The organism is Clostridium sp. UBA7791 (assembly GCF_002480755.1).
GTDB lineage: Bacteria > Bacillota > Clostridia > Clostridiales > Clostridiaceae > Clostridium_J > Clostridium_J sulfidigenes.
Genome location: NZ_DLCT01000013.1, coordinates 472,231 through 529,901 on the forward strand (window position 1 = coordinate 472,231; position 57,671 = coordinate 529,901).

Consider the following 57,671-nt stretch of genomic DNA (forward strand, 5'->3'; position numbering starts at 1 on the left):
AGGTTTGTGTAATAGGCTTTCTCTATATTATCTGTATATAATTTAGTACTTTTATTTATTTCTGCATCTGCTGCTAATTTAGTATTAATATAAATACTCTCTTTTAATGCTTCTAATCTTGTTATTCTAGCTTTATAAGCATTTGCATTTAATTGGGCCATCATATACCTTTTCAATTCTTTATCTTGTATTCCGTGTATTCTCGCCCTAATGCTCTCTAACTCTTTATTAGGTATTTTACTATTAAGTAATCCCTTTGTTTCTCCTATGCTTAATCCACTATCGCTCTGAAACTTAAAAAATATCTTATTAATGTCTTTATTAATATCCTCGAGAGCCTTATCATAAGCATTATTTATTTTATGAATAGTTTCATCACTAGACTTATGATAGCTTTCCATTCTTAAGTTAGATCTTTTTTTCCAATAAGCATTACTTCTCTTCTTCATCTACCTCACCATCTTCTGGATTAGTATTTTTAAAGTCATAACTACCAAAGGCCTCTTGTTGCTGCTCTACTTTCTTTTTATTTTCTTCATCAAGACGCTTTCTTTCCTCTTCGATATCTATTTCACCATCAAATCTTTTTACTCTAGTTTCCCAACTAATAAAGCCTTCTGTTTCTTGTGCTATATTAGCCATAAGTTCATCATCTACCGGAAGACTTCTCTTCATAGAAATATCTATATTGCTAGAATCAATATTCTTAGCTCGTATATTCTCTATATTAGACATAAGCTTTAATCTTTGCCTTAGGCCTTGTTTAAAGTATCTTTCTTTTGTTTTTCCTAATTGTTCAAAGCCTAGTAGCTTGTACTTCATAGCTATACCTGAAGCATTACCTACAAAGTTTTCATCAGTAAGACATGGAACTTTTGAAAACTCATGTATATCATCTTTAAGTGATTTCTTAAGTACTTCTATTTCAGTTTCATTAAGATTTTTAACTAACCACTTGGCATCTCCACCTTCATCAAGCTCTATAATCTTTAGTTCTTTAAGTAATCTTCCCGTCTTAACCTTTTCCTCTTCATCATCACCTAATGAAGCACCTATAACTGCAAGTAATGCATCAACAACCTGTTCCTTATCATTTATCCTATCAGATTGTAAAAGGTTATAGGCATCTATTAGAGTAATAACTCCTTCAAAGTCACCTCTGAGCTTTTTATTATTTCTATACTCTATAAGAGGTATTTCATTAAAATAATGTTCTTCTTCATCCTTTAATTCAAATACCTTACTCTTTATATCTTGTGTAAAATAATGATATATCTTATCTTCAGTATAAATATTGATATCATAACCTTTTAACTGATCATCAATATCTCTCTTTTCAAAGTAAGTTACCGCAAACATAGGCTTTTGTTTTACTGTTGTATCACACACTAAGAAACTATTTAAAGGGCTGCATACTGCTAATTCTGGATAAGGTACTTCATCATCATTCATAAATAACAATTCATATCCTATACCCATAATACTCATATCTTGTGCTAATTCATTATTATGACTATCTTCATCTATCTCAGTGAAGATATCATTTAGTTCATCAGCACCATCACCACTATAAGTTATTGGTGTACCAAATACATATCCAGTAGCCATATCAGTAATATATTCAGCGTGATTTGCTACTATTTTGTTATTAGGCAATAAGTCACTTGATAATGATCTTTCCAGTATCTTGTGTTCTCCATCATAATATTTATTCAATAGACTATATCTGTCCAGCATTGCCCTATGGTTAGATATACACTTTACTAGCAAATCATCTGGAATACTTCCATCTTCATTTAATAAATCTCTGTCTTTTAAAATTGCCATTATTATTTCACCTACCTTAATCCTATCTTTGCTTTACTCTTAACTTTCAGTCTTCTATCATTCATTTCATCTTCCATACCATATCTAGCAGCATCAATAGTATGGTTGTTTTTATCTGGATACTCTCCTTTTAAATTCCCCTCTTTATCTTTCTCTATCTCATACCCTACAAATTCTCTTTTTGCATTAGGGCATCTTACTGGATCTATTATTATTTCTTCTATTTCTTCAGACAAAAATTTAAGACCATGCTCTACTGAGTCTGGTCCTTTCTTACATGCTATCATATTGATTCCTAATTTTTTTAACTCTGCTATAGTTCTTGGTGCTGCATTATCAGCTACAACTCTTTTATTTAAAGGATTCTTCTTTTTAATAAGTTCTGCAGCCTTACTGTTTCCTAACTGTACTTGAAATATTTCATCAAATATATATAATCTTTTTCTCGTCTTATCATAATGCATTTTAACAAGGGCTAACGGATCAGCTGCATAACCATCATCAAATCCAAACTTTAATTTATCAAAATTTCTAATTTCTTCATCTGATATTTCTCTTATAGTTAAGTTTCTAAATACCTCTCCACCAGTTCCAGTAACTGCTCCTAGGTAATCATGCTCATACTTAGTTGGATTGACTTTCTTCATATGCTCTGCTTCAATTAAGAATTGTTCACCTAGCCATTCTTTAGGTACGGACCTATAATCACTATGATGTATATATTTATCTTTTCTCTTCTCTACTACTTCCTGGTTACACCAGTTTCTTTGACTTTCAGGAGGGTTAAATGAGTAGAATACACAGAATTTAGGTCCACACCTTAAAATAGATTGATTAATTGTATCTATTTTATTCTTACTTTCAAACTCGTCCACCTCTTCATACCAAAGATACTTAATGTATCCCTTAGGTACTTTAGTAGACTTAACCTTCTTAGGATTATCAGCACCTTTAAATCTTATTACTTGTCCAGTAGGCTTATAGGTTATTGTTAGTTTTGCTTCAGGTACATGCCATTCATCACTTACACCTAATGTATCTATTGCCCATTTAATCTGGTCTCTTACTGATTCTGATAGAGTATCCTTTACTCGTCTTAGTACTAATGCATTAGACATAATTCCTTGTTGTGCATCCTTCATTATACCTAAGACAATTTCAAGTGAAATAAAAGAGGACTTCGTACTACCTCTACCACCTTTAAACCAGTAGTGAGTGTGAAGTCCTTTTTTAATATCCTTATGCACTTCATAGAAACTTGAAGCAATTATACTTTTTAATTTAACTTTAATCATCTATATCATCTACTATCTGAACTTGTTGATTTCCTTCAACCTTAATATTCTCAGTAAATAACCTGTATCTCTTACCTAACAATTCAGCTGCCTTTGTTCTATCTTGCAATGAAGCATCTAATCCGAATTGCTCCTTTTCTTCTCCTCTCATTACCCTTGTGAGATATTGAAGAACCTCTTCTCCTTTTGCTATACGTTTATCCTCTATTTCTTTTAGTCGTTCATCTATATATTGTTTTATGCTATCATTTGCTATCAGTCTTGATGAATTAGCTCTAGCACCTTTCTTATTATATCCTGCTCTTATATAGGCCTCTGTAGCATTCCCTAGTTCTATATAGTAATCTACAAATGCCTTTTGCTTAGGTGTCATTCTATCCATTACTATCACCTGCCCTAAGTATTTCTATGAGTACCTTTAGCAAGTCTACTTTACTATATACTATATCTACAACATCATTTTCTTTTCCTCTAGGCTTTCCATAGTGAACTATATATTTAGTAATAGGCTGTCCATCATCGCCATAAAATTGTTCATGATTTATCAGTGGCATCCAGCCTTTTGCTTTTAATGCCTTGGTTATTTTATTTATTAATGATTGTACTTTAGCCATAATGCCACCTCACTTTCTATAAAATAAAAAGAACCCTAAATTACTAGAGTTCCTTAGTTATTAATCATTACCCCATGGATCTGGTTTATCAGCCATAATCCTGCCTCACTTTCAATATATAGTATATTTGTCCACATGATACACAATATGTTGTGTATAAATTAAAACCTTATTGCCATGGTTCAGGTCTATCTATCAATACTTTCACCACCTAAGCTTTGAAATTATTATTACCATAGGTCCGGTCTATCACCAGTCATACTAAAACCACCTTTATACTTATAATTTCTTTATCTACCATTATTATACCTATCAATCATTTTACTTAAGAATATATAATATTTATGATATTTTAAAGCTCTTGACATTCCAAATCCTAATACTATACTTTCTATTGATACCAATCCAGTAAATACATATATCAATCCAATACTCTCATACATTTTCCCAAACATTCCTAATGAAAATGTTAATAATGGCAATATTGCTGTGGTTAATCCTATTTTATTGATTTCTTCAATTTCAACTAATAATTTTATTTCTATATCTTTAATTTCTTCATCATTCTTATTTTTTAACCATTGAAAAATTGTTCCTCTTAACAATGAAATATCAGTTTCAAACTTTTCAAATTCATTTTTAAATCTACATAAATCTTCATAGTCAGGATTGTAAACTAAAAGCATTCTCTTCATGAAATCTCCTCCCCTCAATATTTTACAACACTTACTAAAATATAACAATAAAAGACACCTATATTTCTATAAGTGCCTTTATATTATATTGGGGTTTATGGGGAATTCAACTTTCTTTTACAATACAATTATAACATCTGTAATCCTATATATATTCTCATTATTTTCTCACTTTTTTCTCAAAATTTCAATATAGAAAACTCCCTTCATGCTTTGCTATATCTTCCACTAAGTCATCTCTCATTCTATAAGCTGTAGCTATGGCTATGTTTAATCTTTCAGCTATAATATTAACCTTCATTTTATCTCTATATTTAAGTTCTATAAACTTTTTATTTTCTTGACTTAAGTCTTTTAAATTCTGCTCCATATGAGTTATAAAACTTTCTGTATCTCTAAGCTTAGCTTTAAGCTTAAATAGATTTCTTATCTTAATAGCTCTTTCCTCTTCTAGTTTCTCTATAGCCCTAATTATTTCGCTTTCTGCATAGCTTGCACTATTAGTACTTGTTTGTACTCTCTCATTAATCCCCATCCCTGGTTGATGATAGTCTATTTTAATATTAGTATTTTTAATATCATATTCTATGGATTCAATTTGCTTTTCTAACTGTTCTATTCTAACTCTAATATCATTAATTTCTTTTTTCTCTCTAAAATAACTATAGAGCTTACCTTCTGTCTTTCTAAATAGTTCTTTATTCAAGTCTCATCTCCTCCAGTTCAAACTCAACTCTCTCCAGTTCTTCTGTATATCTCTTAAGTATAGTGAGCTCTACAATTTGGCTATCATCTTTAAATGCTATTCCATTCAAACTATCTAAAATTATCTTTGCAATATTATCTCCATCTGGCTTTTTAGTTGGATATTCTAATCCTTCCTTTATTGCCTTTATTCTCTTTTTAGAATAACTACTCATTATTGGGTAATAGGCCGTTATTATAGCTTTAATTGGTCCATCTAAGTATTTTCCATCTTGCTCCCTGTAATTAATCCTTACCCAATTCTCATAGTTAACTGTATCTTTAGGAGTCATAGCATGTCCATTAAACACTCTTGGTCTAGCCTTTCCTTTTATCTTCCCTTCGACTACTATCATCTTCTCCCTCCTCTTCATCTTCATTGCCTACAAATATATATTTCTCTAAAAACTCTCTTAAATTCATAACCTACTTCCTTTTTCATTAAATTTGAATAAAAAAATACCGCATATTCATTTCTGAATAGTACGATATCTTAAGCAATCTAATATTTAAATTTATCTTCATAATATATTAAGATTGTTTATTTATTTTAGCAAAGTAACTATCTATCATTTTTACTTTTTCTGTTCTCTCCATTAATTTATAGTAAATCAGCCACTTTTCAATTGAATGTAAAGGAATAGTTGTACCATGAATATCAATATAGTCCTTAATATCCTTTTTTTCAAGTGGAAAATAATGCTCAATATTATTATTTACTATAACAAATCCAGCCATAATATCAAAATCTATTGCTTCAATATTGAACTCCATAAAGTCCTTTGTTTTGTATTGTATATTAGGATTTTTAGGTTGTAATTTACCAAAAGATAAAAGGATTTTTTTTATTTTTTCCACATCACTTTCAGCAACCATAATATCAATATCATGAAATTCATTAGTAATTTTTTTAAAATACAATAATAATGATGCACCGATTGCCCATGTAATATTATTGGAATTTACCTCTTTGGCAACTTTCGATAGAACTTTCAGTTTATTTTCTATAGTTATCAAACATCTCACTCCTATTAATTATAATTATTCAATTCATATTTCATATAATTATGACTTAATTATATCATCTTTTGTAAATACCGTACTATTCAATTTTCAACGAATAATTTATCTTACTTAATCTTAAATTTGCATATTATATTTTCAACTACATAAACTACTGTTGAAAGGTGGTTAATGATATGAAAAAACTTACTGTTATACTATTGATCTTAATGACATTAGTATTTAATATATCCGTTACGACAACTGCATTTGCAGAAAATATGTTTAAAGAAGGAACTTATAGCATATCTGATTTAAATTTTTCAAAGGATAGCTTATATTATATCCAGAACGTTTCAAATAGTCGTGCTTATGCTATCGTTTTTGATGAAGAACTTATTGCAACACAAGTCTTATATCTAACACCTAAATCCCCTAAGTATAATCTAGTTCCTCTTACCGATAAACACAGAATTGTAATAGTTGGTGATGGTCAAGTATATATTGATAAATGGACACAATAGGGTGTCCATTTATTTATTAAAATCTTTACACTTTCTTTGAATTGTGAAATAAAAAACCACCGTATTATTCAGAATTGAATTTTACGGTAGTTTATTCGTTAAATAAGAATTTATTATCTTAAAATTGATTTAATCTTCCCTACTAAATTGGAATTTAAAAAGCATTCCAAATGAAGCAAAATACAAATACACATCCCCATGCATTATTAGTTTCTCTTTTTATTATAAGCATACCATAAATAGCTATGAATGTAGTGATTATTTCAATAATACCCCAGAAAGATGTACTAAAGGGATGAAATAAAATACATATCACAGCACAAGCAATAGCACCTACATTAAACCACTTACTTTTAGGTGGATATATACTGTTTAATTTATCGCTAATAACAACATAATTAAATCCTTCAAAAAATCCCCACACTATAAAAATCAATGCCATTCCTAAAACGTTGATCGGAATACCACTTTCTAATACATCATTTGTAATAATAATGCTCAGTGGGTGATAACCTGTATATTGTCCTGATATAAAAATATACATTAAGTATGGAATAAAACAGATAATTGAACCTAATGTAGATTTAATTGTATTTCTTTTTAATAATCCAAAATCTGAAAATCGTTCCTTTCTAAAAATACATACTACTGTAATTCCTAATCCAGCTATACCAAATTGAACACCTGCATTAAGTACCAAACGTAGGACAATAGAATTATTAGAATCCTTTATATAATTCACCATTTGATTTCCAAACAGCATGTATACTATAAATGATCCCAATGTTATTAATGTAATAATCCATATATCAGCATCTAGATTCCTTTGCTCTAAAGTTAAGCTTTTTTTACCCATCTTATACCTCCAGTATAAATTACTATTTAACTTATCTAATTCAATTATACGCTAAATACACCATAATTTTCATGTTATTTCAAATATCGTACTATTCAATTTTCAAAGAACACACTTTATTATATGATTGTCATATGAGAATACCACCTTGCAGCAGTACTCCCATATGACCTTATTCCTAGATTTAAAATATCTTTAATTGTTCTTCAATCATTGGTTCATAATTCATTAAAATTAATTCATTTCTAACTGGCATCTTATCACCTGCAGCTCTATTTTTAATTTGACTGGCCGTACTATATTTAACTACATACCAATCCTTGTATAAATCATCAATTAGTGGACTACTGTAATAACAAACCATAGCTTTTCCTTTTATTTTATCTAGTCTTTCTTTTAATCTAATATGGTCCTTCTCTTCAAAACCTCCAAAATACATATTTTCATGGTCATGATATGGTGGATCTAAAAAGAATAGTGTATCTTTTGTATCATAGAACTTTATTACTTCTTCAAAGTCTCGGCTTAATATATTCCATGTTTTAATTAATTCAGCCATTCCAGGTATAAGCTCTGTTGCTGAAATTAATTGCTTGGCCTTATTTTGAGTTTTTGATAATCCAATTCCATTTCGGTATTTATGTCCTCCACCTCCAAAGCAAACTCTCATCAAATAGTAAAATCTAACTGCAGACTCTAAGTTATTCTCCGGCCATGGCTCCCATTTCCACTTTTCATATAAACTTTCACTATAGGGTAATGCTGAACATTCTTTGTATAACTGTTCCGGATTATCTTTAAGTACCATCATATAATTTACAAGCCTATCGTTTATATCATTTACAATGGTTAACTTTGATGGATTTACTGTCTCTTTAAAAAATGGAACTGCTCCGGATCCAAAGAAACAATCACAAAATATATCATGCTTAGGCATTAAATCTATATAAAGCTCTTCCTTGCCATGCTTTCCACCTATCCACTTTATATTGCTTAATCTTTTGAGTTTCAATTTATCACCTAATTTCTTTAAATAATAAAACTTAATTGTTCTATCTGAATAGGAATATCTTCCCACTCTACACCTATATAATCTAATACCTTACCCCATCCAAACTTTTCTCCAGTCTCCGGATCTGTAACACATCTATACATCCAAAATTCCCACTCCTTAGGATTACGCTCTCTTAATCTATCAAATCTATGTGGCCTTTTTTCCATGTGTACACCAAATCCACACATACTACATCCAGTTCTCTGAGCTTTAGTAGTATATAGAGTACCATCTGGTTTTCGTTCTATAGTTCCGTATATTTCTGGTATTGGAACTTTTAAATCTAACGCTAACTGCAACAAGTCTTGTCTTTTAAATATTGCAAAAGGTGCACTTCTTATCACTGTTTTCCCATAATAATTACAACCATGGTCTATTAATGATTCTTCTCTTTGTCCACCTTCTGAGGCCATCATACCTAAGTAAGGATAACTTTCATGTTCCTTTGACCAATCTCCGCATGGCTTTTCCTTCATGTGATAGCAGCATTGGTTAGAAACTTTAAAGAAGGCCTCTTTGTAGTTTGTACCATACTTTTTATTTTCCATGCCAGCAAACAAATTTAGCCATTTTTTAGGTAGTTGCATTCTACTATTTTTAGCATAATGACCTTGTTCTCCACATTCACCAGTAATAATCGCATGTCTTACTGTAGTATTTCTTTCAGTTGGATTTTGAAGTGTCTCTATTCTACCAGCTAATTTCTTTGATATTACAGGAAATCCAACTTCATTTAATACCTCTACTTTTGATTTATATGGTGCTAGTTTAATTATTCCTAATTGGTCATGTATCCTTTGAATGCTTTTATCTTCTAACATTGAAACTGAAATTGCTGGTACATCTATTCCAATAGATCTTAGAAATAACAATAATGTTATGCTATCCAAACCTCCTACACTAACATGACAATTTAAATCTCTCTTTGCCATCTCGTTATAAAATTCCCAAGCTCTTAGCTCTGCTTTCCTAATTTTTATCTCGTAGGGAAGATTTTGAAGTGCCATAAATTGTTGTTTCTTTCTTCTCTTGGTCTCTCTCCATTCTGAATCATTCATTGTACTTTCCCCCATTTTGTTACTTAACTAGAATGGCATGTCCTCTCCATAATCTACTGGAGTATAATCATTAGCTGCTTGTCCTTCATTCTTATTACCATATTCTAAGAAACTTACTTCATCAGCTACAACCTCAGTAACATATCTTCTTCCACCATCTTTAGCCTCATATGACCTAGTTTCAATTCTTCCAGCTACACTTAAAAGCTTACCTTTACTCATATAGTTAGCAGTACTCTCCGCTTGTTTCCCCCATACTACTATAGGGATAAAATCAGCCTCTGGTTGACCTTCCTTCTTAAATCTCCTGTTCACTGCCATTGTAAATGTGCATACTGCAGTTCCTGTGCCTGGAGTAAACTTTAGCTCTGGATCCTTAGTCATGCGACCTATTAAAACAACCTTATTCATAAATCATACCTCCTAAATTTATTACCACTACTTACAATCACATTTAACCTTCAATGGAGTAAACATAATCTTTGCTGATTCATCCTTTATGCTTTTTTCTAACTTAATCTTATTTGATTCAACATTCTGTGCTAGTTGACCTATAGCTTTTTCATTGAATTGTCCTCTTTCAACAATCTCTTCATTAATTTGATTGCATTGTATCTCTATAGACCTCTCAACACTTTTCCAATATACTTTCTGCTTGTCCATCTTCTTGTCTAAGTTATTTAATTTCCTTTCTAGAGTAATATATCCCATAAGAACTAAAACCCCTATAACACCTATTCCTAAGCCTAAAATTATATTCATCTTCTATTCCCCCTTATTTTTTCAAGATAACTAATACTTTTTTATCTAGTAATGTCTCTAACTGCTCATTGAACTTAGTTTCTATTATGTCTTTTGCTAATTCATAACCTACAACCATAATTATTTCATTTTCCTTATCCTCTATCTCTGTATTCATGAACCAGGTCCTATAGGTATTCTCTGACCACTGGTTAAATATAGTTTCATGATATGGAGTAGGAAAGGATAGAGGTGGAAGTGAAGGGAGTCTTTCGTCCCCTTCTTTTCCTTCTTTTCCTTCTTCCTCATTCTTATATAATTCTTTATCATTATTGTTTGTGTCTACCTTATGGTTCTTTATCTGTATACCATATGGTTCTTCTATAGTTTTTTTATGGTCTACATTATGGTTTTTTTGTGGTTTTTTATCGGTTTTTTCTTCATCAGAAAACCCTTGATAATCCTCATAATTACTTACTTTTAGGGTAGTACCTTTTTTTGATTTTATTGTTGTTATCATTCGGTCACTTTCTAGTAGCTCTAAAAATTTCCTTACAGTCGTTTTTGACACCCCCCATTTTTTAGCAAGTTTTAATTCAGAGGTGTGAAAACTACCTCTTTCTATTAGCACTAATTCATTACCTAATAACACTTTTTTCTCCTGGTGGTTAGCCTGAAGAAGGATATCTAACCACCATTTTAATTTTTGAGCATCTTCCCATATCCAATTTTTACGTATTGCTCTATGGAGCTTTATCCATCCTTCTGCCATTACTTCACCTACTTGTCACTTATGTTTTCAAAGGTTTTTAATCCCCATTGCCTATCTATAGAATTAGTTAAATCATTCCACTGGCTATAACTAAACTTAATTAATTTTTCAATATCTCCATCTTCAACAGATATTTCTACATGTCCCCCACCATCTTTGATAGATATCACTTTACCATCATCAGCTCTAAGGTCCATCTCTTCTTTATACATATGATCCTCTCCTTATTTTTTATTTGTTGGGTCACATTTTTTAGAAAGCCTCATATATACTTGCTCGTATTGATCACTCGAAAGTTCTTTAATTTCTTTAACTCCAAAATCTTTCTCAATAACTTGCTTTATGACATCTTCCGAAATCCCTGCAGTTGAAGCTAATTTTGTTAGTTCTTTAATTTCTCTATCGCTTATTGAACTTGGTAATGCCCATGTAGGCAATTTAGGTATCTTCCAATAGATAGTCTTTTTATCTTTAGTAACAGCCTTTTTCCATCCAGTGTTATCCTTAGGCTTTTCTAATGAACATTCTGCAAAGCTTTCTGTAAGATTATAGAGATATCTTCCTATACCATATCCACTACTAGCACACCTCTTTAAAGCTCCGCTTATTCCTCCTTTAAAAGGTTCAACATTACTTTCGCTTGCTCCATCTTCTTTATATATCCATTCTCCCTGGCTATCCTTCACCGATATTCTGCATATTATATTGCTATCATTTGAACCTGTTCTATACTCAACTTTCCAGCCATCAAATCCAAATACATAATCTAATCTATTTTGTATTGCCCTAGCTTGTACATAGCATAGAACCATCACCCATGGCTTATTATTAGATACACCACAGCTTTGAACTCTCCATTCAACCTCATTCTCTCCAAAAGGTTTTCTTAATTCCTCTTGTATATCCATTTATCTAATCCTCAAACTTTCAGTTTGTTTTAGTATTACTCCTGGTATTTCTTCTCCAGCTTTTAATCTGCTAAGTGTTTCTTTCTTATCAAGAACTGGTGCTGGAGTATTGAAAAGCTCTTTAGGTATAACACTTTCATCTAAGACTTCCACACTTGCTGGATTCTTTTGAATACTGAATGAGAATAATTTACCTTTGATTTTAGGCTTGTCTACTACCCTCATAGCCTCTTCTAAATACACCTTAAGGTTTTTAGCACTAGTTTCTAAACTTTTTCTTCTTGCTGCAAGTCTAGTCTCTTCTTCTTTATATCCTGTAACCTCAACTTCCATAGTTTTGATAAGCTTTGCTATATTTTCAGCCTTATCTTCTAATTGCTCTCCAACCTCATTAAGTGCTTCATTTATAACTTCAACTGGTACTGTAGGGTCCTCTAATAACTCCTGTAAGTTTAAATAGTTTTGTGTTAATTCATATAGTTTCATTTATATTTCCCCCTTATAATCTAAATCTCTTATAGTTTCTCCTGTATGCTCGTTGTAAATTTCTCCATTGTCTATACCTTCTCCAGGTGCTATAATAGTTTCAAAGTTATTTTTCTTATGGTTATTGCCCTCTGTTTGGTCGCAAGGGTGATAACCTTTTACTATTTCTATGGCTTCACTTATACTTTTGCCCTCTTCACAAAGTCTTTTTACTTCATCAAGCTTTTCATTTAAATCTAGTAATGTTGACACTTTCTAGTACCTCCCCACTTGTAGTTTTTAGTTTTCTTTCGTATTCTTCGAGAATTTTCCATAGCATGAATGTCTGCATCACTTACTAAGTATTCTCTTTTCCTCTTCCGTTGGAGCTCTAGTATTGTCTGAACAACCTCTTCTTTACTTTGCTTTCTCATAACCATAACTACACCACCAATTCATAAAATGCATTGGTTATAAAGAGTAATGTCATAAATCCAGATAAGAATATTCCTCCACAAATTTTTCTACCGACGTTATTCTCTCTCCCATATTGAACTAAACTTGCAATACATATTATTGATGTGAAAATAATACTTACTACTCCTGTTATTAGGTAACCTAAGCTATTCATAACTACAACCTCTTTATTTTCTTAATACAGCTTGGACAAATATTCTTACCATCAAATGTTTTAATACCCTTACCTTCACCGCAGAATATACAAGTAGGCTCATATTTCTTTAATATAACCTGGTCACCATCCACATAAATTTCTAATGGGTCTTTAATGTCTATTCCTAAAGTTCTTCTTAATTCTACTGGTAATACCACCCTTCCTAAATCATCTACTTTTCTTACTATTCCTGTTGCTTTCATGATTAACATTCCTCCTTGAATAAATTCAAAATAAAATCTCTACCTTTTCCAGTCCATTTACGATCATAAATTATATGTCCATTGTCCAAAACGTCTTGTTTTATACTTACATATCCACATTCGGAATATTTAGAATATAATAGCCATGTCCTGTTCTGCTTGTATTGTATTTTCTTATCTGATAAAAGGTTATTTAACTTTGTAGCACTACTTAAGCCGAGTTCTTTTGCTATTTCGGATGTAGTATATAACTTATTTTGGTGTACTAACTTATCCCTTTGCTTTTCTGCTTCAAGTCTTGCTGCTCTTTCCTCTTTAAGTTTTGTTGCTGCTGCTATTAGTAAATCTGGATTGTCTAATAATTCATCTGTGGCATACATACCATGTTTTCTTATGGATGGAAGTACTTCTATTGCCAACCAATCTTGAAACTTTTCAGCAACTTCATTACTTGCTTTAAAAGCTAATTTATATACTGCTGGTTCTGGAATAAAATCACCTTTCGCAACATCTTGCGAAAATTTCAAATATCCATTTACTGTTCTCCACCTAATGTACTCTTTACCATTCTTTACTTCTGTAAATCCTAAACTTTTAGCAACTGTTTCTGTATCAAAAATCCATTCTCCATTTTCTAATTTTGTTGCCACTTCAAAAATTCCGCTTTCATCTTTGAAAATTTTTAAATTATCCACTGCCATTCCTCCTCTATTTTGTTTTATACCCCAATAAATGTTAAAATATTGTTGAAAGGGGGTGAATGTTATGTCTTTAACTGATAAAATGTTAAAAATGCATGGAGATGACTTCTCTATTGAGCGTAATAACTCAACAACATCTACCACTAAAGGTTTCTTTTGTGGTAACGATTATCCTAATACTATACAGCTTGCCAGCACTTCTGAAATTGTTGAAAATGACTGGCTTATTCATAAAGCAACTAATAGAAGATATTTTGTTAAAAATGTTAAACCTTTAACATCCGCTAACCAAACTTTAGGTTGGATGGCTGAATATTTATCAGAGTCAGAATATAAAAAATCTATATCTGATAATAATAAATCTACGTTTTCTATAGGCGCCATTTATGGTTCTGCAATTGTTGGTAACTATAACACTGCTACTATAAATAATGGTTATAATTTAAGTGAAATTCGTTCTTTAATATCATCTAAACCTATTGAAGACCAGATTAAATTAAATAAGCTTATTGATAGAATTGAAATTATTACTGAAGACAATCAACCTGTTAGTAAGGGAACTTTAGCAAAGTTCTCTGATTTATTATCTAAACACTCTGATATCGCAATTGCTATTGGATCTAGTGTTATGAGTTGGTTAACTAGCCAATAAAGTTATCTTCTAATGCTTTCTTAGTAATAGAACTTGCAGTAATAAGTAATATCGATATTTCGGAAAGTATTTCTTTAATTAACTGCTCTTGAACTGGTACTTCTGGAGCAGTTCCTTTTAATGCTGCTATTGCCATATCTAAAGCTTGAACATCTTTATCCCATGGTGACTCTGGTGACCAATCCATACAATGTTTTTTTAAATCTTCTAGTTGTGATATACATTCTTGTTTATCCATTTCTCATTCCTCCCTTAATTTCTTTACCCTCACGTTGGAGCCGCTTGAATACTAATTTAATTCTTTTATATTGTTTAAATCCGATAAATCTTTGCCTGCATAGTCTCTAAGAAATTTGATCAGTTCCATCCTAGTAACTTTTAGCCTTCCTAGCTTCAAACCTATTAATATATTTTTTCTTATCAATTCTCTTACGGTAGGTTCATCTGTTTTTAAAAAAGCTGCTACTTCTGGAACTGTATACAATAAATCTTCCATTTTTACCTCCTTAATTAACCTGGAATACTTTTCTAATCTTCTCGCCTAATGCCTGAGATATTACTTTCATAAAAATTAATTAACACCTCCTATATTCTATTTCCGTCATTTTAAGTAAATTTAAATCAATATCAAGAATTCTCGCTAAAACTAATAATTTCTCCGTACTTGGAATATATCTTCCGCATTCTATATCCGATAAGTAATTTCTTGATATATTGATTTTCTTAGATAACTGTTGTTGAGTTAGATTGTTTCTCTCTCTCGCTACTTTAATTTCATTACCTATCTTTTTTGCAATTGTATCTGTCATATATTTTTCTCCCTCCTTCTGTTTCTATTGTATTGTATTTCCGTCATTTATTCAAAGTTTGTTTACTTGTATTTCCGACTATTTTGAAGCAAATTTTAAAATTAGCAAGCTAATCCTCTTAAATGCTAAAATATACTTGTATTTCCGTCATTATCTGCATTGTAATTCCGACTTTTATAATATATAATTAACTTATTAAGTCGGTGATACCGACTATATTGAAATATTGGAGGATATATCATGAGTATTGGTGAAAAAATAAGTGAATTGAGGAAATTAAATAAAATGACACAAGTTGAATTAGCTAAAAAATCTAGTATATCCCGTTCATATTTAGCTGATATAGAAAAAGATAGATATAATGCTAGTGTTGATACTCTTAAATCTATTGCTGAAAGTTTGGGTGTTAATATTAGCGAACTGCTATCTGATAGCGAAAACTTAACAGAAGAAACTTCAAATAAAAAAGATAATTTAACGAATAAAGATAAAAAAGATATAGAGAAAAGTCTTGACGCTACTCTTAAACAATTAGAAGAACAAGATGGACTTATGCTTTCTGGTAATCCAGTAGATGATAACGACTGGGAACTTATTAAAAGTGCTATAAAAAATGGTCTTGAGTATGCTAAAAAAATGAATAAAGAAAAATATACTCCTAAAAAATATAAAAAGTAGTTTTCTATTAGGGGGATTGGGGATATTGAAAAATATTATAAATAAAAAGGTAAATTATTTAAAAAAGACATTTAATACAAGTAATCCTTTTGAATTATGTGAGTGCTTGGGAATAAAAGTATTCTTTGAGGATTTAGGTAAAAATACAAATGGTTTTTTTCAAGCAGCTCCTAGAAATAAAATTATTCATATAAATTCTAAATTAAGTGATATAGATAAATTTTTTACATGTGCGCATGAATTGGGACATGCAATATTTCACTATAAATCTAATGTTTTATTTCTTGAAAAAAACACTCTTCTATCAACTAGTAAATATGAAATTGAAGCCGACACGTTTGCTGCTGAGTTGCTAATTGACGATAACCTTTTAAATAGATATGAAGATTTTTGTCTTGAAGTTGTAGCTAATTGTGAAGGTATTAATTATAAATATTTAAAGCTTAAATTTGACTTAATTTAAATTAAGTATATATTTTTTTAGTTTCACGCGAACATACGTGTGTCAAAGGAGGTATTATTATGCAAGGTGGAACTCGAAAACGTGGCTCTACATGGAGTTACTATTTCGACCTTGGAATAGTCGAAGGTAAAAGAAAAAGAAAAGAGAAGGGAGGTTTCAAAACTAAAAAAGAAGCCCAGGAAGCCTTAAGAATTGCTTTAAATGAATATGAAAAATGTGGATCTGTTATAGATGAAAGTAATATTTCTGTTTCAGATTACTTTGATTATTGGTATAAAGAGTATGTGCTTATTAACTGCAAATACAATACGCAAGAATATTACAAAAGGATAATAAAAAACCACATAAAGCCATCCTTAGGTATATATAAACTTAAATCATTAACTCCAGCTATACTACAAGAGTTTATAAACCAAAAATACCTAAGTGGATTATCTAAATCCAGTATAGATAATTTCTATGGAGTACTTTCTGGAGCATTAAAATCAGCAGTATATCCTTATCAATTTATAAAAGAAAATCCTATACAATACGTTAAATTGCCTAAAAATAATAACTTGAAGAGCTCTAAGGAAGATTTAAAAATAATTTCTATTGAATACTTTAATAAAATTATCAATAGATTCCCTGTAAAAAGTAATTTCTATATTCCACTTCAAATTGCCTTTCACACTGGTATGCGTGGTGGAGAAGTTACAGCCTTACAATGGAGTGATATAGATTTAAATAATAAAACTATTAAAGTTAATCATACTCTAATAAGTAAAGGAAAAGGTATTTTTGAACTAGGTACACCTAAAACTAAAAGTTCTAACAGAACCATTGTTATAGGAGATACTTTAATAAATATATTAAAGAAACACAGCTTATATCAAAAAGAAAATAAGTTAAAGTATGGTAAGTATTATGCAGATTCTAATTTTATATGTACTAAAGAAAATGGTGAACATATAACAACTGATAGTCTTAAGTATTTATCTAAGGTAATAAATTATGAATTAGGTATAAACTTTAATTTTCACTCACTTAGACATACTCATGCTACTATGCTTTTAGAAGCTGGAGCCAATATAAAAGATATTCAAGAGAGATTAGGTCACTCAAAACTCGCTACAACTATGGATACCTATTCCCATGTAACCAACAAAATGAAAAAAGATACTGTTAATATTCTTGAAAATATACTTATACAAAAATAATTTGCCACCATTACAAAACTTATGGTGGCAAATCGGTGGCAAATCATATTTTTATTCACATCAAATTAGCTTAAACTCGCTATTTATCTAGTCAGCTTAACAACGCTTTCAACATGCGGAGTATGCGGGAACATATCCATAACTTTCACCTTTTCCACTTTATATCCATTAGCAGTTAATACCTCTAAATCTACTGCTAGTGTTTTAGGGTTACAGGATACGTAGATTATTTCTTTGGCATCAAATTTTATTACGTAGTCTAGGGCTACTGGGTGTACTCCTGGTCTTGGTGGGTCTAGGATTATTATGTCTGGTTTTTCGGTTACGTTTTTTATGGTTACTGCTACGTCTCCTGCTATGAATTCACAGTTGTTTAGGCCGTTGATTTTAGCATTTTCTTTTGCAGCTTCTACGGCTTCTTCTATTAGTTCTATGCCTACTACTTTTTTTGCTTTTGGAGCTACTATTTGTCCTATGGTTCCTGTTCCGCAGTATAGGTCAAATACTACTTTGTCTTCTGATTCACCTATGAAGTCTCTTACTATAGAGTAAAGCTTCTCCGCTCCTTTTGTGTTAGTTTGGAAGAAGGCAAAGGGATTTATTTTAAATTTTAATCCTAGAAGCTCTTCTATTATATAGTCTTTTCCATGTAGTATTTCTACAGAGTCTGCTTGCACTACATCTGATAGAGAGTCATTTAAAGTATGGATTATTCCTGTGAGCTCTCCTTTTAGATTTAATCCTTTTAAAGCATCTACAAAGGCTGTGAAGTCATATTCTACTTGGGTAGTTGTAACTATGTTAACTAATATTTCTCCTGTGTTTATAGCCTTTCTTACTACTAGATTTCTTAAAAAGCCTTCATGTTTTAAGATTCTATAATAAGGAAGGTTTTCTCCTCTGAAGTGGTTTATGGTTGCATTTATTATAGCTCTGAAGTCTTCGTCTACTATTTGACAGTTATGTACTGATACTATGGCAAAGCTTTTTCCTTTAGCATGCATTCCTAGGGTTAGTTCTCCACCTTTTTCAAAGTCTCCAAAGGTAAATTCCATTTTATTTCTGTATTCATAGTGAAGTGGGCTGCTTTCTATTCCTAGGTACTCATAATCTGTTATACCCTTATTTGCTAAAAGTGCCTTTACTTGTTCTTCTTTAAATTTAAGTTGAGTGTCTAGTGATAAGTCTCCTTGGCTACATCCTCCACAAATTCCAAAGATATCGCAGGCTGGCTTTACCTTGTAATCTACATCTTCTAAAACTTCAAGAAGTTTAGCTTCTACTCCATTGGAATTTTTTTTAGTTACTCTTGCTCTAACCTTTTGCCCGGGCAATGCACTTTTTATAGCTACTTTTTCTCCTTCATGGAAGGCAACTCCCTTTCCTGGAAATTCTGTACCCTCTATGATAAATTCATATTCTTTTCTCTTTCTCATTTTTATCTCCTTATCTAATAAAATTCTATGTTAATTTTAATTTTTTATTTTAAAATAATTTCATTTATTAGGTATACTTTTAAGTTTTATTAAAGTAATTTTACCCTCTATTTGGGGGTTCCAAATATAACTCAGAAAATCACAAAAACCTCTGAAACCCGCATGAACAGAACAAATAGTTAACTAGTTATATAGTTTCCTAGTTATATAGTTATATAGGTATATTGTTTTATTGTTCCCTATTTAACTATTTTACTATATCTATAGGTTCATAGTTTTCTAGATATATTGTTTCCTAGTTAAATAGGTATATGTTTATTTGAAATTACCTAGTTTATTATATATTATCCCCCAGATTTTATCTAGGCTTTTATGGTATATCCCTAGGAATTTTAAAGCTTCTCCTTACACTCAATGTGGCAACTCTTAGTATTGTGGTATATATGTGGCTTAATTGACATAAAATATAGGAAGTTGATATAATGGTTAAAACTGTGGAAAACTTTGAGTTAACTTTTAGAATATCTTTAAAGGGGTGAGGTTATACTGTGAGATCTAAAAAAGAAAATACTAAGGCACTAATAGTTGATAGCTTTAAAAAGTTAATGACTCAACATTCCTTTGATAAGATAACTATAAAAATGATTACTGATGAGGCAAAGTTAATAAGACCCTCCTTTTATAACCACTTTGCTGATAAGTATGAATTACTTGAATGGATTTGTTATAAGGATATATTTGAAGGTGCAACCCTTCTTATAGATAATAAAATGTTTAATGAGACAATTCTTTTTATTCTTACTAGGATAGAAAATAATAAAGAGTTTTATGTTAAAGCTATGAAAATAGAAGGACAAAATTCCTTTGAGAGTATAATATATAAATTTCTTCTTAAGATGTTTGAAGAATTATTTTCTGTGCTAGATATAGAAAATATGAATTTTGAAGGAATTCTCACCGCTTCTGAAATTGCTAATTACTATTCTAGAGGTCTAACCTATTTTTTAATTACTTGGCTTAAAAAAGGTGTACAAGTTCCTGCTCATGAGTTAGCTGAAAAATATTATTTACTACTTTCTAATTCCTTAGAAGATATTGTATTCAAGCCATTATAAAAAGTTATGGGCTTTAACAAAATATCTTACTAATCTTATATAAAATATTGAAGATGCACTTTAATATTATTGTTAGCGAATGCCATTTGCAGGGATATTAGATTTACTTAGTATTTATGAATGGTAAAATCGTTAAGCAACACAACTTGTTTGAGTGTATACGAGTTGTTGTGTTGTAGATTTTACCTTGAATAAATGCTTTAGTAAATCAATATTCCGAAACGGCTGAGCGTTAATAATATAAGTGCTTATTCAATATTTATTTAGATTAGCTTATTTTGTTAAAGCCCCTACTTAACCTATCATAAAACAATTAAATAGATTTGTTTTAAAGCAACTACATAAGTTGCTTTTTGTTTTTTTTGATATACATTTAGGGCGAAGTGTATTTTTACATAAAAATCTACATTGGCTATAATTTAAGAAAACAGATTATGAAAGGAAGATGCTTATGAGTGTTCTGGAAGTAATCATAGTATCAATAGGATTATCTTTAGATGCATTTACAGTGACAGTATGTACAGGTGCAACTCAACCTTATCTTAAAAAGCGTATGGATTTTATTGTTGGCCTTGCATTTGGGGGAATACAAGCTATTATGCTTACTATTGGAATGATGATTACCAAGTTTCCAGTAAGCTCAATTTATTCTGAAACTTTTAAATCCATCAATCAATGGTTTTCTGCAATTATTTTTATTTTCTTAGGACTGAAGATGATAAAAAATGCACTTACTATTAAATCCATCAATGAGCAAAGGGAAAGTTTTAATTATAGAAATATTTTTTCCTTAGCCTTTGCAACTAGTTTGGATGCTTTAGTATTAGGAATTGGCTTTGCTCTACTGCGCACTGAAATTATTATAGATATGTTTATCATATTTGTAATAACAGGGATTTCATCTATTATTGGACTAAGGGTAGGCTACCGTGTGGGTGATAAGTACAGAGTTGCAGTTAATATCTGTGGTAGCGTTATATTACTTATTATGGGAGTAAAAATGATACTTTCTTACTTTAAAATTATTTAAAATGGGGGTTGGCTTATGTTAAATGTAAAATATAAAATTGAAAAGGCTGCTTTAAAGCAGGGACTTGGATACTTAAAGAAAAATCCTGAGAAAAACTTTGAGAAAATTGTTCATTGGTTAAGGAAGTTTGATACAGAAAATTTATATACTCCTCAATATGATGCCGTTGAAGGATTTTTAAAGGAGAAGGATAATAACTGGGTAGAGCTTATGACTAAATTAGCCAAAGAAGTGAATCCTCATATTTTAGAGACTGTGTTTAGTAACTTTCTTCTTAATTCTTCTATTAGAGGTTGGAGTGAATCTAGGAAAAAATCTAAGGAATATGGATATGAAATTCCCTTTACTTTACTTATAGACCCTACTACTGCTTGTAATAAGAAATGTATTGGTTGTTGGGCTGCTGATTATAACAAGGCTTTAAATTTAAGCTATGATGAATTAGATAGTTTACTTATTCAAGGTAAGGATTTGGGTATCTTCTTTTATATAATGACTGGTGGTGAGCCTTTAGTTAGAAAGAATGATATTTTAAAACTAGCTAAGAAACATAATGATTGTGTGTTTATGATATTTACTAATGGAACATTAATTGACCAGGCTTTCTGTGAAGACCTATGTGAAGTTGGAAATATAGTTCCTACTATTAGTGTTGAAGGTTTTGATGATGCTACTGATGCAAGACGTGGTAATGGTTCCTGGAAGGATATTACTCGTGCTATGGCTCTTATGAAAGAAAATAGAGTTCCTTTTGGATTCTCAACTTGCTTTACAACTAATAACTGTGATAGCGTTTTATCTGAAGAATTTATAGATATGATGATAGATATGGGTGCTTATTTCTCTTGGTACTTCACCTTTATGCCTATAGGATGCAAAACAGATACTTCCTTAATGGCTAATCCTGATCAAAGAGAAAAACTTTATCGTACTATAAGAGGTTGGCGCTCAACTAAACCAATCTTTAATATGGATTTCTGGCACGATGCTGAATATGTTGGTGGTTGTGTGGCTGGTGGAAGACGATACTGCCATATTAATGCTAATGGTGATGTGGAACCTTGTGTATTCTGCCACTACTCCAGTGCTAATATAAAGGAAGTTCCTTTAATTGAAGCTTTAGGACAGCCACTGTTTATGGAATATCAAAAGAATCAACCTTTTAACAATAATCAATTTAGACCTTGCCCAATTCTTGATAATGCTCCAAAGATTGCAGAAATGGTTAAGGCTTCTGGGGCTAAGTCTACAGAGTATGTAGATCCTGAAAATGTAGAAGATTTAGTAGCTAAAACTATAGACTATGGTGAAACTTGGGCTAAGAGAGCAGAACCACTATGGGAAGAAAATTTAATGTGTAAAAATAAATAAAAACAACTATATAAAATGGATTTTCGCTAATAAACTAATCTAAGATAAGTGTTGAGCATGCGCAAACAATAATATAAAGTGCAAGCTCAGCATTCTATATAAGATTAGTAATATATTTGCGAAAATCTTTTTTTATTTTTAATTTAGTAAAATTCTTATAATCCCAATATTCATTGACACTAATTCTAAATGTATTTACAATTATAGTATCTATAATATATATTTTACAAAGGTTGTGAATACATAACTAATAAACTATATTATATTTATTTTAATCTTTATTTAAAGGAGATATTTATGAAACGAAAATTTTTAAACTTAAAATCCTTAATACTTGTTATTGTATTAGCATTTACCACAAGTTTCTTTAACACATCTGCTAATGCTGAATCCAATATACTTGACTCCCCTGAACTTTTATATGCAACTAATGATGCTAAAAATGATATAAATACATCTAAAAAGAGTTCTAGTGATTCACTAATTCCTACCCGTTCTCAGCTTATGTGGGTAACGGATAATGCTGATGTATTGCCTGATAGTAGTATAAAATATATAATCACAAGAAACAAGAAGTTTACTGAAACTAGTGATGCTGAAATCTCAGTGTTAACTATTGAAAATTTACCAGAAGGTAATGACATAGAAACCTATGCTTATAAAGTTTTTGATGAATGGGATATGGACTTAAAAGAAAAAAATAATGCAGTATTACTTCTTATTGTTTCTGGTGAAAATAAGACTTTCATTGCTACAGGTACTGGTTTAAAAAGTGCTTTAACGGATTCAACAGTCTATAAATCTATAGAAAAAAAGTTTGCTACATCCCTAAGTACCCATAATAATAAGTACAATCTTAGCAATGTGGTATCAAGCTTAGCTACTAAGATTGATACTATTGATAAAAATAATTCTTATGATATAAATAATACTTATAATAAAAGTAATTCTGATAACTCAGGCGTACCTTTTATGAAATATTTAGGAATAATTTTACTTTTTGCATTTTTACTTTTTTTATTTTTATTTTTTTATTTTTTAAAACGTGTTTCTAAATCTTCTATTTATAAAAATTATAGGAAAAAGAACAATGTTAAAACAACTTCTTCTGCTAAAGAATTGCCTTCTTCTACCGATGAAATAATCTCTTCTGGTGATGAAGCTGTAGATGTTATTATTGCTGAAGGACTTGCTTATCTTAATCAAATTAAAAAGGCAAATGATGAAATTCCTGATGAGAAGATTACTAATCAAATTACACGTATGGAAGTAGCTACTGACAAGATTTTTAGATACATTGCAAAACATCCTGAAGATGCATCTCAAATAAGTAAATTTATGAGCTATTATTTACCTACACTTTTAAAACTATTGAATTCATATATAAATTTAAATGGACAATGTATTAAAGGTGGTAACATATCTACTACCATAGAAAACATTGAAGGCATTCTTTCTACTATAGCGGATGCCTTTGAAAAACAATTAGATAATCTATTTGCTGATGATGCTCTAGATATATCTACTGACATTAAAGTACTAGAGGCTATGCTTGTCCAAGAAGGTCTAACTAGTGATGGTTTTATGAAATAATTTGTTTCATATAAATTTTTTCAAATTATACGTGTTTAAATTTTATGCTTACTTAAGTATAGAGAAATATATTTATTTTAATATCAAGGAGGATAATTAAATGACAAATACTGAAAACAAAGATATATTATATACAAATTCTAATACATCAAATATAGTTCCTTCACTTACCTTAGATACTTTTACTGAGGCAACTCCTGAAGTTAAACCACAACTAGCTCCAGATATGGAACCTGAAGTTCTTGATGATAGCTCATTAAGTGATGATGAAAAGAAATTTGTAAGTGATTTTGCAGAAAAAATTGATATTACTAATACAAATATGATCCTTCAATATGGAGCTGCATCTCAAAAAAAAATAGCTGGATTCTCTGAAAGTGCTCTTAAAAATGTTCGAACAAAGGACTTAGGTGAAGTTGGAGATATGATAACTAATTTAATTGGTGAACTTAAAGACTTTAATACTGAAGAAAAACCAAAGGGTATCTTTGGAATATTTAAAAAAGTAGCTAATAATATATCAAATCTTAAAACTAAATATAATAAGGCAGAAGTAAATGTAGATAAAATATGTAATGTTTTAGAAGGACATCAAATTCAGCTATTAAAGGATATTGCCATGTTAGATGAAATGTATAGTATAAATCTAGTATATTTTAAAGAACTTTCTATGTATATCCTTGCTGGCAAGAAAAAACTTGAGGAAGTTCGTAAAGTAGTGTTACCCCAATTAGTTGCAAAGGCTAATACATCTAATCTACCTGAAGATTCTCAAGCTACTAATGACATGGCTAATCTTTGTGATCGTTTTGAGAAAAAAATTCATGATTTAGAACTTACTCGTGTAATATCTATTCAGATGGCTCCTCAAATTAGATTAGTTCAAAATAATGATACTCTTATGGCAGAAAAGATACAATCTACCTTAGTCAATACTATTCCTCTATGGAAGAGTCAAATGGTTATTGCCTTAGGTGTTGCTCATTCTCAACAAGCAATGGCAGCTCAAAGAGAAGTTACAAATATGACTAATGAACTATTACGTAAGAATGCTGAATCATTAAAAACAGCTACTATTGAAACTGTAAAAGAAAGTGAACGTGGAATTGTAGATATTGAAACTTTAAAACACACTAACCAAACTCTTATATCTACCCTAGATGAAGTAGTTAAAATCCAAGAGCGAGGCCGTCAAAAACGTCAAGAGGCTGAACTTGAAATTGGACGTATGGAAGGAGAGCTTAAGAAAAAGCTTCTAGATATTCGTTATTAATTTAAATTCTATTCTGTTTCTTTTTCTTCCTTTTCCCCTTATAATATAAGAGTAGATTATGCTTCATAAATTTATAATATATTCTTTAATATGAAGCTTGTAAAAATTAAATTTCTGGAGGAATTATGAATACACTTACTTTTATTTTTTTATGCTTTGCAGGTTTTCTGGCAGCCTTTGTAGATTCCATTGCTGGTGGTGGTGGGATAATAAGCGTTCCTGCTTATATGATAGCTGGTTTGCCTCCTCACGTGGTTCTTGGAACTAACAAGTTTACAGCTTCTATGGCCTCGCTTACTAGTTCTATTAATTTTATAAAGTCAGGTAACTGCAATTTTAAGTTTCTTAAAATAGTGGCACCTTTCACTTTAATAGGCTCTATTTTAGGAGTTAAGGCTGTACTTCTATTGGATGAAAGTTTTCTTCAACCTTTAGTTCTTGTGCTGGTTCTTGCCATAGGTGTTTATACATTCTTTTCTAAATCCATTGGGGAAAAGGATAATTTTAAGGGATTAAATAAAAGGAATATGACTATTTCTATAATCTTTGCTTTTTCACTAGGATTCTATGACGGATTCTTTGGACCTGGTACAGGCTCCTTTTTAATCTTTGGTCTTATTAATATTTTAGGTTTTAATTTTCTTAAAGCTTCAGCAAATGCTAGAGTTTTAAATTTTGTTAGTAATATTGCTGCTCTTGTTACCTTTGCCTTTAGTGGTAACATAAATTATCTAATTGGTATACCTGTTTGTGTATTTATGATATTAGGAGCTAAGCTTGGAACAAAGTTAGCTATTAATAAGGGTTCAAAGGTTATTAAGCCTATTTTTGTTACTATGTCCCTTGCGGTAGCTATAAAAATGTTATTACAACTATTCTAATATTAAATATTTTATATATTAGGAATAATTTTCTTTACAGGAACTTATCCTTAACCTATACTTATTAATGTGTGCTAAAAAGGAGGCTTTGTGCTCATGTATTCATTTGTTGTTGTAATTATTATAATTATTATTGGATTTTTAGTTTGTAAGAGAAATTATAAAAATAGAGCTAGTCATATTAATGGCAACTTATTAGAGTATTGTTATCACATTGTTGTAGAATTTGAAAAACTTAACTTTGAACAACGAGGAAGGTTTAAGGATTCTCTTACTCAAAAGGAATCAGATCTATTTGATGGAATAATAACTAGAAGCATGACTTTAGGTAAGAATCTTAACATACTTCAAAGCCATATGTTTAATCTAGAGTCTATTATGAAAAAAATAAGGGCACAAAAAACTAATATAATGCAATAAAAAATATTTTAATAAATATTTAGATATAATTTCTCATATTATACATAAACTAAATGGGAATCTTAAGAAAGGAATGATATTATGAATTTAAAAAAATTAATAACAAATACTTTAGCTATTGTAGGTGCTGTTGTGGTTGTAGATAAAATTGTAAATGCCGTTTCAAACAAGAGCATAAAGTCTATAAGTGAGGCTCTTATGAAGGGTGATTTAAATGAAGATGAAGATAGCGATGAAGAATCAGACCTATGTCAATGTAGCTTCTTAGATGATGACTATGAAGAAAATCTAAATGCTTGTCACTGTGGTGAAGATTCTGAAATTGATTATGAAGCTTTCCCTGACATAAAACAATATGAAGATAGTGACGAAGGTGCTTTTCAGTATGCTATAAAAACTGAACCTATTACGGATACACCAAAAGAAGTATAATATGTATTAAAGTCCACCTTCCTTAAAAGAAAGTGGACTTTTTAATTATCTGTGATGTTTTTTATGATGTTTTTTGTTCTTCTTGCTCTTCTTCTTACTTGGATAACATTCATCATATTCTTTATAATCATAGTATTTCTTTTTATGATGTTTGTGTCCATAATCACAATTATTTAGATACATGTTTTGAAGTAAATATTCACACTTCATGCAGTTGCTCTTAGGCTGCACACATTCCTCACATACCTTATAACTTATTGGATCACGATTTTCTAATCTACGACGGTCTCCTTCATATTCTTCTCTTAGGATGTCATCATATACTGGTTTTTCATACCTATTACAATCATCATTTAAAACTATGTCTTGATTATCTTCTTCTCTTTCACATTTGCATTTTATAGGTTTTTTGTCCCATTCCTTTATAAATTCTGATTTATCCTCATGGTGTTCATATAGCTCATCATTATTATGGAAGTTATGATTTTCTAGATAATCATCATCTTTATAACTATTTTGGCCATTATAGTATTCTTTCTTGAAATGGTAATCATCCTTATTCCACTTATCATGTTTATCATGTTCGTCATGGTGTTCATGATGGTGATCACAATGCTCTTCATGGTGTTCATGATGTTCGTCATGGTGTTCATGGTGTTCTTCATTGCACTTCTTGCATTTTGGACAAATGTACTTAGATTTTTCTTCTAAGTATTCACAATCATCTTCACATCTATAATCCCTATTAACTTCATTAAGACCAAATTTATTCCTAGATTCTCTATTATCATAATATTTTTTATATGCTCTTTCAGCTTCTAATCTCTTCATATATAAAATATCATCAAATTCATCATCTGTTTCTACAAAATCATCATACATATCAAAATCTTCTTTTCTTTCAACAGATTTAATAAATCTTTTTGCTAAACCATCTACAGGATCCTTAAATTCTACAGATTTTACATCAGTATAATCATCTACATTCCATCTGTTATTACATTGACATTCATGGGAATTTTCATTATTAAATACTATCTCCCTACCAAAAGTAACATTAGCACTAGCTCTCTCTTGTGAAAAATCTCCGTCGGTATCAAAGGCTTCAATAGACATTATATACCTTTCTCCTAGACTTGGTTTGTTAGCTAGTTTTAAAACATAGGAGTTAGCATCTCTGCCTAATGTAGTTACATAGTTGGAGTTTATGAATATATTATATCCACCTAAATCTATATCAGTATTTTTAGTCCAATTCATTCTTATTTCTTGGCCTGTTGCTACTGCTCTAAAGTCTCTTACACTTCTAGGTTGCGTTAATAAATCTAAATTTTCTGGTCCATAGTTTAAGTCTACTGGTGGATTTACTCCAGGCATGGTTCCATTCTCAGTAAATTGCCACATTCTCCATCTAGTCCATCCACCTTGATCCCTTGGATATGGAGGATTTGTTGGTAATTCTGGATACATAGCAATCCAAAGAGGCATATCTGCTAGAATAAAGCCTTTCTTAGTATGGTAGAAATTATTATATAAATCAATAAAAAATGCTCCAGTATATAACATCATTTTTCTTCTAGTTTTTCTTTCAAATCTCTTTCTAAATCTGTCTACCCAATCTAGTAATGCATCTGTAGATATAGATTTATCTAGTGGTGCTTCAATGTCAATTACAGGGAATAGATCTCCATATCTTCCTGGTCCATAAGCTTGTTGTAATATGTCTATAAATCCATCACATTGAACATCTGCGGTAGTTAAATCTGTGGAAGGTACTGCATAGTGATATGCTCCTGTTTTTACTCCCACATTTCTTAATCCGTTTACATACTCAATAAATTTTCTGTCTATTCTAAATCTACCAGTACCATAACCAGAACCACGTAAATAAGCATATGGGGTTTGTGTTGCAAGTAGAGTATAATTTACATCGCCCCTATATTCATTTAAATCAGGACCTATTATGTTACGACTAGTTTTATTTTGCATACTCTCCTCCGAAATTGAATGCTTCACTTATTATATTACTAGTCATATATCCAATGTGTTACAACATTTTTATTTGAATTTATATGATTTTTTTAAAATTACTCTCATTAGATTTTAATATATAGAACCTAATTATCTACTGATTCTTTACTTTAATTTCTCCACTCTGTAAGTTTACCTCATATATTTTATTGTTTAAGAAAATATTTTCATCCCTTCTATTATTTCCTGAATAGGTTATATAGAAAATTATGCTATTTTTATCTTTAAATAAGCTCTTGTAGTATGTGGTAACTCCTTTTACATATTTATCGGAATCTTTATTTTGAGTGTTTGATGCCTTTATATCTTTTATAAATTTAAAAACTTCATCTTTAATATAGTTATTAATTTTCATCTCTATATCCTTGTTTATCATATTTTCAATTTTAGGATAAGATAAATACTGATTAAAATCTTCACTACTTTCTTCATAATTTATTGTTTTTATTATTGGGGCTTCCACTTGAATATTTACTTTATTTAAACCTTTAGGAAATTTACTTAGAGGTATATAAAATTTAGGAATTCCTGCTACGTAGGGAGCAATTTCATATTCATCAAAATATATAACTAAGTCTTTATCTGTTAAGAAAAACTTTTGATTATAAGGGATTACATTTAGTTTATCTACAGCTTCTTTGAAATATAATTCAGGATTTTTATTTATAGTAGCTTTCACATTGTCTAAAATAATTTTATTATAATTCCTATTATTACCCAAGAAATCTTCAATGACTCCTCTATTTCCTGTATTTATATCAAAGTTAAAAGACTCATCTACTGATGATCCATGAGCTCCACCTGTATAACTATATAGGTTTAGTGTTATTGAAAGGATATTATTCTTATTATAAGTCACATTATTGTTTACATTAATTACATAGGGTTTTGTTTCTAACCCAACTTTTATATTATATTCATTGTCTCTAATAGATAGCTTTGTTATATATTCTTCAAAGTCATTAATTCTTTTTGATATCTTATTATTTATAATCCCTTCTGCTTCTTTATTTTTAACAATCTTTACAATGGGCCTATTGATATTTACAGATACATACTTATTAGAATATACCTTTTCCTCGTTTTCTATTGTGGCACCTTCTTCATCTTTCAGTATATTATTAACCATTCTTGGTAAAGATATCTCTACGGAATCAGGATCACTGTGTGTATCTATGGCAAATGCTCCATGAAAATTAGTAGTTAATAATAAAACTAAAATTAAATATATAACTTTCTTCATAACATTTCTCCCTTCTATAAAATATATTTTAAATAAAATAACTTTATATTAGTTTGCCCATATAAATCTTGTGTACACCTGTTAATTTTTAATAAAAAAATGCCTTAACCTTTAGTTAAGACATTTTTTCAAATTAATTTTTTATAATTTAATTCTTAATTTATTTAATATAGTACTTGTTATTACCTGTGGTCCACCTAATATATACATTTTATTTATAGTATTTCTATTTTGCGTAACTAAATTCATTACTGATATATTCACCTCAGTTGGATCCATCAATAGTACAAAAGATTTTCTTTGTGCTGCTAAAGCTGATACTGAAAGAGCATCTGGAAAATCAGTTCCTAGAGCAGTATACATCTCACTAATATTTAATATGCTTTTAAATCTATTAAATATTTTTTGATTTGTATCATATCTATCTACTCCACCAATTCTTTCATAATTAATTAAAGTTTTCGCTGTGTAATCTGATATAACACCAGAACCACCTATTACATAAGTTTTAGTAATATTTTTATTACTTAAATAGCTTTTTATATTAGTTGGTATAGTGCTGTCTCTAGTTAAAAGTATCGGCATGGCTTTAATACCTGCAATGGATGATATGGAAAGACTATCTGCAAAGTTTTCCCCAGTTGTAACTACAACTTCACTTTGAATTCCAATCTGCTGTGCAATTTTTAAAGAAGTTTCATATCTATCTGCTCCACCTAACCTTTTTGTAGTTATATTCATTGCTTTAATTTGATTTTCAAAAGCAGATGAAAGAACACCAGTTCCTCCTACTATATATACATTCTTAACCTTTAGGTTAGATAATAAATTTTTAAGTTCTTGTTGTTCATTTAAAGATTGATTCCTAGCTAATAGTATTGGTGCTTTATTTTTAGCAGCCAACGGACCTGCACATAGAGCATCTGGATAATCTGTTCCAGGTGCTATTACAACTGTATCAGAAGAAGACCACCCCTTCTTTGCCACTAAATAAGAAGTTTCATATCTTGTAGCTCCATATATTCTCTCACCAGGGGTTGAAGAAAGGGTTACATTAGCCTTTAAATAATTATTTATACCATTAGCTATACCACTAGCTAATAATTCTTGATAAGAATTAGTGCTCATTTTAATTGCTTCACTTTTATTACTTATAAAACCACATTCTGCTAAAATTGATGGCATTTTAGTTTCTCTAACCACATGAAAATCAGCAGTCTTTACTTTTCTATCATAAGCTCCTGTACTGCTTATTAATTGTTTTTGCACAGAATCTGCAAGTGGCTTTGAATCCATTCTATTAGGATAATAATAAGTTTCTATTCCATATGCAGCAGTTGTAGTTGCTGAATTTATATGAATTGATGCAAAGGCATCAGCTCCTGAATTATTAGCAAGGGAACTAATTTCTCTAAGCTCCAAAAACTTATCCGTAGTTCTACTCATTACTACTTCTATTCCTTGAGATTGAAGAATTCTTTGAACCTTAAGAGCTATCGCTAAAGTTAAATGTCTTTCTTCTAATCCATTCGCACAAGCTCCTGGATCACCACCATATCTCGGATCACCACCATGTCCTGCATCAATAAATACTCTATAGTTACTGTTAGTTGTTATAGCTTTTGCAGTGGTTGCTGTTAAAGTTCTAGCTGATGCTACTTCTTTAGTTGGCTCCTTTACTAATACTTCATAAACATAAGTACCGCCTTCACTTTCAAGGGTTATAAAGGTTTCCCCTGTAGCTACACCCACAAATTTTCCATTTTCGTCTACTTTGACTATACTTTCATCTCTAGAACTTAATTTAAAAGGAATTGAAGCTTCTTCTTCTACTAAAAGGCTAGTATGGTCAATTGCTTGTCCAACATCAATGGATAATCCATTTTTCACTTGTACATTAGCCCCTTCATTTTCACTTAGTATAGTTTTTAATTGACTTTCTGTATTACTTATACCACCATCTTCTGCTGCAGCTAATCTACTAACTGGAGATACCATAGTAATTGTTAACATTGCAGTTATTGCACATAGTAGCTTTCTAATACGACTTTTACTTCTTTTCACTCTTCTTTCCCCCTATTATACATAATTATACATTTTATCACTAAAATATAGTCACCATTAATTTTATTCTACATATATCATTCATATCCTTTTGATTTTTGATAAATTATGTGGAATTTTTACTTTTACAGTGTTACTTATACATTATAACATATAAATTGGGAGTAATTTGTAAACTTTTATAATATAGCTTCCTCATGCAATAATTAATATGAATTTAAATCTTGGTAAACAGAGTTTTTAGCTTCAGATGGAGTATTAAAGCTAGTAGTAATGGATTTAATTAGAGCTATAACTTATAAAAGGTATATCCTAATGACTTTCATCACTATGATATACCTTTTAATTCTTACTTTAAATAATAAAATCCTTTGGATCATGCTCCTTTGCTTTAGGACCATTGTATTCAGACTTAGGTCCATTAAATACAGCTTTAGCACTTTCTACTTGTGGATCATGATTTATATTTTTTTTCTTAAAATGTCCATCTTCTTTTTTATTATTTTGTGTTTTTTTCATATTTGTCACGGTATCACCCCTTTGTAATATTAGAGTAACCACAAATCTTTAGTTTATACTTTTTAAAGTTTCTTAAATTTAAATATAAGATAATTTCTAATATTTACCTGCACTTATAATCATATTATGATATAATTATAGTATTATACTCATATATTAAGAGTAAACTTAATATAATAAAAATGGTTTAAAGGAGGTTATTACATTATGGAATACAATTTATCAACTTTAGAAGCTTTTCAAGTTTTAGATTCTCATCCTACTTACAGAGCTATTAATTCTGAAGGTCATACTTTAGAACTTAGAGGTCCAGAAAAATTTATCATTCACAGACGTGTAAAACTTGCAAAAGATAAGCATGTAAGTCTTAATGATACATGGAGAATAATTAAGCCTATTGATTATGAACTAGCTAATGAACTTTTCAAAAGACTTAGAACTATAGAAATTAGATTTGAAGATGGTACTAAGAAATTCTATTCAAAGATGCCTGACAATGGTCATGTTATCCTTGAAAGTGATCTACCACATTATAAAAATTGCTTATTTTATTGTTTTAGTTACTATGAAGAGTAAAATTTCTATGTAAGGATTTATTATGGATATTGATGAGTGCATAAATAAAAAATAGACTATGAAACTTAATTTCATGTTTCATAGTCTATTTTTTGTAACCTTTAAAGTACCTACTAATATATTATATATAGATAGTACTTTTTGGGAGATTTATATGGAATTTTACGGAAGTCAAACTGAAAAAAATCTGAAAAAGACTTTTACTGGTGAGAGTAAGGCTAACACTAAATATACATTATATGCAGAAAAAGCTAGAAGTGAAGGTCTTCACTATGTAGCCCAAGTTTTTGATGAAACTGCATTTAATGAACTTGCCCATGCTAGAAGGGTATTTGGAGAATTTTTAGGTGAAGTAAACTCTACAGAAGAAAACTTAATGAATGCCTTTATGGGCGAAACTGCTGAAGCAACTGCAATTTATAAAGAATATGAAGAAGTCGCAAGAAGGGAAGGGTTCGAAGAAATCGCAGACTTCTATAAAGAACTTGCAGAAGTGGAAGCTGAGCATGATTTAAGATTCCGTGCTCTTTACAACCGATTACTTAGCTGTACCTTGTATAAAGGAGATTCTGATTCTCTATGGCAATGTACTAACTGTGGATATATACATGAAGGTGACACTGCACCTAAAGTATGTCCTCTTTGTAAATTCCCTCAAGGATGGTTTGAGCCATATTGTAACCCTCTAGAATAAACAGAGTTCTTAGCTTCTTCGAAGATTAGAAATCGTTATCCAGGGACGTAACAGCTCTTTACTCCCTCTTTTAAGAAGACTGGAGTATTAGAGCTGGTAGTCATCGGATAAATGCCTTAAAATAGCGTAGATACCCACCCCCAGGGTAATCTCGCTATTTTATTTTTATAATATAAAGGTTTTTAATGATTTTTATAGAAATATTTAATTTATATACTATGGAGCTAAATTTATACATATTAATTTTGATCTTCTACTATACATTAATTGAAGATATCATGTTTTTTATTAAAAGTTTATATTTTTTTATTATAGGAGTTATTATGAGTATTAAAATTTTAATTTGTGATGATGATGCACTGATAAGAGAAAGTTTAAAGATTATATTATCCATGGATGAGGAGTTAAATGTTGTACATGTTTGTGAAAATGGTTTGGAAGCTGTTAAATATTGCTGTAATAACTCTGTGGACGTGGCACTTTTAGATGTTCGTATGCCTAAATTAAATGGTGTAGAGGCAACTAAGGAGATTTGTAAAGTCACATCAACTAAAGTCATTATATTAACCACCTTTGATGAGGATGAATATATTTCTTCTTCATTAAGGAATGGAGCAAAGGGTTATTTGTTAAAAAGCAATTCTCCTAATACTATTATTAACACCATAAAAGTAGTTCATAATGGAAGTGACGTAGTGGAAAATGGAATTATAGATAAGCTTCTTTCTAAAACTTCTCCAGTATGTCCTAACCCTAATATGAATAATTTTTCTAAAAGAGAAGTGGAAATTATAGAATCTATTGCTGAAGGTTTAAGTAATAAGGAAATTTCTGAAAAGCTATATATCTCTGAAGGTACTGTGAAAAATTATATTACAAACATATTAACTAAAACTAATTTAAAGCATAGAACCCAAATTGCAGTTTGTTATTTAAAAGGAAAAATTTAGGTATGACTAAAGTCATATAAAGTTATGACCTTTTCCACTTATTAGTGGGAAAGGTTTTTTATATAATTTAATTATAGGATATTCTAATTATATTTAAATTTCAGCTAAGAAATATCAATATGATTTTTAGAAAATACTTAATAATTTTTTAGCTTAAAAAAGGGGTTGTTATAATGTTAATAAATATGGAAAACCTGACTAAAAACTTTGGTGATAATATTGCTGTAGATAACTTAACTCTTTCCATTGAAAAAGGTGAAATTCTAGGTCTTTTAGGTCCTAACGGTGCAGGTAAAACTACTACTATAAATATAATCACCTCCATACTAAAGCCTACTAAAGGTAATGTAGAAATCTTTGGAAAGTCTCTTTATAAGTATGGATCAGAAATTAAGGCTCGTATGGGTATTGTACCTCAATACATATCTTTATACGAAAACCTTACAGTAGAAGAAAATATAAGTTTTTTTGCAAAACTTTATGGGTTAAGGGGAGCTTCTTTGAGAGAGGGTTTAAACTATGCTCTAGATTTTATCTCTTTACAGGATCATAAAAAAACTAAGTGTAAAAATCTATCTGGTGGAATGCAGCGTCGATTAAATATTGGTTGCGCCATAGCTCATAAGCCAGAAATTATAATTATGGACGAACCAACCGTGGGAATAGATCCTCAATCTAGAAATCATATATTAAATATGGCAAAAGAGCTTAATAAAGAAGGTTGCACTATTATTTATACTTCTCACTACATGGAAGAAGTTCAACAGCTGTGTAATAAAATTGTTATTATGGATAATGGAAAGCTAATAGCAAAGGGAACTAAGGATGATTTAATCTCTTTAATTTCTGATAACTCCACTTTAGAAATTGAAGGCTATGATATTAATGAATCTGTTTTAGAAAAGCTTTTGGAAATAAAGGGAGTAAAAAGTTATTCCTTAAATGAAAATAAAGTACTGATAACCTCCAGTAAAGATGTATCAAATTTAAGTTCCATTATTAACTTTTTTACTTCTAATAATATAGAAATTAGAAATATGGGTTATAAAACCTTAGATTTAGAAGATGTATTCTTAACTTTAACTGGCAAAAAGCTTAGGGATTAGGAGGAAATTATGAAATTTTTAAATGTTGTTTATTATGATATATTAGACCTAGTTAGGGATAAAACCTCCATGTTATCCATGATAATTTTCCCTATATTATTTATGACTACCCTTGGAATAACTTTAAGTGGAGCCTTTTCTTCAAGCTATGAATTTAAACCTAAAACAGTGATATATGTGAACAATCTTTCTACCACTTCTGATTATAGTGAAGAAAAACTTATATTAAACAATTTCTTAGAACTGGGGAAAAATAATAATATAACCTTTAAAGAAATTTCATCTGTAGAAGAAGGTCAAAAAGAAGTTCAAACCGCTAATTCTATATTCCTAGAACTTAAGGATAAAAATATTATAGTTTATAAAAATTCTAAGAATAAATATTCCACAAATATAGTTATAAGTATGCTAACTTCCATATCTAAAAAAGTCACTCTAAAAAGTATCACCAATGGTAATATTGAAACCTTAGAAGAAGGCTTTACTACTGCTACTGAATTTCAGCCTAAAAAAGGGTTTACCTCCTATGATTATTATGGCATCGTGGAAATAACTATGATGGTCCTTTATGGTTCGGGCTATGGGTTTTATACCATTTATAATAATAGAAGAAACAAAATAGAAGCTAGGTGCTTTCAAGGGAACCTTTCTAAAAATTCCTATATAATAACTAAAGTTACTTCAACTTTTATTGTAACAGCGATATCACTAATTCCTGCAATGCTTTACTCCATATTTGTTTTAAAAGCTTATTGGGGTGAGGATTACTTCTCTGTTATAGCACTCCTTTTATCTTTAAATTTCTTTGGCACTACCCTTGGGATTTTACTTGGATATATTTTTAAGGAAGAAAAACATGGTTCCTTCTTTCTTAATACCTTAATTATACCTGTTATGACATTTTTAGGTGGAGGATATATATATTTAGAAGATGGTAATAAGCTGCTTGATATAGTACGCTATATTTCACCTTTAACCTTAATAAATAAATCTATTCTTTCCATAGCTTTTTATGAGGACTATTCTAAGTTTTATATAAGTATTCTTTACTCTGTAGCACTGGGAATTTTATTTTTAGCTTTTACTTTCTCTATATCAAATAAACAGGAGGCTTATTAATGAAGATTTTATTAGTTATGGCGGAAAAAAATCTAAGGCTTATATTTAAAGATAAGCTTTCTATAATACAACTTTTTATTCCTATAATAATAATAATGATTAGTATAAAATTATTTAGTTTCAGCAATGGAACTGTAAAGATTGGGATTATAGATGAAGATTGCTCTGATTCATCAAAGCTTTTAATAAGTAGTTTAAGTAATAATTCTTCAATTAGTACAGTACCTCTTGAAAGTTCTACTGTTGAATCAACTATGATGGAGACATCTATTCCTGTCACCATTGAAATCCCTAAAGACTTTGAAGAAAGTATTATAAATGGAACTCCTAAAAAGATTAATGTACTTTCTGAAAAAGACAGTTCTATGGGTGATGCTATTACCTCCATAGTAAATCTTCAAGTAGAAGATTTATATAACTTGGGCATTAATTCTAATAAAAGCAATGATGAATATGAAAAACTTTTATTAAAATATAGTGATGATCCAGTTAAAATAACCTCTAAAACCTTATCAGATTTAGAGAATGATTTTGATTTAACTCAAACTGCAATTGCCTTTGTAATTTTCTTTCTCATGATGAGGGCATCTTCTATATCTTATATAGTATTATCAGAAAGATGGAATAAAACTTACTATAGAATATTTACTACGCCAGTTACCTCCTTTCAATATATTGGAGGAAATATCTTAGCAAACTTTTCACTTTTAGCTTTTCAACTTCTAATTACCCTTATAACTCTAAATTATTTTGTAGATATATATACCGGAGTGAGCTTTATTCCTCTGTTTCTTCTATTATTAGGAATAGCCCTAGTTACCGTGGCCTTTGGTACTTTTTCCATAGCTTTATTTTTTAATTCTAAGGGATACGGTATGTTTTCTAACATTGTAATTACTATCACTACCATGGTATCAGGTGCTTTTACTTCCATTAATTTTTTACCTGAAAGTGTTAGATTTATAGCTCCCTTCACTCCTCAGTACTGGGTAATGAATGGGATAACTAAACTTCAGATGGGTATGGGAACAGATTCTATTATTATTAATTTGGGAATATTATTACTCTTCTCCATTGCGCTATTTTTAGCTTCAGCCTATAAGCTTAAGTTCAAACTTCAATAAAAGTTTTATATTTAATGTAAGTATTATAAATACTGTATTAAAGACCATTATAATAAACCCTCACTAAGAAATTTAATTTATTAGTGAGGGTTTATATATGTATTCTTATCTTTAAATGATATAATTAAGCAATAATATTTTTTAATTTTACTTTGAAAGAAGGGATATAATGAGTATATTATCTTTAAAAAATGTTTCTTTTCAAGATGCTAATACAAAAGTTCTAAAGGACATTAATTTAGAAATCAATGAAGGGGATTTTATAACTATCACAGGTCCTTCTGGTGGTGGCAAATCAACCTTACTGAGAATTTTAGGGGACTTAATTTCTCCAACTTCTGGTCATGTATACCTGAGAGATAAGGATTATTCTGAAATCCCCCCTCTTAAACTGCGCAGTGAAATAAATTATTTTTTCCAACAACCTTATTTGTTTGGTAATACTGTCTATGATAATCTTTCTTTTCCCTATGAAATTAGAAAGAAAAATATAGATGATAGGAAAATATATATGCTTTTAGAAAAGTTTAATATAGACAAGGAATACTTAATTAAAGATATAAACAAATTATCTGGTGGCGAGAAACAAAGAATTTCCCTTATTCGCTCTCTTCTCCATGCAGGTCCTGTTCTCCTACTAGATGAGATTACTTCAGCACTAGACAAAGAAAATAAACTTTTAGTTGAGCATATTATGAAGGATATGAATAATAAAGGTCATACAATCTTATGGATTACCCATGATTTATCTCAAATAAAGGACTTAAGCAATAAAAAGATTATTATAGAAGATGGAACAATAATTTCTAAGGAGGGATTTTAATGAGTACTCTATCACTTATAGTTTCTTCAGTATTAATTTGTATTCCTATTTTCATCTCCTATAAAGAAGATTTAGGACTAGGTAAAGATATACTTATTAGTATGGTTAGAGCCATAATACAATTAGTTATAGTAGGCTATATACTTCAATTTGTATTTAGCTTAGAAAATCCTATATTCACTATTTTATTAGTTACACTAATGATTATCAACGCAGCACTTAACACCAAAAAGCGTAGTGAGAACATAAAAAATCCTGTTAGAACATCCTTTATTGCTCTATTTTCAGGTGCTTTTATAACCCTTTCTATATTAGTACTTTCTGGTGCTATTAACTTTATTCCTAATGAAATAGTACCTGTAGCCGGTATGGTTGTGAGTAATTCTATGGTTGCTATAAATCTCAGTTACAAAAACCTTAATACTACCTTTAGTAGCAAGAGAAATGAAGTTGAAGTTAAACTTGCTCTTGGAGCCACATCTAAGGTTGCATCTAAAGAGATTCTTAAAGATAGTATAAAACTCTCAATAATGCCTTCCATTGACTCTGCTAAAACCCTTGGCATTGTATCTCTTCCTGGGATGATGACTGGATTGATTTTAGCTGGATCATCTCCACTTATGGCAATTAAATTTCAAATAATGGTTACCTTTATGATATTATCTTCAACCTCCATTGCTACTCTAATAGCAACCTATATCTCCTACAAAAGCTTCTTCAATGAAAGATCTCAATTAAAAATATAATATTAATATAAGGATTGTCCAAATAAATTAAATAGTTATTTAGGCAATCCCTTATTAATTGCTCTGTTATGATAAAGGAAGAATCATTATTATAGTAAATCCATCTTCTCCATTAAAACTAATATTTCCTCCAATGTCTATTACTCTCTCCTCCATTGCCTTAAGTCCAATGCTCTTTTTTATATTCACTGCTCCATCACCATTATCTTTTATAGATACTCTTACAATCTTATTTAGAACTTCAATATTAAAATAAACACTGTTACCCCTAGAGTGTTTCTTTATGTTTGTGATTCCCTCCATTAGGTTATTAATTATACACTTCCAATGACTATAGGTAAGCTTGTCTATGTTTCCAGAGTAATTAAAGGTATATCCATAACTATTATGACTAAAAGCATCATCCATTATAGATTTCACTCTATTTATACCTAATTGTTCCTCGGAAGGCTTAATTATTTTTAAAGTTTTTCTAATATCATCCATACCTTCCCTTAGAACTTGAATAGTTGTATTTATCATATTTTTAGCTTCATTTTTATCTTTATCTATTACTACCTTTGTGGCTTCTAGATGCATTAAACTAGAAGCTATAGTATGTCCAATTTTATCATGCATTTCCTTTGATAGCTTATTTCTTTCTTCCAACTTTGTGGTATATATTATCTGTTTTGAATAATTTTTTTCTTTTTCTACCTCTTTAGTATACTTGTCTATTTTTTCTCTTAACATTAAGTTTTCTTTCCATATTTTATCTATTTTACTTACTTTGTTAATTAATATCTTTGCTGCTATATAGTAAAATATTGCAAACAATAAATAATTCATAACTATGTCTTTTGGTATCATGGTTATAAATAAGATACTCCCTATAAAAGAATATATAAGCTTTATATTTATCAATATACCTATATCAAAAAAAGTAAATGGTATTAATACGAAAAATATACTGTTGTATTTTATGCCTAGTCCATAAGAAATACAGAAAGACATGGCTGATAAACATAGCTTTATCTTAATATTCTCTAAGTAATATAAAGCTATGTTTATTATTATAAAACACAGTAATCCTATAATTATAGAGCTTTGGAAGCCGCCACAATTTATATATACATAGATACTAAATATGAGCCCAAGTAATTTTATATTGAGAAAATAATCATCCCTGTTATTAAGCATGCAATTTCCACCTTTGCTAAATATTATATCTTTATATTATCACAATAATAAGATCTTTCACAAAATATATCACTAATCTGGAATAGAATATTGAGCATGTACTTATATAATTTAAATACATGCTCAACATTTATTTTTATTAATTTATTTTGTGAAAACCCTTTTTATTATTGACCTAAGTTAGATTCTCTGACTTCCATTTCTTCTCCCTCACATAGCGTTATTGTTGCATTTTCCTCAAGGGTATTTACCATACTTTCCTCCTTTTGTTTTCCACATTTTTCTTTTCCTCTAAAAAATATTAGAAATATTATCACTGGGATTTGAACAAATATAAGAGCTGCAAGTATTCCAAATACACCTGATAAATTTATATCCTTAAATCTTTTATAACTTAAAATGAATAACATTATATTTATAAAAACTATCAGGGTAATCTGAAAAGACATGGAAGCCGCTATTAGCAACCCATTATCAGTTTTTTCAAGTTTAAAAGTAATAAATATTCCAATAATCTCTAAAATTATAAATCCTATTAAGAAAGCTAGTACATAGATACTATATTTTTTTCTTCCTATTCCTTTGTTAAGTAAAAATAAGTCATCACTCATTTCATCACCTCATTAACAGTATTTTACATCAACCTACTATAATTCTATACACATTTTCAAATATTATAACTAAAATCAATAAACCTCTGGAAATTATTTTAATAATCTCCAGAGGTTTATTTTAATACTACAGCATAGTTCTTTATAAAAGTTACTTTTCACTTTTATACAAGTCTACATATTCTTTATAAACTACAGCTACTTTTTCTATATAGTTTACGGTTTCTTTAAATGGTATTGTATGAACTACTTCTCCATCCTTGGAATATCTAGGATCCTGAAGCCATTTACATACATTCCCTATGCCACCATTATAAGCTGCTAGCATTTCATTTGTATATTTAAGTTGATTTTTTAAGTAATTTAGATACCAACACCCCATTTCTATATTCACATCTTCATTCTTCAGCATTTCTATAGAGAAGTTTTCTATATTTAGTTGCCTGGCTATCCATTCTCCTGTACTTGGCATTATCTGCATTAATCCTACAGCTCCCATAGATGAAACAATATCCTTATCAAACCCGCTTTCTGTTTTGATTATAGCTGCAACTAAATAAGGATCTAGTCCATAGATTTCACTATATGCTTCAATCTCTTGACTATATGGTACTTGTATATGATTCTCTACTATATCTTTTTCATTACTATCTACTTCCTTAGTTTTTTCATTTTCATGCAAATTCATAAAATATAAATTAATACATATTCCTGCTATAAATAAAATAGCCGTTATACTAATAAACTTAAGATTTAACTGCTTTTCTTCTAATATTTCCATTATACCTCCACTAACAATGTATAACTTTATTATTTAAATCAGAATTCATGTATTAATTAGTATTTCACCTTTCCCATAAAATAAACAAAAAAGACCTTAAAATAAAAATTAATTTATTTTAAAGTCTTAATTTATCCGATGACTACCAGCTCTAATACTCCCATTTTCTTCAAAATGGGAGTAAAGAGCTGCTACGTCCCTGGATAACGATTTCTAACCTTCAAAGAAGCTAAGAACTCTGTTTATCCGATGACTACCCTTATACTAGAGTTTAAATTGTTCCATAAACTCTTTCATATTTTCTGTAAGTCCAAGTAACTTTTCTGCTGCATTTGCAACTTCATCACTAGAAGCTGTAAGTTCTTCTGTAGATGCAGCTATTAGTTGTGTATTTCCTGAAACCTCAGAAGATATTTGCGTTGAATTTTCTATATTTTCAGTAATAGAATTTTTATCTTCTATAATTTCTTTAGAGCTAACTGCTACATGTTCTATTTTAGGTACCATATCTAAAACTAATGCTGCAATATTTTTAAATGAATCTATAGCATTATCTACGCTAATTAGTCCGTTATTTAATTCACCATTTATATTGTTGCTTTTAATTTCTATAGTTTCACTCTCTTTAATAGCATTATTTATTACATTATAAATATTTTGGGTAGATTCCTTGCTTTGCTCTGCTAACTTTCTAATTTCATCAGCTACTACTGAGAAACCTCTTCCAGCTTCTCCAGCTCTTGCAGCCTCTATAGCCGCATTTAGTGCTAGAAGATTTGTCTGTTCAGATATACTATTAATAATTTCTGTTATTTCTGTTACAGTTTCCATACTAGATTTCATACTATATATTGAACTATTAAACTCTTTAAAGGATTTACTTAACTCATTCATGGCCATGGCTAACTTTTCCATATCCTCATTACTCTTATCCGCTTTGCTATTAATATTTTCCGCCATATCACTAATATTATATATGTTACTAATATTAGTAGAAAGTTTATTATCGAATTCTTCTAGTTCTTTAGTTACATCTTCCAATTCTTCTGCCTGCCTTTGTGAGCTTGTAGCAGTTTCTTCTATACTTTCACTTATGCTTTGAGCTCCTGATACAAATTCTTCTGCCAAAGCAGCTAGAGATGAAGCCTCGCTTTCAATAACCATGGAACTATCTTTAACATTTAGAATCATTCCACCTATAATTTCCTTGCTTTTTTCTACAGCCGTATATATATCTTTAATTTCATCATTGTTCATTTTGCCTATATTGGATTTAGTGAAATTACCCTTTGCCATATCTTCTACAATAGTACCTATTCTGCCTAATCTTTTAGTCATAGATTTAGCTACTAGGTATCCAAATATTAGACCTAACACTATAAAAATAATACATACAATTACTACTTTTATTTGAAGTTCTGGTATTTCTGCTAATAGCTCACTTCCACTTACTTCTACACCTACAGACCACCCTGTTGATTCTATAAATGCGAATCCAATATATTTTTCATCTGCACCTTGTCTATACTCACTGGCTCCTCTTTCTCCCGATGTCATCTTTCCTATAATCTGTTTCATATTTTCAGAACCATTTTTATCTTTAACTGTATCTAATAGTTTAGTTCCTATAAGCAAGGAATCATTATCAGTTATTATATTTCCTTCCCTATTTATTAAATAAGCATTTCCACTTTTACCTATGGATACCTTTGATATTATTGATGATAATTTATTAGCATCTAGATAAGCTATTAAAACACCTTTTATATTCCCATTTTCTTTTATTGGGGTACTTATAGCTATTTCTAACATACTATCAGTTGTACCTAAGTATGGTTCACTAACAAATGTAAGCCCACTTAATCCATTTGAAAAATAGTCCTTATCACTAATATTAGTACTTTCTCCTGAAGTATCTACACAATTCCCTTCAGCATCTACTATAGCAATTTCTTTTAACTCTATTTTTTCAGCTATATTCTTTAATTTTGTTAACTTTTCTTTCATATCTACTGTATCATCTATTAAAAAATCATTTATTGCTATTTGATTTACTATAACTCCATAACTATCTGTCAATTGATTTATTTCTCCTGCCATAGATGTAGCTACATTTTCTAGGAGACTTTTAGATTTGTCAGTAATAATTTTTTTATTCATATAAAGAGAAAAAGCAGATAGAAATGCTGCAACTAATACTATGATTACTGTAAAACTTAACATAAGTTGCATTCCTATTCCTCTAATCCTTTTCTGTTTTCCTTTTTTAGTATTTTTAATTTTCTTACTTTTCAGTTCATTCTTTGCCCTTTTCCTGACCTTCATATCTTCCCCACCTTACTATATACAAAAAAAATTTACAGCTATATATACACTCTGTACATAGATATAATCGAAACAAAAAATAATATCCTTTACTACACGATATGGTACTTTTACTATTTTCTAAAAATAAATAATAATTTTAATATGAATTTAAGATTTGTATGATAAAATTAAATAAAAAAACGTAATATTATCTAAAAATTTGTAATTAAAGGGTGATGAATTATGAAATTATTATTAGTTGAAGATGAAATACACCTTGCTGAAGCTCTAAAAGAAATTCTCAGTAAAAATAAATATATAGTAGATAGCATTTATAATGGTGAAGCAGGTCTTGATTATGGTCTTACAGGAATATATGATTTGATTATATTAGACATAATGCTCCCCAAAGTTAATGGATTAGAGATTCTAAAGGAGCTAAGAGCTAATAATGTATCTACTCCTATTCTTCTTCTCACTGCTAAAGGTGAAATTCAAGATAAAGTTAAGGGATTAGACTATGGAGCAGATGATTACTTAGTAAAACCTTTCTCTCATGAAGAACTTCTTGCTAGATTAAGAGCTCTTAGTAGAAGAAAAGCTGAAGTTATAAATGATAATGCTCTTCATTTTAGTGACTTTTCCTTAAATCTATCTACTTATGAACTTGAAGGAAATAGTAACTCTGTCCGACTTACCTCAAAGGAATTCGAAATTCTAAAATACTTTATGGAAAGACCTATTTTAATAGTTACTAAAGATGATTTAATTACAAAGGTTTGGGGCTATGACTCTGATGCTGAATATAATAATATCGAGGTCTATATATCTTTTTTAAGAAAAAAATTATCCTATGTGGGCTCTAAATCCAAAATATCTACCCTTCGTTGTATTGGTTATAAATTGGAGGAGTAGTATGTTTAAAAAATTAAAATATAAATTTATTATTATAAATATGTCTCTTTTAACCTTTGTATTTTTTTGTATATTTGGAGTCATATACTTTATAACTTGGAATAGTGGAGAAAGACAGATTAACTTTTCTCTTAATGCACTAATCCATGAACCTAACAATGGTGGACCCAGTAAAGGTGGTCCTCTTAACAATGGTATACTAATAAATCTTGACCATAATTTAAACGTGATAAATATTATTACTCCATATAATGTTGATAAAGATATTCTTGTTGAATTAGCAGTTAATATTCTATCCAAAGAATCTTCATCAGGAGTTATAAAAATTGAAAATACTGATTTTGCATACTTTAAAAGCTTAGATGGTAAGATTAATAGAATTGCTTTAATAAATAAGTCACCTCAGCAAAATCTATTAAAAAACCTTTTAAAGACTTTTTTCATAACTGGCTTTATCAGTTTGATTATATTGTTTACTATAAGCTATTATCTAGCTTATAAAACCATAGCGCCAATTAAAGAGGTATTCGAAAAACAAAAACAATTTATTGCAGATGCCTCCCATGAGCTTAGAACACCTATTGCTATTATTAAAACTAATTTAGCTTTAGTTTCATCTAATAAAGATAAAACTATTGAAAGTCAAGGCAAATGGATGAATTATATAGATCTACAAACTGATAGAATGTCTCATCTTATAGATGATATGCTTTCCTTAGCAAAGCTTGATGAAGATAAAAAAGTACTTAACCTACAACCTATAAATATAAATAAAATACTAGAAAATTTACTTATGTCCTTTGAAGCAGTTTTCTTTGAAAATAAAATAGAATTACAAAACAATTTAAAGGATAATTTTTTTATAAATGGTGACTTAGAAGAAATTAAAAAGCTTTTTAATATTCTAATGGATAATGCTATTAAACACACTTTTCCAAATGGAACTATTACCATCACTTCAAGTAAATTAAAATCTAAGATGGAAATCATTATTACTAATACTGGAGAAGGAATTCCTGATAAAGACCTAGAAAAAATTTTCGAAAGGTTTTATCGTTCTGATGAGTCTAGACAACGGAAAACTGGTGGTTATGGTTTAGGCTTAGCTATTGCAAATTCTATAGTAATAAGCCATAAAGGAAAGATTTATGCCAGAAGTAATGCAGGAAAAGATACTTCCTTTATTGTTGAACTTCCTATTTTAGAATAAGAGAATTTATAATTAAACACAGAAAAGTACTATAATCTAAATTATATAAGTTTAAAAGCTATCTTAAATATATACTCTTAGATAGCTTTTAGTATTTTATACATGATATTTTTTTCTTTTAAACCTTAGCACTACTATTATTGCTGAAATAATTCCTAGGAGACATATGCCATATATTATCAAATTAGATTTAATATTTGTATCATTTGACGTATTTATCCTCATATTATTTAGAGAATTTTCTCTATTAATATCACCTGGATTATTTCCTGGCTTAAAGGTACCCTGAGGAGCTCCTTTTTCAGGATTATTCTGCATATTGTTGGATTTTTCTCCAATCCCCATTCCCTTTTCAGGATTATTATTCTCTTTTATATCTTGAGGAATATCCTTTCCCTCTCTATTACCTCCACCACCTTGACTACCAAGGGCAGATAAATTTAAATTAGTAGCCATATTTCCAGTAGAAGTAGAGGACTGGGATCCAGAAAGTTGAGCAGATATACTCTTAGCTCTGTCTACTCCATAGGTAATTAACTCAGGAATAGAAGCTACATATTCTTCGTAAGTATAAAAGGCTGTAGCATCATTTTTCACATAATCACCAATTAAATTATCTATATTATTAATTGTTTCAGTAAATACTCCACTATTTACATAATCCTGAACTATTTCATTAAGGTACTCGTGATATTTTTCTTTATACTCTTCTACTTCCAGAAGCTTTCCTATAAGTGGACTACTTTCTAAACTATCGGCTACAGGATTATCAATGGAAAAGTTTATAACATTACTTGCACTTTCTCCTTGAAATGCTCCAAAGGCTAAATTATAATCCCAAGGAAGTATTGAACATATTCCATCTTGTTCATATAGATAATAATTATGTTTCATGTTTGATGCATAACTGTCTAAATTTACAACAAAAGTATTTACTGCAAAATATCTTAATACTTCATCTACATCTAAATATTTTTCTATGTCATCAATATCTTCATTAAGGCTTTTTATCATGGCTATTATTTTATCGTAGTCATCTTCATTTGTATAATCAAAAATCGCATTTTCAAATATAGTAGAATAATTAGAATGCTCATCTCCAGAATATACTAAGTCTGCTCCACCAGTATTTCTTCCCATAGGCCCATTGATTTCTTTGCCTTTTTCCATAGGCATATTGTTTTTTGCCATATTAGTAGTTTCAGGTTTATATAAATTTCCACCTGTTGTTCCATAGTATCTTTCAATATAGCTTTCTTCCATAACCTCAAGGGCTAAGTATAAACCCCAAGGCTCTCCATTTAAGGTGATGCTAGCATACTGAAACGCTGGAGTAGAAACTCCCATTTTGTTTAATAGATCATAGGAAAGATATTCTTTCATATAAGTTGTATCCTGCATCATATTATTTAATGCTAATTTCTCAAGGCCTTTAAGAGTTTGTCCATCGATATATTCATCAAATTTAACTTTAAAACTATATCTATCCGTAGTATCATCATTAGCAATTTGTGATAATGTTGTATTTCCCTTAGCTCTAAGCCCAACATTATAGTAAGTTTCTCCGTTAATAGTTATATTGGCACTATAATATTCTTCTTCCATAGCATTATCTGCTAGTTCATTCCAAAGTTTCTCATCTATATCTATATCAATTTCCATAATATCATCTTTGTTAAAAAGATTTGTTATATACTCTGGTCGGGTTGTTTTCTCTGTAGCATTTGCTTCAACCGTAGACATATCAATAGTTGCCATTACTCCAGCCAATGCCAGACTTAATGCCATAATTATTGCTATAAAAATATTTATATACTTATTTGAAATCACTTCATACACCACCTAAATATTAAGACATGTATTCTCCGTTGTAACTTACTAACACTGCATTGTTTACTCCTGATATACTGCTAATTTCATTTACAAATTGAGTAGACATTTCTTTTAATCTTATTTCTACTGTTAATTCAATATTGCTCCCTGCAGAAACGGTTTTAGACTTCACCACATATTTTTTAACATATTTATTAATATACTCCATGGCATTATTTTCACTTCTATCTCCCTTACAACTTACAACTAAGATATAAGGATTATCAATACTTTTCTTATTTGCAAATACAATAATCATAATTCCTATAAATGCTGAGCCAAATACTGCAAGAGGTATTAATCCTGCGCCTACAACAATTCCTACACTTATTGACCAAAATAAAAATGCAATATCCATAGGTTCTTTAACTGCTGTACGAAACCTTACAATTGATAAAGCACCAACCATACCAAGTGAAAGTACTACATTAGAAGTAATTGCAAGAATAATTAATGTTGTAACTAAACTCATTGCAATAAGTGAAATACCAAAACTTTCTGAGTACATTACGCCTTTAAAAGTTTTCTTATATACTAAAAATATGAATAGTCCAATAGCAAGAGCTAGTCCTAGGGCTATAGCTACATCTACAATTGAAAAACTTGATGCCTTTTCTAAAAAACTTGATTTTAAAATATCATTAAAACTTAATGCTTTATCCATTTTTATCTCCTCCAAATAACTTAATTTTATTCATAAATTCTGCAAGCTGCATATTTTGAAAAAGCAGAACTTTCTCTATCTTTTCTTTGAATCATATCTCTAATAATTTCAGGAAAAAACTCATCAAACTTAACCTCTAAAACTATAGGACTCCTTCCTGGCATTCCTATGGTAGCAAGGTTATCATTAAAAAAATTTTGTGAATATAAACCACTCTTAATGTTACTATCAAAGGTAATTCTCACGTTTCCTGGCTTGAATACATATGCTTCCCTTGTATATTCAACTATAGTCTTAGGACGTAATAAATCATATTTCATCTTTGAGTATAACTCTGTTAAAATAGGCTCCTTGTATTTAAATATGTCATCAATATTATTTTTTATTATATCTTCACATTGATTCATAGATATACTTGTTGCAATCTTACTGCATAATCCATTAACTTTACTTTTTTTCTCTAATTTTATAAAAGAATGGTTATCATTATAAATTCTTAATCTAAATTTTTCTCTATTATTTACTCCATTAATTTTTTCCATTAATGCCTTATTATTAATATTATCAAAATATAGACTCTTTACAGTATAAGTACCCTTATCTCCTGCATTCTCATCTAACTGTGCAATATTTTTTAATCTGTTTTTAATTGCCAAATAGTCTGAAATATTTATTAAATGCTTTATCTCGTGTCTAAATTTAACTTGTTTCATATAAATCACCTCCTTGTGTCATCTAGTACAATCCTATACTAAATTACTTAGCTTAAATTTATCTTAAATTTATTTTTATCTACATTACCTATATATTTAGTTTTAATCTTTATTTACAAATGATTGTCTAATAACATAAACTTGGCTAATAATAGCTGATTTTGCACAAAAAAGAAGAGATAAAAAACTATCTCTTCTTCTTTATATTTTAAAGTCACCGTATATTATATCTTTAGTTAATTTAAGATTTTAATAGATTCATTAATAAATATGTTAAGCATATTAATAATAAACCATTATACATCCTTTTATCTTGCTTCTTTAAAGTTTTTAGCTTCTGTTTTATACCCGGCAATAACTACTTTTCCCACATTTTCATTAATGTAGTATATATAGCCTATTAGAACTTAACTTACGTGTTCGGAATGGATACGGGTGTAGCCTCTAATAGTATACTCACCAGATTTAAATTATTATTATTATTTACTATTATTATAGATAATAATCATTAAACCTTGAAGTTTCTTTTGGCTACTTATTTTATTATAAATTTTTATTTATACTATCTACAAAATTATGTACATCTTTGCTTATGATAAATTTCATTGAATAAGATTTTTCTTTTCCAGCTATAAAAATTTTATGGCCAAGTTTTTCTTCATTAGCCTCTACATATTCAATATCTTTATATTCTATAATGTCATCATAAACTAGGAAAAATCTTTTACCACAAAATCTGATTTTTTCATTAGTGGTTACTAGTATCCCTGTCATTGTATTTTGTCTTCCATTTACAGTACTTTCAAAAGCACCTTCCACATAATAATTTATAACTTCATTTTTATTAAGCCTCTCTTCAATTAGTTTTATCAATTTTTCTCGTCTAGTCATCTTACAATCCTCCTAAAATAATAGTCATCACTATATATATTAATATACAGTGATGACCATTTCTATATTTGATACATGTTTATTTTAATATTTTATCTATAAATATTTGCATTTAAGTTATTGATAATACTATATTTTACCAGAAAAATCCACCAAATGGGCATATGCAGAATAATAGTATTAAAATTATCCACCAATCATCTCCGCTTGAGCATTGACAATGGCATGGTGGGCATGGTCTTGGACATGGTGGACATGGTTTTGGACATGGTGGGCATGGTTTTGGACATGGTGGGCATGGTCTTGGACATGGTGGACATGGTCTATGATGTGATGGCTTACAATCATGTCCCCAATTTCCATCTTTGCCTCTAAAGGACTCTTGTTCAAAATCTACTCCATCCGGTTGTCCATATCTGAAATCTTGAGCAAACATTTCTGCTGAATAGTCTTGTTCATTATTTTCATCATAATAGAAGAATTCATTATTATTTAACATATTATATTTCTCCCCACTTTTTAATCAATTTTATAATAGTTTCTAACAACTAAACATTTTATAGGAACCTATAATACTATAAAATATTTCTGTCTAGATCTAGTATATTAATGTTTATTTACATTAAGAATTAGCTTCAATAGCTGTTCCTAATAATATAATATGTACTCATAATAATTATGTGATGTTTATTTATAAAAAATATTAGAAATAAGAAGTTACTACTTTTTGCAATATATCCAGTAGATATATTCACGTAATGTACTATTAAAATCTATATGAGCTTTTTCTTTACTTAATTATTGGCCCTATAAGTTTATATCATACTTGTCAGAATTAGATATTGGTAAATTTAATTTGAGTCTTATAGATATAGCTCTGCATAATAATATTATTGTGAAGCATACCCAAAAAGTTATATCGTAATTCACTTCATAATAGTTAAATAAGTAAAATACCGATGCTCCAAGTATTGATGCCACTGCATAAATCTCCCTTTTAAAGATCATTGGAGTATCCTGAACAAAGGTATCCCTTAAAATTCCGCCTCCAACACCTGTAATTAATCCCATACAAACTACTAAAAATATATTGCTATGAGCTTGCTTAAAAGCTAAATTTGCACCTAATATTGTAAATGTAGCAAGTCCAATTGAATCTAAAATTAATATTACTTTTTTTAAGATAGCTATTTGCTTTCTCCTATTAGCTATTTTAAGTACTTGTTCCTCACTCATATATTTATTACCCTGAGATTCAGAAATAATTTCTTTTCTTTTAGATGTAGTGTACATACTAGATAATTTAGGATATCCGTAAAAAGCCATAATAGATACCACTATACTTATAATAAAATAAGTAGGGTTTATAAAAGCAGTTGGTGGTGTTTGTCCTAAGGTTATATCTCTAAATATTCCACCCCCAATAGCTGTAATAATTCCTAAAAATATAACTCCAAATAAGTCTAATTTTTTTTGCATCCCTACTAAAGCTCCAGAAAATGCAAATGCCACTGTTCCAACAACTTCAAAAATAATTAATAGCATAATTATATTCTCCTCTCTACTTATGTGTAATAATATTCCAATTTAATATTTTGCATTATAAAAGGAGTAAAAAACATAATTAATAAATGCTTTTTACTCCCTGTCCTTTTATCTGAAAGATTCCCTATAAAGGTTGCTTCGTTGATGCTCTTTAATTATTAATGTAAAGAGTCTCTCCAGGGTTATGTCCTGCTATTGTATTCAACCTGAAAGTTTCAAGTTAATTAAAAGCTTGTAATTAACTCTTTCTCCTACGGTTACTTAGTCTTTAAAAAACTAAGTATCTTCAATAACATTCATCCATACAATATTAAATTTAATTTTCTTCCTTACTTAATTTATATGAATTTTTCATATAAATCAAGCCATTTTATAATATTAAATACTAAATTGATTATCTATACGATTTCAAAATTTAAAAGCAATATATCCTATCCCTGTAATTTTCAACAGAGCTTTTTCCATACTTAGAACTGGTTCTCCTTTAGGAGCAATGGATATCTATGGACTTAACTCCTCTTTACTCTCACTTTGAAAGACATAGGAGTAAAGACCTTGTAATCAACCTATAAAAAAAACACCTTATAAAATAAGGTGTTTTGGTGGCTCACCGGGGGATCGAACCCCGGACACCATGATTAAAAGTCATGTGCTCTACCGACTGAGCTAGTGAACCAAACTACCTGGCAATAACCTATCCTTCCACACAGCCTCCCGTGCAGTACTTTTGGCTCTTTGAAGCTTAACCGTCGTGTTCGGCATGGTTACGGGTGTTACCTTCAAGATATGCTTACCAGATAAGTACATAGAAATTATAATTATCTTTGTACTTATACAAACTAAATAAGTTTGTCTTTAATGAAGAATTTTTTAATTTTTCATTAGCATTGCGATAATACCACTAACTTAGTTGTTGATATACGGATATTGCTCATATAGAAAAAGTCTGCAATATCATCGCCCAGTTAAGAAAATAACTATTTTCTTTATCATCGAATACTCTCAATGACTTTTATTATTTTACTCGATTATTTATCCCATGTCAATAATATTATCTATATTTTTATACATTTTTCTGCCTATATATATTTTGCCATAGTTGAAATCACATGTAAAATGAATATATATATACTCTATTTAATATACTTAATATATGAATTTTAAATTTCCAAGGAGTATTTTATGGAGGATATAAGCAAAATATCTACTAGCATAGACAATTTAACGGCACTAATATCATCTAGCCTAGATAAAATAAATGAAAGTTCTTCAGAATCTGCTTCTGATCCCAGCACTTTACTTTCTCTTAAAAGTGAGTTGCTTTCTTTAACTGAAATTACTACTAGCCTAAATGTGCTAAAAACTCAGCTTAACTTATTATCTCTTAATGATTATGAAGTTTTATATGTAGCTAATTGTATATCACCTTTGCTTCAAATATTAATTCAGCTTTCTAATACTTCTTATCTAACTATGGGCACAACACAATTATTAAATAATTCTACTATCACTAAAAGAAAAACCTCTAAATTGAAAAAAGCTGAAAAAACTGCCTATAAAATTCTTGAGCAAATTAACTGTATATATCCTGTATTGGAATGTAGAATATATAACTTTATTAATAGCATATGCAATTGTGAGGATTAACAAAAACACATGGAGTTACTTTCAAATTCACCCCATGTGTTTTTATTTTATTTACTTTACTCTCCAAGAAGTTCCTTCTTTACTATCTAGCACCTCTATATTCATCTCTAATAACTGTGCTCTAATTTTATCTGATCTTTTATAGTTTTTTTCTTTTCTTGCAATATTTCTTTCTTCAATAAGATGATTTATTAGTTTCTCATCCACTTCAATAGCCTCTTTTTCAATAGTCATTAAATTAAGTGAGAAAACTTTATCAAAATCTTCAATTAAAAATGCTTTCTCTTTATTATTTAATTCACCATCTTTTATAACCTCATTAAGCACTGTAAATGCATTGGCTATATTTAAATCATCACTTATTTGAGTTTTAAACTTTTCTTGATATCCGCTAATAAGTTCCTTATTCATATTATTGGTTTCATCAATATTAGTTAATATAGTCCCTATTTTTTTCTTTAATGCCTTATAGCCATTTTGGGCATCTTTTAGACTTTCAAAACTAAATACCAGTTGTTTTCTATACTTAGATTGTAAGCAGAAATATCTATAATCTAATGGACTAAATCCTTCTTCTTCAAGTTTAGATACTGTTAAAAAGTCTCCACTTGATTTAGACATTTTGCCTCCATCTAACACTAAAAATTCTCCATGAACCCAGTAATTTACCCATTTATGACCCAAAGCTGCTTCTGATTGAGCAATTTCATTTGTATGATGAACTGGTATATGATCTATTCCACCACAGTGAATATCAATATTCTCACCTAAGTATTTAATACTCATGGTTGAGCACTCTAAGTGCCATCCTGGAAATCCTCTACCCCAAGGAGAATTCCATTGCATTATTTGATTGGAGAATTTAGAATTTGTAAACCATAGTACAAAATCTAAAGGATTCTTCTTATTTGGATCTATTTCTATTCTACTACCAGCTTCTAACTCATCTATACTGAGATTTGCAAGCTTTGTATAATCTTCAAATTTATCTATTTCAAAATATACATTTCCATTTGATTCATATGTGTAACCACGTTCTTCAAGCTTTTGAACAAATTTGATCATATCCTCTATGTGTTCTGTTGCTCTACATACCACTGTTGGTTTTTTTACATTTAGCTTTTTACAATCTTCAAAAAAAGCATCTTCATAAAATTTTGCGATTTCCCATACTGTTTTATGCTCACGACTTGCACCTAGAGCCATTTTATCTTCACCTTCATCTCCATCTGATTGAAGATGACCTACATCTGTTACATTCATAACATGCTTAACTTTATAACCTACATACTCTAAGGATTTTTTTAATGCATCCTCAAATATATATGTTCTTAAGTTTCCTATATGGGCATAATTGTAGACAGTAGGGCCACAAGTATACATTCCAACTTTATTTTTATTGGCAGGAATAAATTCTTCTTTATTTCTAGTCATGGTGTTGTATAAATAAAAACTCATCTCATGTCTCCTTTACATATTTCTTATAACTAATGTTTTAATGATAATTACTGTTCTGTAACTTATCTATATAATATATGCTTAACTATATTTATACTTTACATAACATTAAACTGTTCTTATTCTAAATCATATTAGTATAAAATATAAAAAACTACAGAACCAACTGTAGCTTAAATAACGATTAAAATTTATATCAATTATTAATTACATTATTATAGCTCAGTAGTATCTTGTTAAATTATACATATGTTACAACAGCAACAACAACATCTACACATAATAATGCTCTCCTTTAAAATAATTTATATTTAAATTTTATCATATAATAATAATTTTACAAGTTATATGTATAAATAACACTACAATTTATTTAAAATTTCTCAACAACTAAAACCTTTACAAGTTTTAAAGAGGATTTTATATTATTCTAAAGAATAACTATATATATTATTTAACTATATTATAATAGGTGGTGATTATATGTCTATAGATATATACGTTAATGGAAACGTTATATCCTTGGATAACAATAAGGTTTATGAATCCTTTGCTGTGAGAGATGGAAAATTTCTAGCGGTAGGATGTAATGACGACTTACTGTCATTATTTTCTAAAGAGGGCTACAAAGTTACAGATTTAAAAGGCAATACTGTAGTTCCAGGTTTTAATGATGCTCATATGCATCTACTTAATTATGGGTTTCAAAAGACTGCAGTAAGGCTAAATAACTTATCCTCCATAGATGAAATGATTAGTGTTGTTAAGTCTTATCTTAATAAAAACAATATTCCAAAGGATACATACATAATTTCTAGAGGCTGGAATGATAACTATTTTAAAGAACAACGACTTCCTAATAGATATGATCTGGATAAAATCTCCTGTGATCATCCAATTATATTTTCTAGAATATGTGGTCACATAGGGGTAATTAACTCAAAAGCTATTGAACTCTTAGGTATAGATAAAATGAAAGAAAATCCTACTGGCGGTGCTATAGATAGAGAAAATGGAGTTCCTACTGGAATTCTTCGTGAAAATGCTTTAAATATTGCACTTAGTAAGGTTCCTACCACTTCTGTAGAAGAGATAAAATCTTCACTCCGTAGCGCCTTTGATGACTTAATTAAATGTGGCATAACCTCTGTCCAAACTGAAGACTTAACTCACTGTAGAAGTTTACCTAATTTAATTCAAAGTTATAGAGAGTTAGAAGAAGAAGGCAACCTCCCTGTAAGAATAACTCTTCAGCTATGCCTTAATACTGATGAATTATTAGAGGAAGCTAATAGTTTTGGTTTGAAGTCAAAGGTAGGTAGTGATTTTCTTAAGGTTGGAGGTCTTAAACTTTTTCAAGATGGCTCTTTAGGTGCTCGTACTGCAGCTATGATAGATA

66 protein-coding genes, 1 tRNA gene, 2 rRNA genes, 1 pseudogene and 1 riboswitch (2 of these 71 only partly in view) are annotated in these 57,671 nt (G+C 29.7%); of the genes and pseudogenes, 25 read left to right on the forward strand and 45 right to left on the reverse strand.

Translation table 11 applies throughout. The features are described from left to right. From B3Z56_RS17645 to B3Z56_RS17685, 9 genes are all read right to left on the reverse strand, one after another. A protein-coding gene (locus B3Z56_RS17645; protein WP_346879312.1) for a minor capsid protein crosses the window boundary here: on the reverse strand, positions 1-449 show its start. 1,108 nt of this gene lie to the left of the window's left edge; only the first 449 of its 1,557 coding nucleotides appear in the window; it begins with the start codon at positions 447-449; its stop codon lies beyond the left edge, outside the window. Beyond that, positions 433-1,827 (reverse strand): phage portal protein, encoded by a 1,395-nt coding sequence (locus B3Z56_RS17650; protein WP_346879313.1) that lies wholly within the window; start codon positions 1,825-1,827, stop codon positions 433-435. The genes B3Z56_RS17645 and B3Z56_RS17650 overlap by 17 nt, the downstream gene beginning before the upstream one ends. A gap of 11 nt (positions 1,828-1,838) precedes the next feature. Beyond that, positions 1,839-3,122 (reverse strand): PBSX family phage terminase large subunit, encoded by a 1,284-nt coding sequence (locus B3Z56_RS17655; RefSeq protein WP_346879314.1) that lies wholly within the window; start codon positions 3,120-3,122, stop codon positions 1,839-1,841. Beyond that, positions 3,115-3,504, reverse strand: a complete 390-nt coding sequence (locus B3Z56_RS17660; protein ID WP_346879315.1) for a terminase small subunit — start codon at positions 3,502-3,504, stop codon at positions 3,115-3,117. The genes B3Z56_RS17655 and B3Z56_RS17660 overlap by 8 nt, the downstream gene beginning before the upstream one ends. Continuing rightward, the gene (locus tag B3Z56_RS17665; RefSeq protein ID WP_035128991.1) at positions 3,497-3,736 is read right to left on the reverse strand and encodes a hypothetical protein; all 240 of its coding nucleotides are present in this window, start codon (positions 3,734-3,736) and stop codon (positions 3,497-3,499) included. Before B3Z56_RS17665 ends, B3Z56_RS17660 begins: the two co-directional genes overlap by 8 nt. Positions 3,737-4,026: 290 nt before the next feature. After that, positions 4,027-4,431: a hypothetical protein gene (locus B3Z56_RS17670; protein WP_346879316.1), complete on the reverse strand. Its 405-nt coding sequence runs from the start codon at positions 4,429-4,431 to the stop codon at positions 4,027-4,029. Positions 4,432-4,618: 187 nt separating this feature from the next. After that, the gene (locus tag B3Z56_RS17675) at positions 4,619-5,137 is read right to left on the reverse strand and encodes a transcriptional regulator (RefSeq protein WP_346879317.1); all 519 of its coding nucleotides are present in this window, start codon (positions 5,135-5,137) and stop codon (positions 4,619-4,621) included. Continuing rightward, a complete protein-coding gene (locus B3Z56_RS17680) occupies positions 5,130-5,531 on the reverse strand; it encodes a RusA family crossover junction endodeoxyribonuclease (protein ID WP_346879318.1) in 402 nt (133 codons plus the stop codon). The genes B3Z56_RS17675 and B3Z56_RS17680 overlap by 8 nt, the downstream gene beginning before the upstream one ends. Before the next feature lie 175 nt (positions 5,532-5,706). Further along, positions 5,707-6,192 (reverse strand): nucleotidyltransferase domain-containing protein, encoded by a 486-nt coding sequence (locus tag B3Z56_RS17685; protein WP_346879319.1) that lies wholly within the window; start codon positions 6,190-6,192, stop codon positions 5,707-5,709. Positions 6,193-6,407: 215 nt separating this feature from the next. On the opposite strand from B3Z56_RS17685, the gene B3Z56_RS17690 reads away from it, so the two are divergent. Continuing rightward, a complete protein-coding gene (locus B3Z56_RS17690; protein ID WP_346879320.1) occupies positions 6,408-6,701 on the forward strand; it encodes a hypothetical protein in 294 nt (97 codons plus the stop codon). 154 nt (positions 6,702-6,855) lie between these two features. Here B3Z56_RS17690 and B3Z56_RS17695 read toward each other — a convergent pair whose 3' ends face one another. The 14 genes from B3Z56_RS17695 to B3Z56_RS17760 form a co-directional block, all read right to left on the reverse strand. Continuing rightward, positions 6,856-7,557 (reverse strand): hypothetical protein, encoded by a 702-nt coding sequence (locus B3Z56_RS17695; RefSeq protein WP_346877135.1) that lies wholly within the window; start codon positions 7,555-7,557, stop codon positions 6,856-6,858. Positions 7,558-7,741: 184 nt separating this feature from the next. After that, entirely contained in the window at positions 7,742-8,569 is an 828-nt protein-coding gene (locus B3Z56_RS17700) for a DNA adenine methylase (RefSeq protein ID WP_346879321.1), read from the reverse strand. A gap of 17 nt (positions 8,570-8,586) precedes the next feature. Beyond that, positions 8,587-9,669: a hypothetical protein gene (locus B3Z56_RS17705; RefSeq protein WP_346879322.1), complete on the reverse strand. Its 1,083-nt coding sequence runs from the start codon at positions 9,667-9,669 to the stop codon at positions 8,587-8,589. A gap of 27 nt (positions 9,670-9,696) precedes the next feature. Then, entirely contained in the window at positions 9,697-10,080 is a 384-nt protein-coding gene (locus tag B3Z56_RS17710; RefSeq protein ID WP_414633089.1) for a single-stranded DNA-binding protein, read from the reverse strand. Between the two features lie 27 nt (positions 10,081-10,107). Next, entirely contained in the window at positions 10,108-10,431 is a 324-nt protein-coding gene (locus tag B3Z56_RS17715; protein WP_346877137.1) for a hypothetical protein, read from the reverse strand. Between the two features lie 13 nt (positions 10,432-10,444). Continuing rightward, positions 10,445-11,182, reverse strand: a complete 738-nt coding sequence (locus tag B3Z56_RS17720; protein ID WP_346879323.1) for a hypothetical protein — start codon at positions 11,180-11,182, stop codon at positions 10,445-10,447. Between the two features lie 8 nt (positions 11,183-11,190). Next, the gene (locus tag B3Z56_RS17725; protein WP_346879324.1) at positions 11,191-11,394 is read right to left on the reverse strand and encodes a hypothetical protein; all 204 of its coding nucleotides are present in this window, start codon (positions 11,392-11,394) and stop codon (positions 11,191-11,193) included. Positions 11,395-11,406: 12 nt separating this feature from the next. Then, on the reverse strand, positions 11,407-12,090 hold the full coding sequence (locus tag B3Z56_RS17730; RefSeq protein WP_346868067.1) for a Rad52/Rad22 family DNA repair protein: 684 nt from the start codon (positions 12,088-12,090) through the stop codon (positions 11,407-11,409). Continuing rightward, the gene (locus B3Z56_RS17735) at positions 12,091-12,576 is read right to left on the reverse strand and encodes a siphovirus Gp157 family protein (RefSeq protein ID WP_346879325.1); all 486 of its coding nucleotides are present in this window, start codon (positions 12,574-12,576) and stop codon (positions 12,091-12,093) included. Further along, the gene (locus B3Z56_RS17740; protein ID WP_346879326.1) at positions 12,577-12,828 is read right to left on the reverse strand and encodes a hypothetical protein; all 252 of its coding nucleotides are present in this window, start codon (positions 12,826-12,828) and stop codon (positions 12,577-12,579) included. Next, positions 12,813-12,989, reverse strand: a complete 177-nt coding sequence (locus B3Z56_RS17745; protein ID WP_346879327.1) for a hypothetical protein — start codon at positions 12,987-12,989, stop codon at positions 12,813-12,815. The genes B3Z56_RS17740 and B3Z56_RS17745 overlap by 16 nt, the downstream gene beginning before the upstream one ends. Positions 12,990-12,997: 8 nt before the next feature. Further along, a complete protein-coding gene (locus B3Z56_RS17750; protein WP_346879328.1) occupies positions 12,998-13,186 on the reverse strand; it encodes a hypothetical protein in 189 nt (62 codons plus the stop codon). Between the two features lie 2 nt (positions 13,187-13,188). Further along, positions 13,189-13,431, reverse strand: a complete 243-nt coding sequence (locus B3Z56_RS17755; protein WP_346879329.1) for an AbrB/MazE/SpoVT family DNA-binding domain-containing protein — start codon at positions 13,429-13,431, stop codon at positions 13,189-13,191. A gap of 2 nt (positions 13,432-13,433) precedes the next feature. Then, the gene (locus B3Z56_RS17760) at positions 13,434-14,126 is read right to left on the reverse strand and encodes a phage antirepressor KilAC domain-containing protein (protein ID WP_346879330.1); all 693 of its coding nucleotides are present in this window, start codon (positions 14,124-14,126) and stop codon (positions 13,434-13,436) included. Between the two features lie 70 nt (positions 14,127-14,196). Here B3Z56_RS17760 and B3Z56_RS17765 point away from each other — a divergent pair, with 70 nt between their 5' ends. Continuing rightward, a complete protein-coding gene (locus tag B3Z56_RS17765) occupies positions 14,197-14,784 on the forward strand; it encodes a hypothetical protein (RefSeq protein ID WP_346879331.1) in 588 nt (195 codons plus the stop codon). Here the strand turns inward: B3Z56_RS17765 and B3Z56_RS17770 are convergent. From B3Z56_RS17770 to B3Z56_RS17780, 3 genes are all read right to left on the reverse strand, one after another. Next, positions 14,774-15,022, reverse strand: coding sequence for a hypothetical protein (locus B3Z56_RS17770; RefSeq protein WP_346879332.1), 249 nt, complete (start codon positions 15,020-15,022; stop codon positions 14,774-14,776). The genes B3Z56_RS17765 and B3Z56_RS17770 overlap by 11 nt on opposite strands. 51 nt (positions 15,023-15,073) lie before the next feature. Further along, positions 15,074-15,280 (reverse strand): helix-turn-helix domain-containing protein, encoded by a 207-nt coding sequence (locus tag B3Z56_RS17775; protein WP_346879333.1) that lies wholly within the window; start codon positions 15,278-15,280, stop codon positions 15,074-15,076. A gap of 79 nt (positions 15,281-15,359) precedes the next feature. Next, positions 15,360-15,593, reverse strand: coding sequence for a helix-turn-helix transcriptional regulator (locus tag B3Z56_RS17780; RefSeq protein WP_346879334.1), 234 nt, complete (start codon positions 15,591-15,593; stop codon positions 15,360-15,362). A 240-nt stretch (positions 15,594-15,833) separates the two neighbouring features. Between B3Z56_RS17780 and B3Z56_RS17785 the strand changes: the two genes are divergently transcribed. From B3Z56_RS17785 to B3Z56_RS17795, 3 genes are read left to right on the forward strand one after another with little or no spacing between them, the layout of a single operon-like run. Further along, positions 15,834-16,271 (forward strand): helix-turn-helix transcriptional regulator, encoded by a 438-nt coding sequence (locus tag B3Z56_RS17785; protein ID WP_346879335.1) that lies wholly within the window; start codon positions 15,834-15,836, stop codon positions 16,269-16,271. A 25-nt stretch (positions 16,272-16,296) separates the two neighbouring features. Then, positions 16,297-16,734 carry an ImmA/IrrE family metallo-endopeptidase gene (locus B3Z56_RS17790; protein WP_346879336.1) on the forward strand — a complete coding sequence of 146 codons (438 nt, stop codon included), beginning with the start codon at positions 16,297-16,299 and terminating at the stop codon, positions 16,732-16,734. 59 nt (positions 16,735-16,793) lie between these two features. Then, a complete protein-coding gene (locus tag B3Z56_RS17795) occupies positions 16,794-17,933 on the forward strand; it encodes a site-specific integrase (RefSeq protein ID WP_346879337.1) in 1,140 nt (379 codons plus the stop codon). 83 nt (positions 17,934-18,016) lie between these two features. Here the strand turns inward: B3Z56_RS17795 and rlmD are convergent, their stop codons facing one another. Next, positions 18,017-19,369 (reverse strand): 23S rRNA (uracil(1939)-C(5))-methyltransferase RlmD, encoded by a 1,353-nt coding sequence (gene rlmD / locus B3Z56_RS17800; protein ID WP_346879338.1) that lies wholly within the window; start codon positions 19,367-19,369, stop codon positions 18,017-18,019. 548 nt (positions 19,370-19,917) lie between these two features. On the opposite strand from rlmD, the gene B3Z56_RS17805 reads away from it, so the two are divergent. From B3Z56_RS17805 to B3Z56_RS17840, 8 genes are all read left to right on the forward strand, one after another. Continuing rightward, positions 19,918-20,484, forward strand: a complete 567-nt coding sequence (locus tag B3Z56_RS17805; protein ID WP_346877154.1) for a TetR/AcrR family transcriptional regulator C-terminal domain-containing protein — start codon at positions 19,918-19,920, stop codon at positions 20,482-20,484. Between the two features lie 451 nt (positions 20,485-20,935). Beyond that, a complete protein-coding gene (locus tag B3Z56_RS17810) occupies positions 20,936-21,514 on the forward strand; it encodes a manganese efflux pump MntP family protein (protein ID WP_346879339.1) in 579 nt (192 codons plus the stop codon). A gap of 15 nt (positions 21,515-21,529) precedes the next feature. Further along, positions 21,530-22,885, forward strand: coding sequence for a radical SAM protein (locus tag B3Z56_RS17815; protein WP_346879340.1), 1,356 nt, complete (start codon positions 21,530-21,532; stop codon positions 22,883-22,885). A gap of 297 nt (positions 22,886-23,182) precedes the next feature. Then, positions 23,183-24,478, forward strand: coding sequence for a 5-bromo-4-chloroindolyl phosphate hydrolysis family protein (locus B3Z56_RS17820; protein WP_346879341.1), 1,296 nt, complete (start codon positions 23,183-23,185; stop codon positions 24,476-24,478). 100 nt (positions 24,479-24,578) lie between these two features. Continuing rightward, the gene (locus B3Z56_RS17825) at positions 24,579-25,751 is read left to right on the forward strand and encodes a toxic anion resistance protein (RefSeq protein WP_346879342.1); all 1,173 of its coding nucleotides are present in this window, start codon (positions 24,579-24,581) and stop codon (positions 25,749-25,751) included. 125 nt (positions 25,752-25,876) lie between these two features. After that, entirely contained in the window at positions 25,877-26,632 is a 756-nt protein-coding gene (locus B3Z56_RS17830; protein ID WP_346846337.1) for a TSUP family transporter, read from the forward strand. A 96-nt stretch (positions 26,633-26,728) separates the two neighbouring features. After that, complete coding sequence (locus tag B3Z56_RS17835; protein WP_346877159.1) at positions 26,729-27,052, forward strand: hypothetical protein; 324 nt, start codon at positions 26,729-26,731, stop codon at positions 27,050-27,052. Positions 27,053-27,133: 81 nt separating this feature from the next. Then, positions 27,134-27,484 carry a hypothetical protein gene (locus B3Z56_RS17840; RefSeq protein ID WP_346879343.1) on the forward strand — a complete coding sequence of 117 codons (351 nt, stop codon included), beginning with the start codon at positions 27,134-27,136 and terminating at the stop codon, positions 27,482-27,484. Positions 27,485-27,529: 45 nt separating this feature from the next. On the opposite strand, the gene B3Z56_RS17845 is transcribed toward B3Z56_RS17840, so the two are convergent. From B3Z56_RS17845 to B3Z56_RS18060, 4 genes and pseudogenes are all read right to left on the reverse strand, one after another. Further along, positions 27,530-29,473, reverse strand: a complete 1,944-nt coding sequence (locus tag B3Z56_RS17845) for a glycoside hydrolase family 25 protein (protein ID WP_346879344.1) — start codon at positions 29,471-29,473, stop codon at positions 27,530-27,532. Positions 29,474-29,609: 136 nt separating this feature from the next. After that, positions 29,610-30,758: a PdaC/SigV domain-containing protein gene (locus B3Z56_RS17850; protein WP_346846333.1), complete on the reverse strand. Its 1,149-nt coding sequence runs from the start codon at positions 30,756-30,758 to the stop codon at positions 29,610-29,612. 141 nt (positions 30,759-30,899) lie between these two features. Next, entirely contained in the window at positions 30,900-32,822 is a 1,923-nt protein-coding gene (locus tag B3Z56_RS17855) for a cell wall-binding repeat-containing protein (RefSeq protein ID WP_346846332.1), read from the reverse strand. A 414-nt stretch (positions 32,823-33,236) separates the two neighbouring features. After that, positions 33,237-33,341, reverse strand: a pseudogene (locus B3Z56_RS18060) (CPC_1213 family protein); the annotation flags it as partial. A gap of 207 nt (positions 33,342-33,548) precedes the next feature. Here B3Z56_RS18060 and B3Z56_RS17865 point away from each other — a divergent pair. The 8 genes from B3Z56_RS17865 (at position 33,549) to B3Z56_RS17900 (ending at position 40,479) form a co-directional block, all read left to right on the forward strand. After that, entirely contained in the window at positions 33,549-33,917 is a 369-nt protein-coding gene (locus B3Z56_RS17865) for a hypothetical protein (RefSeq protein WP_346846330.1), read from the forward strand. A gap of 154 nt (positions 33,918-34,071) precedes the next feature. Further along, positions 34,072-34,611, forward strand: coding sequence for a rubrerythrin family protein (locus B3Z56_RS17870; RefSeq protein WP_346846329.1), 540 nt, complete (start codon positions 34,072-34,074; stop codon positions 34,609-34,611). Between the two features lie 323 nt (positions 34,612-34,934). Continuing rightward, complete coding sequence (locus B3Z56_RS17875) at positions 34,935-35,561, forward strand: response regulator transcription factor (protein WP_346877162.1); 627 nt, start codon at positions 34,935-34,937, stop codon at positions 35,559-35,561. Between the two features lie 173 nt (positions 35,562-35,734). Continuing rightward, complete coding sequence (locus B3Z56_RS17880) at positions 35,735-36,667, forward strand: ABC transporter ATP-binding protein (protein WP_346877163.1); 933 nt, start codon at positions 35,735-35,737, stop codon at positions 36,665-36,667. A 9-nt stretch (positions 36,668-36,676) separates the two neighbouring features. Beyond that, the gene (locus tag B3Z56_RS17885) at positions 36,677-37,786 is read left to right on the forward strand and encodes an ABC transporter permease (protein ID WP_346879345.1); all 1,110 of its coding nucleotides are present in this window, start codon (positions 36,677-36,679) and stop codon (positions 37,784-37,786) included. Continuing rightward, entirely contained in the window at positions 37,786-38,910 is a 1,125-nt protein-coding gene (locus tag B3Z56_RS17890; protein ID WP_346877165.1) for an ABC transporter permease, read from the forward strand. The genes B3Z56_RS17885 and B3Z56_RS17890 overlap by 1 nt, the downstream gene beginning before the upstream one ends. Before the next feature lie 169 nt (positions 38,911-39,079). Next, positions 39,080-39,733, forward strand: a complete 654-nt coding sequence (locus B3Z56_RS17895) for an ABC transporter ATP-binding protein (protein ID WP_346846324.1) — start codon at positions 39,080-39,082, stop codon at positions 39,731-39,733. Beyond that, positions 39,733-40,479 (forward strand): ABC transporter permease, encoded by a 747-nt coding sequence (locus B3Z56_RS17900; RefSeq protein WP_346877166.1) that lies wholly within the window; start codon positions 39,733-39,735, stop codon positions 40,477-40,479. Before B3Z56_RS17895 ends, B3Z56_RS17900 begins: the two co-directional genes overlap by 1 nt. A gap of 66 nt (positions 40,480-40,545) precedes the next feature. On the opposite strand, the gene B3Z56_RS17905 is transcribed toward B3Z56_RS17900, so the two are convergent. The 4 genes from B3Z56_RS17905 to B3Z56_RS17920 form a co-directional block, all read right to left on the reverse strand. After that, on the reverse strand, positions 40,546-41,658 hold the full coding sequence (locus B3Z56_RS17905; protein ID WP_346879346.1) for a sensor histidine kinase: 1,113 nt from the start codon (positions 41,656-41,658) through the stop codon (positions 40,546-40,548). Between the two features lie 167 nt (positions 41,659-41,825). Next, entirely contained in the window at positions 41,826-42,269 is a 444-nt protein-coding gene (locus B3Z56_RS17910) for a DUF805 domain-containing protein (protein WP_346879347.1), read from the reverse strand. A 151-nt stretch (positions 42,270-42,420) separates the two neighbouring features. Further along, positions 42,421-43,050 carry a lytic transglycosylase domain-containing protein gene (locus B3Z56_RS17915; RefSeq protein ID WP_346879348.1) on the reverse strand — a complete coding sequence of 210 codons (630 nt, stop codon included), beginning with the start codon at positions 43,048-43,050 and terminating at the stop codon, positions 42,421-42,423. Between the two features lie 264 nt (positions 43,051-43,314). Beyond that, positions 43,315-45,375, reverse strand: coding sequence for a methyl-accepting chemotaxis protein (locus B3Z56_RS17920; protein ID WP_346879349.1), 2,061 nt, complete (start codon positions 45,373-45,375; stop codon positions 43,315-43,317). Positions 45,376-45,600: 225 nt separating this feature from the next. Here B3Z56_RS17920 and B3Z56_RS17925 point away from each other — a divergent pair, with 225 nt between their 5' ends. After that, positions 45,601-46,272, forward strand: a complete 672-nt coding sequence (locus B3Z56_RS17925; RefSeq protein WP_346846318.1) for a response regulator transcription factor — start codon at positions 45,601-45,603, stop codon at positions 46,270-46,272. Position 46,273: 1 nt separating this feature from the next. After that, positions 46,274-47,482, forward strand: coding sequence for a HAMP domain-containing sensor histidine kinase (locus B3Z56_RS17930; protein ID WP_346846317.1), 1,209 nt, complete (start codon positions 46,274-46,276; stop codon positions 47,480-47,482). 96 nt (positions 47,483-47,578) lie between these two features. Here the strand turns inward: B3Z56_RS17930 and B3Z56_RS17935 are convergent, their stop codons facing one another. The 9 genes from B3Z56_RS17935 to rrf (B3Z56_RS17975) form a co-directional block, all read right to left on the reverse strand. Then, the gene (locus B3Z56_RS17935) at positions 47,579-49,312 is read right to left on the reverse strand and encodes a CotH kinase family protein (RefSeq protein WP_346879350.1); all 1,734 of its coding nucleotides are present in this window, start codon (positions 49,310-49,312) and stop codon (positions 47,579-47,581) included. Between the two features lie 19 nt (positions 49,313-49,331). Then, on the reverse strand, positions 49,332-50,018 hold the full coding sequence (locus tag B3Z56_RS17940; RefSeq protein ID WP_346846315.1) for a DUF4956 domain-containing protein: 687 nt from the start codon (positions 50,016-50,018) through the stop codon (positions 49,332-49,334). Positions 50,019-50,044: 26 nt separating this feature from the next. Next, a complete protein-coding gene (locus B3Z56_RS17945) occupies positions 50,045-50,731 on the reverse strand; it encodes a polyphosphate polymerase domain-containing protein (protein ID WP_346846314.1) in 687 nt (228 codons plus the stop codon). Positions 50,732-51,077: 346 nt separating this feature from the next. After that, positions 51,078-51,195 (reverse strand): 5S ribosomal RNA (gene rrf / locus B3Z56_RS17950). A gap of 79 nt (positions 51,196-51,274) precedes the next feature. Next, the gene (locus B3Z56_RS17955) at positions 51,275-51,622 is read right to left on the reverse strand and encodes a PH domain-containing protein (protein WP_346846313.1); all 348 of its coding nucleotides are present in this window, start codon (positions 51,620-51,622) and stop codon (positions 51,275-51,277) included. Between the two features lie 136 nt (positions 51,623-51,758). Continuing rightward, the gene (locus B3Z56_RS17960) at positions 51,759-52,121 is read right to left on the reverse strand and encodes a hypothetical protein (protein ID WP_346877172.1); all 363 of its coding nucleotides are present in this window, start codon (positions 52,119-52,121) and stop codon (positions 51,759-51,761) included. Between the two features lie 308 nt (positions 52,122-52,429). Continuing rightward, positions 52,430-53,167 (reverse strand): trimeric intracellular cation channel family protein, encoded by a 738-nt coding sequence (locus B3Z56_RS17965; RefSeq protein WP_346846311.1) that lies wholly within the window; start codon positions 53,165-53,167, stop codon positions 52,430-52,432. 90 nt (positions 53,168-53,257) lie between these two features. Next, positions 53,258-53,357: riboswitch (glycine riboswitch) on the reverse strand. A gap of 410 nt (positions 53,358-53,767) precedes the next feature. Continuing rightward, positions 53,768-53,843, reverse strand: a tRNA-Lys gene (locus B3Z56_RS17970). A 5-nt stretch (positions 53,844-53,848) separates the two neighbouring features. Continuing rightward, positions 53,849-53,965: ribosomal RNA gene (rrf, locus tag B3Z56_RS17975) — 5S ribosomal RNA — on the reverse strand. A 384-nt stretch (positions 53,966-54,349) separates the two neighbouring features. On the opposite strand from rrf (B3Z56_RS17975), the gene B3Z56_RS17980 reads away from it, so the two are divergent. After that, positions 54,350-54,814 (forward strand): hypothetical protein, encoded by a 465-nt coding sequence (locus B3Z56_RS17980; protein WP_346879351.1) that lies wholly within the window; start codon positions 54,350-54,352, stop codon positions 54,812-54,814. Positions 54,815-54,865: 51 nt separating this feature from the next. Here the strand turns inward: B3Z56_RS17980 and cysS are convergent, their stop codons facing one another. Beyond that, positions 54,866-56,272 carry a cysteine--tRNA ligase gene (gene cysS, locus B3Z56_RS17985; RefSeq protein ID WP_346877173.1) on the reverse strand — a complete coding sequence of 469 codons (1,407 nt, stop codon included), beginning with the start codon at positions 56,270-56,272 and terminating at the stop codon, positions 54,866-54,868. Positions 56,273-56,755: 483 nt separating this feature from the next. Here cysS and B3Z56_RS17990 point away from each other — a divergent pair, with 483 nt between their 5' ends. Beyond that, positions 56,756-57,671 carry the 5' portion of an amidohydrolase gene (locus B3Z56_RS17990; protein ID WP_346877174.1) on the forward strand. The gene runs 689 nt beyond the window's last position, so 916 of the gene's 1,605 nt are visible here — the first part of the coding sequence; the start codon lies at positions 56,756-56,758; the stop codon falls past the right edge of the window.

Excerpts from the sequence above, each read along its gene's own strand:
- B3Z56_RS17840 (WP_346879343.1), top strand. The coding sequence starts at position 27,134 with ATGAATTTAAAAAAATTAATAACAAATACTTTAGCTATTGTAGGTGCT.
- B3Z56_RS17670 (WP_346879316.1), bottom strand. The coding sequence starts at position 4,431 with ATGAAGAGAATGCTTTTAGTTTACAATCCTGACTATGAAGATTTATGT.
- B3Z56_RS17765 (WP_346879331.1), top strand. The coding sequence starts at position 14,197 with ATGTCTTTAACTGATAAAATGTTAAAAATGCATGGAGATGACTTCTCT.
- B3Z56_RS17825 (WP_346879342.1), top strand. The coding sequence starts at position 24,579 with ATGACAAATACTGAAAACAAAGATATATTATATACAAATTCTAATACA.
- B3Z56_RS17780 (WP_346879334.1), bottom strand. The coding sequence starts at position 15,593 with ATGACAGATACAATTGCAAAAAAGATAGGTAATGAAATTAAAGTAGCG.
- rlmD (WP_346879338.1), bottom strand. The coding sequence starts at position 19,369 with ATGAGAAAGAGAAAAGAATATGAATTTATCATAGAGGGTACAGAATTT.
- B3Z56_RS17930 (WP_346846317.1), top strand. The coding sequence starts at position 46,274 with ATGTTTAAAAAATTAAAATATAAATTTATTATTATAAATATGTCTCTT.
- B3Z56_RS17945 (WP_346846314.1), bottom strand. The coding sequence starts at position 50,731 with ATGAAACAAGTTAAATTTAGACACGAGATAAAGCATTTAATAAATATT.
- cysS (WP_346877173.1), bottom strand. The coding sequence starts at position 56,272 with ATGAGTTTTTATTTATACAACACCATGACTAGAAATAAAGAAGAATTT.
- B3Z56_RS17655 (WP_346879314.1), bottom strand. The coding sequence starts at position 3,122 with ATGATTAAAGTTAAATTAAAAAGTATAATTGCTTCAAGTTTCTATGAA.
- B3Z56_RS17845 (WP_346879344.1), bottom strand. The coding sequence starts at position 29,473 with ATGCAAAATAAAACTAGTCGTAACATAATAGGTCCTGATTTAAATGAA.
- B3Z56_RS17665 (WP_035128991.1), bottom strand. The coding sequence starts at position 3,736 with ATGGCTAAAGTACAATCATTAATAAATAAAATAACCAAGGCATTAAAA.
- B3Z56_RS17810 (WP_346879339.1), top strand. The coding sequence starts at position 20,936 with ATGAGTGTTCTGGAAGTAATCATAGTATCAATAGGATTATCTTTAGAT.
- B3Z56_RS17650 (WP_346879313.1), bottom strand. The coding sequence starts at position 1,827 with ATGGCAATTTTAAAAGACAGAGATTTATTAAATGAAGATGGAAGTATT.
- B3Z56_RS17695 (WP_346877135.1), bottom strand. The coding sequence starts at position 7,557 with ATGGGTAAAAAAAGCTTAACTTTAGAGCAAAGGAATCTAGATGCTGAT.
- B3Z56_RS17720 (WP_346879323.1), bottom strand. The coding sequence starts at position 11,182 with ATGGCAGAAGGATGGATAAAGCTCCATAGAGCAATACGTAAAAATTGG.
- B3Z56_RS17965 (WP_346846311.1), bottom strand. The coding sequence starts at position 53,167 with ATGCTATTAATTATTTTTGAAGTTGTTGGAACAGTGGCATTTGCATTT.
- B3Z56_RS17725 (WP_346879324.1), bottom strand. The coding sequence starts at position 11,394 with ATGTATAAAGAAGAGATGGACCTTAGAGCTGATGATGGTAAAGTGATA.
- B3Z56_RS17960 (WP_346877172.1), bottom strand. The coding sequence starts at position 52,121 with ATGTTAAATAATAATGAATTCTTCTATTATGATGAAAATAATGAACAA.
- B3Z56_RS17690 (WP_346879320.1), top strand. The coding sequence starts at position 6,408 with ATGACATTAGTATTTAATATATCCGTTACGACAACTGCATTTGCAGAA.
- B3Z56_RS17705 (WP_346879322.1), bottom strand. The coding sequence starts at position 9,669 with ATGAATGATTCAGAATGGAGAGAGACCAAGAGAAGAAAGAAACAACAA.
- B3Z56_RS17890 (WP_346877165.1), top strand. The coding sequence starts at position 37,786 with ATGAAGATTTTATTAGTTATGGCGGAAAAAAATCTAAGGCTTATATTT.
- B3Z56_RS17750 (WP_346879328.1), bottom strand. The coding sequence starts at position 13,186 with ATGAATAGCTTAGGTTACCTAATAACAGGAGTAGTAAGTATTATTTTC.
- B3Z56_RS17835 (WP_346877159.1), top strand. The coding sequence starts at position 26,729 with ATGTATTCATTTGTTGTTGTAATTATTATAATTATTATTGGATTTTTA.
- B3Z56_RS17915 (WP_346879348.1), bottom strand. The coding sequence starts at position 43,050 with ATGGAAATATTAGAAGAAAAGCAGTTAAATCTTAAGTTTATTAGTATA.
- B3Z56_RS17895 (WP_346846324.1), top strand. The coding sequence starts at position 39,080 with ATGAGTATATTATCTTTAAAAAATGTTTCTTTTCAAGATGCTAATACA.
- B3Z56_RS17980 (WP_346879351.1), top strand. The coding sequence starts at position 54,350 with ATGGAGGATATAAGCAAAATATCTACTAGCATAGACAATTTAACGGCA.
- B3Z56_RS17735 (WP_346879325.1), bottom strand. The coding sequence starts at position 12,576 with ATGAAACTATATGAATTAACACAAAACTATTTAAACTTACAGGAGTTA.
- B3Z56_RS17870 (WP_346846329.1), top strand. The coding sequence starts at position 34,072 with ATGGAATTTTACGGAAGTCAAACTGAAAAAAATCTGAAAAAGACTTTT.
- B3Z56_RS17885 (WP_346879345.1), top strand. The coding sequence starts at position 36,677 with ATGAAATTTTTAAATGTTGTTTATTATGATATATTAGACCTAGTTAGG.
- B3Z56_RS17730 (WP_346868067.1), bottom strand. The coding sequence starts at position 12,090 with ATGGATATACAAGAGGAATTAAGAAAACCTTTTGGAGAGAATGAGGTT.
- B3Z56_RS17880 (WP_346877163.1), top strand. The coding sequence starts at position 35,735 with ATGTTAATAAATATGGAAAACCTGACTAAAAACTTTGGTGATAATATT.
- B3Z56_RS17745 (WP_346879327.1), bottom strand. The coding sequence starts at position 12,989 with ATGAGAAAGCAAAGTAAAGAAGAGGTTGTTCAGACAATACTAGAGCTC.
- B3Z56_RS17775 (WP_346879333.1), bottom strand. The coding sequence starts at position 15,280 with ATGGAAGATTTATTGTATACAGTTCCAGAAGTAGCAGCTTTTTTAAAA.
- B3Z56_RS17925 (WP_346846318.1), top strand. The coding sequence starts at position 45,601 with ATGAAATTATTATTAGTTGAAGATGAAATACACCTTGCTGAAGCTCTA.
- B3Z56_RS17660 (WP_346879315.1), bottom strand. The coding sequence starts at position 3,504 with ATGGATAGAATGACACCTAAGCAAAAGGCATTTGTAGATTACTATATA.
- B3Z56_RS17905 (WP_346879346.1), bottom strand. The coding sequence starts at position 41,658 with ATGCTTAATAACAGGGATGATTATTTTCTCAATATAAAATTACTTGGG.
- B3Z56_RS17770 (WP_346879332.1), bottom strand. The coding sequence starts at position 15,022 with ATGGATAAACAAGAATGTATATCACAACTAGAAGATTTAAAAAAACAT.
- B3Z56_RS17815 (WP_346879340.1), top strand. The coding sequence starts at position 21,530 with ATGTTAAATGTAAAATATAAAATTGAAAAGGCTGCTTTAAAGCAGGGA.
- B3Z56_RS17820 (WP_346879341.1), top strand. The coding sequence starts at position 23,183 with ATGAAACGAAAATTTTTAAACTTAAAATCCTTAATACTTGTTATTGTA.
- B3Z56_RS17710 (WP_414633089.1), bottom strand. The coding sequence starts at position 10,080 with ATGAATAAGGTTGTTTTAATAGGTCGCATGACTAAGGATCCAGAGCTA.
- B3Z56_RS17850 (WP_346846333.1), bottom strand. The coding sequence starts at position 30,758 with ATGAAGAAAGTTATATATTTAATTTTAGTTTTATTATTAACTACTAAT.
- B3Z56_RS17910 (WP_346879347.1), bottom strand. The coding sequence starts at position 42,269 with ATGAGTGATGACTTATTTTTACTTAACAAAGGAATAGGAAGAAAAAAA.
- B3Z56_RS17865 (WP_346846330.1), top strand. The coding sequence starts at position 33,549 with ATGGAATACAATTTATCAACTTTAGAAGCTTTTCAAGTTTTAGATTCT.
- B3Z56_RS17940 (WP_346846315.1), bottom strand. The coding sequence starts at position 50,018 with ATGGATAAAGCATTAAGTTTTAATGATATTTTAAAATCAAGTTTTTTA.
- B3Z56_RS17795 (WP_346879337.1), top strand. The coding sequence starts at position 16,794 with ATGCAAGGTGGAACTCGAAAACGTGGCTCTACATGGAGTTACTATTTC.
- B3Z56_RS17900 (WP_346877166.1), top strand. The coding sequence starts at position 39,733 with ATGAGTACTCTATCACTTATAGTTTCTTCAGTATTAATTTGTATTCCT.
- B3Z56_RS17755 (WP_346879329.1), bottom strand. The coding sequence starts at position 13,431 with ATGAAAGCAACAGGAATAGTAAGAAAAGTAGATGATTTAGGAAGGGTG.
- B3Z56_RS17830 (WP_346846337.1), top strand. The coding sequence starts at position 25,877 with ATGAATACACTTACTTTTATTTTTTTATGCTTTGCAGGTTTTCTGGCA.
- B3Z56_RS17785 (WP_346879335.1), top strand. The coding sequence starts at position 15,834 with ATGAGTATTGGTGAAAAAATAAGTGAATTGAGGAAATTAAATAAAATG.
- B3Z56_RS17680 (WP_346879318.1), bottom strand. The coding sequence starts at position 5,531 with ATGATAGTAGTCGAAGGGAAGATAAAAGGAAAGGCTAGACCAAGAGTG.
- B3Z56_RS17955 (WP_346846313.1), bottom strand. The coding sequence starts at position 51,622 with ATGACTAGACGAGAAAAATTGATAAAACTAATTGAAGAGAGGCTTAAT.
- B3Z56_RS17875 (WP_346877162.1), top strand. The coding sequence starts at position 34,935 with ATGAGTATTAAAATTTTAATTTGTGATGATGATGCACTGATAAGAGAA.
- B3Z56_RS17715 (WP_346877137.1), bottom strand. The coding sequence starts at position 10,431 with ATGAATATAATTTTAGGCTTAGGAATAGGTGTTATAGGGGTTTTAGTT.
- B3Z56_RS17920 (WP_346879349.1), bottom strand. The coding sequence starts at position 45,375 with ATGAAGGTCAGGAAAAGGGCAAAGAATGAACTGAAAAGTAAGAAAATT.